Annotated in this window: 58 protein-coding genes (2 of these 58 cut by a window edge); 12 read left to right on the plus strand and 46 right to left on the minus strand. The window is 68.0% G+C overall.

From position 1 onward, the window contains the following. The 25 genes from AC5P5M_RS07150 to AC5P5M_RS07270 form a co-directional block, all read right to left on the minus strand. Positions 1 to 152, minus strand: the 5' portion of a protein-coding gene (locus tag AC5P5M_RS07150) for a YcgL domain-containing protein (RefSeq protein WP_053518100.1). It extends 109 nt beyond the left edge of the window; the window shows 152 of its 261 coding nt (coding positions 1-152); the start codon lies at positions 150 to 152; its stop codon lies beyond the left edge, outside the window. A 160-nt stretch (positions 153 to 312) separates the two neighbouring features. Beyond that, entirely contained in the window at positions 313 to 753 is a 441-nt protein-coding gene (locus AC5P5M_RS07155; protein ID WP_053518098.1) for a hypothetical protein, read from the minus strand. A 55-nt stretch (positions 754 to 808) separates the two neighbouring features. After that, positions 809 to 2,047, minus strand: coding sequence for a beta-ketoacyl-ACP synthase (locus AC5P5M_RS07160; protein ID WP_065174278.1), 1,239 nt, complete (start codon positions 2,045 to 2,047; stop codon positions 809 to 811). Beyond that, the gene (locus AC5P5M_RS07165; RefSeq protein ID WP_053518094.1) at positions 2,047 to 2,778 is read right to left on the minus strand and encodes a 3-ketoacyl-ACP reductase FabG2; all 732 of its coding nucleotides are present in this window, start codon (positions 2,776 to 2,778) and stop codon (positions 2,047 to 2,049) included. Before AC5P5M_RS07165 ends, AC5P5M_RS07160 begins: the two co-directional genes overlap by 1 nt. Continuing rightward, positions 2,775 to 3,230 (minus strand): hotdog family protein, encoded by a 456-nt coding sequence (locus AC5P5M_RS07170; RefSeq protein WP_053518092.1) that lies wholly within the window; start codon positions 3,228 to 3,230, stop codon positions 2,775 to 2,777. Before AC5P5M_RS07170 ends, AC5P5M_RS07165 begins: the two co-directional genes overlap by 4 nt. Continuing rightward, a complete protein-coding gene (locus AC5P5M_RS07175) occupies positions 3,227 to 4,411 on the minus strand; it encodes a beta-ketoacyl-[acyl-carrier-protein] synthase family protein (RefSeq protein WP_128989957.1) in 1,185 nt (394 codons plus the stop codon). Before AC5P5M_RS07175 ends, AC5P5M_RS07170 begins: the two co-directional genes overlap by 4 nt. Further along, positions 4,408 to 4,953, minus strand: coding sequence for a DUF3261 domain-containing protein (locus AC5P5M_RS07180; RefSeq protein ID WP_219631760.1), 546 nt, complete (start codon positions 4,951 to 4,953; stop codon positions 4,408 to 4,410). Before AC5P5M_RS07180 ends, AC5P5M_RS07175 begins: the two co-directional genes overlap by 4 nt. After that, positions 4,953 to 6,203 carry an NAD(P)/FAD-dependent oxidoreductase gene (locus AC5P5M_RS07185; RefSeq protein WP_495205700.1) on the minus strand — a complete coding sequence of 417 codons (1,251 nt, stop codon included), beginning with the start codon at positions 6,201 to 6,203 and terminating at the stop codon, positions 4,953 to 4,955. The genes AC5P5M_RS07180 and AC5P5M_RS07185 overlap by 1 nt, the downstream gene beginning before the upstream one ends. Before the next feature lie 52 nt (positions 6,204 to 6,255). Next, a complete protein-coding gene (locus tag AC5P5M_RS07190) occupies positions 6,256 to 8,610 on the minus strand; it encodes an MMPL family transporter (RefSeq protein ID WP_414488003.1) in 2,355 nt (784 codons plus the stop codon). Continuing rightward, entirely contained in the window at positions 8,603 to 9,232 is a 630-nt protein-coding gene (locus AC5P5M_RS07195; protein WP_065174273.1) for an outer membrane lipoprotein carrier protein LolA, read from the minus strand. The genes AC5P5M_RS07190 and AC5P5M_RS07195 overlap by 8 nt, the downstream gene beginning before the upstream one ends. Further along, positions 9,229 to 9,645: an acyl-CoA thioesterase gene (locus AC5P5M_RS07200; protein WP_414488004.1), complete on the minus strand. Its 417-nt coding sequence runs from the start codon at positions 9,643 to 9,645 to the stop codon at positions 9,229 to 9,231. Before AC5P5M_RS07200 ends, AC5P5M_RS07195 begins: the two co-directional genes overlap by 4 nt. Then, entirely contained in the window at positions 9,638 to 11,188 is a 1,551-nt protein-coding gene (locus tag AC5P5M_RS07205; protein WP_053518080.1) for an HAL/PAL/TAL family ammonia-lyase, read from the minus strand. The genes AC5P5M_RS07200 and AC5P5M_RS07205 overlap by 8 nt, the downstream gene beginning before the upstream one ends. Beyond that, a complete protein-coding gene (locus tag AC5P5M_RS07210; RefSeq protein WP_495205701.1) occupies positions 11,178 to 12,119 on the minus strand; it encodes a lysophospholipid acyltransferase family protein in 942 nt (313 codons plus the stop codon). Before AC5P5M_RS07210 ends, AC5P5M_RS07205 begins: the two co-directional genes overlap by 11 nt. 1 nt (position 12,120) lies before the next feature. Further along, on the minus strand, positions 12,121 to 12,891 hold the full coding sequence (locus AC5P5M_RS07215) for a glycosyltransferase family 2 protein (RefSeq protein ID WP_053518077.1): 771 nt from the start codon (positions 12,889 to 12,891) through the stop codon (positions 12,121 to 12,123). Beyond that, positions 12,881 to 14,566 (minus strand): ApeI family dehydratase, encoded by a 1,686-nt coding sequence (locus tag AC5P5M_RS07220; protein ID WP_111187188.1) that lies wholly within the window; start codon positions 14,564 to 14,566, stop codon positions 12,881 to 12,883. The genes AC5P5M_RS07215 and AC5P5M_RS07220 overlap by 11 nt, the downstream gene beginning before the upstream one ends. Beyond that, positions 14,559 to 15,110, minus strand: coding sequence for a COG4648 family protein (locus tag AC5P5M_RS07225; RefSeq protein WP_164150448.1), 552 nt, complete (start codon positions 15,108 to 15,110; stop codon positions 14,559 to 14,561). Before AC5P5M_RS07225 ends, AC5P5M_RS07220 begins: the two co-directional genes overlap by 8 nt. A 22-nt stretch (positions 15,111 to 15,132) precedes the next feature. Then, positions 15,133 to 15,390: an acyl carrier protein gene (locus tag AC5P5M_RS07230; RefSeq protein WP_053518073.1), complete on the minus strand. Its 258-nt coding sequence runs from the start codon at positions 15,388 to 15,390 to the stop codon at positions 15,133 to 15,135. Positions 15,391 to 15,407: 17 nt separating this feature from the next. Further along, the gene (locus tag AC5P5M_RS07235) at positions 15,408 to 15,665 is read right to left on the minus strand and encodes a phosphopantetheine-binding protein (RefSeq protein WP_053518072.1); all 258 of its coding nucleotides are present in this window, start codon (positions 15,663 to 15,665) and stop codon (positions 15,408 to 15,410) included. Further along, positions 15,652 to 16,449 (minus strand): lysophospholipid acyltransferase family protein, encoded by a 798-nt coding sequence (locus AC5P5M_RS07240; RefSeq protein ID WP_053518128.1) that lies wholly within the window; start codon positions 16,447 to 16,449, stop codon positions 15,652 to 15,654. The genes AC5P5M_RS07235 and AC5P5M_RS07240 overlap by 14 nt, the downstream gene beginning before the upstream one ends. Beyond that, complete coding sequence (locus AC5P5M_RS07245; protein WP_053518071.1) at positions 16,442 to 17,185, minus strand: beta-ketoacyl synthase chain length factor; 744 nt, start codon at positions 17,183 to 17,185, stop codon at positions 16,442 to 16,444. The genes AC5P5M_RS07240 and AC5P5M_RS07245 overlap by 8 nt, the downstream gene beginning before the upstream one ends. A 215-nt stretch (positions 17,186 to 17,400) precedes the next feature. After that, positions 17,401 to 18,414: a cytochrome d ubiquinol oxidase subunit II gene (cydB, locus tag AC5P5M_RS07250; RefSeq protein WP_065174269.1), complete on the minus strand. Its 1,014-nt coding sequence runs from the start codon at positions 18,412 to 18,414 to the stop codon at positions 17,401 to 17,403. A 1-nt stretch (position 18,415) separates the two neighbouring features. Beyond that, a complete protein-coding gene (locus tag AC5P5M_RS07255; protein WP_253119109.1) occupies positions 18,416 to 19,813 on the minus strand; it encodes a cytochrome ubiquinol oxidase subunit I in 1,398 nt (465 codons plus the stop codon). A 336-nt stretch (positions 19,814 to 20,149) separates the two neighbouring features. Continuing rightward, entirely contained in the window at positions 20,150 to 20,365 is a 216-nt protein-coding gene (locus AC5P5M_RS07260) for a hypothetical protein (protein WP_053519921.1), read from the minus strand. Next, on the minus strand, positions 20,362 to 21,003 hold the full coding sequence (locus AC5P5M_RS07265) for an RNA polymerase sigma factor (RefSeq protein ID WP_128987637.1): 642 nt from the start codon (positions 21,001 to 21,003) through the stop codon (positions 20,362 to 20,364). The genes AC5P5M_RS07260 and AC5P5M_RS07265 overlap by 4 nt, the downstream gene beginning before the upstream one ends. Before the next feature lie 37 nt (positions 21,004 to 21,040). Then, on the minus strand, positions 21,041 to 21,370 hold the full coding sequence (locus AC5P5M_RS07270; RefSeq protein WP_053519923.1) for a hypothetical protein: 330 nt from the start codon (positions 21,368 to 21,370) through the stop codon (positions 21,041 to 21,043). A 167-nt stretch (positions 21,371 to 21,537) separates the two neighbouring features. On the opposite strand from AC5P5M_RS07270, the gene AC5P5M_RS07275 reads away from it, so the two are divergent. From AC5P5M_RS07275 to hemF, 4 genes are read left to right on the plus strand one after another with little or no spacing between them, the layout of a single operon-like run. Continuing rightward, positions 21,538 to 23,904: a S9 family peptidase gene (locus AC5P5M_RS07275; protein WP_065181421.1), complete on the plus strand. Its 2,367-nt coding sequence runs from the start codon at positions 21,538 to 21,540 to the stop codon at positions 23,902 to 23,904. Then, the gene (locus AC5P5M_RS07280; RefSeq protein WP_164150441.1) at positions 23,901 to 24,320 is read left to right on the plus strand and encodes an NUDIX hydrolase; all 420 of its coding nucleotides are present in this window, start codon (positions 23,901 to 23,903) and stop codon (positions 24,318 to 24,320) included. Before AC5P5M_RS07275 ends, AC5P5M_RS07280 begins: the two co-directional genes overlap by 4 nt. A gap of 27 nt (positions 24,321 to 24,347) precedes the next feature. Next, positions 24,348 to 24,908, plus strand: coding sequence for a hypothetical protein (locus tag AC5P5M_RS07285; protein WP_065174265.1), 561 nt, complete (start codon positions 24,348 to 24,350; stop codon positions 24,906 to 24,908). 49 nt (positions 24,909 to 24,957) lie between these two features. Continuing rightward, the gene (gene hemF / locus AC5P5M_RS07290) at positions 24,958 to 25,854 is read left to right on the plus strand and encodes an oxygen-dependent coproporphyrinogen oxidase (protein WP_164150439.1); all 897 of its coding nucleotides are present in this window, start codon (positions 24,958 to 24,960) and stop codon (positions 25,852 to 25,854) included. 48 nt (positions 25,855 to 25,902) lie between these two features. On the opposite strand, the gene AC5P5M_RS07295 is transcribed toward hemF, so the two are convergent. Then, positions 25,903 to 26,385, minus strand: coding sequence for a DUF421 domain-containing protein (locus AC5P5M_RS07295; RefSeq protein ID WP_053519928.1), 483 nt, complete (start codon positions 26,383 to 26,385; stop codon positions 25,903 to 25,905). Between the two features lie 326 nt (positions 26,386 to 26,711). Beyond that, a complete protein-coding gene (gene polA, locus AC5P5M_RS07300) occupies positions 26,712 to 29,486 on the minus strand; it encodes a DNA polymerase I (protein ID WP_253119103.1) in 2,775 nt (924 codons plus the stop codon). A 99-nt stretch (positions 29,487 to 29,585) separates the two neighbouring features. On the opposite strand from polA, the gene AC5P5M_RS07305 reads away from it, so the two are divergent. Beyond that, positions 29,586 to 29,870 (plus strand): DUF2782 domain-containing protein, encoded by a 285-nt coding sequence (locus tag AC5P5M_RS07305; RefSeq protein WP_053519930.1) that lies wholly within the window; start codon positions 29,586 to 29,588, stop codon positions 29,868 to 29,870. A 121-nt stretch (positions 29,871 to 29,991) separates the two neighbouring features. On the opposite strand, the gene AC5P5M_RS07310 is transcribed toward AC5P5M_RS07305, so the two are convergent. The 9 genes from AC5P5M_RS07310 to AC5P5M_RS07350 all read right to left on the minus strand — a co-directional run bounded on the left by AC5P5M_RS07310 (position 29,992) and on the right by AC5P5M_RS07350 (position 38,788). After that, positions 29,992 to 30,438, minus strand: a complete 447-nt coding sequence (locus AC5P5M_RS07310; RefSeq protein ID WP_049433086.1) for a universal stress protein — start codon at positions 30,436 to 30,438, stop codon at positions 29,992 to 29,994. Positions 30,439 to 30,600: 162 nt separating this feature from the next. After that, entirely contained in the window at positions 30,601 to 31,155 is a 555-nt protein-coding gene (locus tag AC5P5M_RS07315) for a hypothetical protein (protein ID WP_049433087.1), read from the minus strand. A gap of 117 nt (positions 31,156 to 31,272) precedes the next feature. Then, positions 31,273 to 33,465 (minus strand): DNA helicase II, encoded by a 2,193-nt coding sequence (gene uvrD / locus AC5P5M_RS07320; protein WP_074900176.1) that lies wholly within the window; start codon positions 33,463 to 33,465, stop codon positions 31,273 to 31,275. Positions 33,466 to 33,474: 9 nt separating this feature from the next. Continuing rightward, complete coding sequence (locus AC5P5M_RS07325; RefSeq protein ID WP_283219135.1) at positions 33,475 to 34,896, minus strand: FAD/NAD(P)-binding protein; 1,422 nt, start codon at positions 34,894 to 34,896, stop codon at positions 33,475 to 33,477. Positions 34,897 to 34,965: 69 nt separating this feature from the next. Further along, a complete protein-coding gene (cls, locus tag AC5P5M_RS07330) occupies positions 34,966 to 36,384 on the minus strand; it encodes a cardiolipin synthase (RefSeq protein ID WP_461288371.1) in 1,419 nt (472 codons plus the stop codon). Between the two features lie 118 nt (positions 36,385 to 36,502). Beyond that, positions 36,503 to 36,760, minus strand: a complete 258-nt coding sequence (locus tag AC5P5M_RS07335) for a hypothetical protein (RefSeq protein WP_495205702.1) — start codon at positions 36,758 to 36,760, stop codon at positions 36,503 to 36,505. A gap of 477 nt (positions 36,761 to 37,237) precedes the next feature. Further along, positions 37,238 to 37,405: a 50S ribosomal protein L33 gene (gene rpmG / locus AC5P5M_RS07340; protein ID WP_169411268.1), complete on the minus strand. Its 168-nt coding sequence runs from the start codon at positions 37,403 to 37,405 to the stop codon at positions 37,238 to 37,240. A gap of 10 nt (positions 37,406 to 37,415) precedes the next feature. After that, a complete protein-coding gene (gene rpmB / locus AC5P5M_RS07345; protein WP_005411638.1) occupies positions 37,416 to 37,652 on the minus strand; it encodes a 50S ribosomal protein L28 in 237 nt (78 codons plus the stop codon). 242 nt (positions 37,653 to 37,894) lie between these two features. Further along, entirely contained in the window at positions 37,895 to 38,788 is an 894-nt protein-coding gene (locus AC5P5M_RS07350) for a LysR family transcriptional regulator (RefSeq protein WP_053517725.1), read from the minus strand. 107 nt (positions 38,789 to 38,895) lie between these two features. On the opposite strand from AC5P5M_RS07350, the gene AC5P5M_RS07355 reads away from it, so the two are divergent. After that, positions 38,896 to 39,285 carry a RidA family protein gene (locus AC5P5M_RS07355; protein WP_053517723.1) on the plus strand — a complete coding sequence of 130 codons (390 nt, stop codon included), beginning with the start codon at positions 38,896 to 38,898 and terminating at the stop codon, positions 39,283 to 39,285. 34 nt (positions 39,286 to 39,319) lie between these two features. On the opposite strand, the gene AC5P5M_RS07360 is transcribed toward AC5P5M_RS07355, so the two are convergent. Further along, complete coding sequence (locus AC5P5M_RS07360; RefSeq protein ID WP_262100256.1) at positions 39,320 to 40,006, minus strand: hypothetical protein; 687 nt, start codon at positions 40,004 to 40,006, stop codon at positions 39,320 to 39,322. A gap of 141 nt (positions 40,007 to 40,147) precedes the next feature. Between AC5P5M_RS07360 and AC5P5M_RS07365 the strand changes: the two genes are divergently transcribed. The 5 genes from AC5P5M_RS07365 (at position 40,148) to AC5P5M_RS07385 (ending at position 46,549) form a co-directional block, all read left to right on the plus strand. Further along, positions 40,148 to 40,483 (plus strand): hypothetical protein, encoded by a 336-nt coding sequence (locus AC5P5M_RS07365; protein WP_053517722.1) that lies wholly within the window; start codon positions 40,148 to 40,150, stop codon positions 40,481 to 40,483. A gap of 56 nt (positions 40,484 to 40,539) precedes the next feature. Further along, positions 40,540 to 41,793 (plus strand): TolC family protein, encoded by a 1,254-nt coding sequence (locus AC5P5M_RS07370; protein WP_053517721.1) that lies wholly within the window; start codon positions 40,540 to 40,542, stop codon positions 41,791 to 41,793. Beyond that, positions 41,790 to 42,995, plus strand: coding sequence for an efflux RND transporter periplasmic adaptor subunit (locus AC5P5M_RS07375; RefSeq protein ID WP_111187182.1), 1,206 nt, complete (start codon positions 41,790 to 41,792; stop codon positions 42,993 to 42,995). The genes AC5P5M_RS07370 and AC5P5M_RS07375 overlap by 4 nt, the downstream gene beginning before the upstream one ends. A gap of 10 nt (positions 42,996 to 43,005) precedes the next feature. After that, positions 43,006 to 46,233, plus strand: coding sequence for an efflux RND transporter permease subunit (locus AC5P5M_RS07380; protein WP_283219080.1), 3,228 nt, complete (start codon positions 43,006 to 43,008; stop codon positions 46,231 to 46,233). A gap of 61 nt (positions 46,234 to 46,294) precedes the next feature. Continuing rightward, the gene (locus AC5P5M_RS07385; RefSeq protein ID WP_128987622.1) at positions 46,295 to 46,549 is read left to right on the plus strand and encodes a BPSL0761 family protein; all 255 of its coding nucleotides are present in this window, start codon (positions 46,295 to 46,297) and stop codon (positions 46,547 to 46,549) included. A 130-nt stretch (positions 46,550 to 46,679) separates the two neighbouring features. Here the strand turns inward: AC5P5M_RS07385 and AC5P5M_RS07390 are convergent, their stop codons facing one another. From AC5P5M_RS07390 to AC5P5M_RS07425, 8 genes are all read right to left on the minus strand, one after another. Further along, positions 46,680 to 48,452: a DUF885 domain-containing protein gene (locus AC5P5M_RS07390; protein ID WP_283219079.1), complete on the minus strand. Its 1,773-nt coding sequence runs from the start codon at positions 48,450 to 48,452 to the stop codon at positions 46,680 to 46,682. Between the two features lie 243 nt (positions 48,453 to 48,695). Further along, the gene (locus tag AC5P5M_RS07395) at positions 48,696 to 49,037 is read right to left on the minus strand and encodes a lipid-A-disaccharide synthase N-terminal domain-containing protein (protein WP_053517717.1); all 342 of its coding nucleotides are present in this window, start codon (positions 49,035 to 49,037) and stop codon (positions 48,696 to 48,698) included. Further along, positions 49,037 to 49,759: a glycosyltransferase family 2 protein gene (locus tag AC5P5M_RS07400; protein WP_065174256.1), complete on the minus strand. Its 723-nt coding sequence runs from the start codon at positions 49,757 to 49,759 to the stop codon at positions 49,037 to 49,039. Before AC5P5M_RS07400 ends, AC5P5M_RS07395 begins: the two co-directional genes overlap by 1 nt. A gap of 89 nt (positions 49,760 to 49,848) precedes the next feature. Next, on the minus strand, positions 49,849 to 50,814 hold the full coding sequence (locus tag AC5P5M_RS07405; RefSeq protein WP_495205703.1) for an NAD-dependent epimerase/dehydratase family protein: 966 nt from the start codon (positions 50,812 to 50,814) through the stop codon (positions 49,849 to 49,851). Positions 50,815 to 50,843: 29 nt separating this feature from the next. Beyond that, positions 50,844 to 51,767, minus strand: coding sequence for a ParB/RepB/Spo0J family partition protein (locus AC5P5M_RS07410; protein ID WP_495205704.1), 924 nt, complete (start codon positions 51,765 to 51,767; stop codon positions 50,844 to 50,846). Continuing rightward, entirely contained in the window at positions 51,767 to 52,564 is a 798-nt protein-coding gene (locus AC5P5M_RS07415) for a ParA family protein (RefSeq protein WP_053517712.1), read from the minus strand. Before AC5P5M_RS07415 ends, AC5P5M_RS07410 begins: the two co-directional genes overlap by 1 nt. Positions 52,565 to 52,675: 111 nt before the next feature. Continuing rightward, positions 52,676 to 53,314, minus strand: coding sequence for a 16S rRNA (guanine(527)-N(7))-methyltransferase RsmG (gene rsmG, locus AC5P5M_RS07420; RefSeq protein ID WP_053517711.1), 639 nt, complete (start codon positions 53,312 to 53,314; stop codon positions 52,676 to 52,678). A 39-nt stretch (positions 53,315 to 53,353) separates the two neighbouring features. Beyond that, entirely contained in the window at positions 53,354 to 53,953 is a 600-nt protein-coding gene (locus AC5P5M_RS07425; RefSeq protein WP_495205705.1) for a 4'-phosphopantetheinyl transferase family protein, read from the minus strand. A gap of 84 nt (positions 53,954 to 54,037) precedes the next feature. Between AC5P5M_RS07425 and AC5P5M_RS07430 the strand changes: the two genes are divergently transcribed. Next, positions 54,038 to 54,289, plus strand: coding sequence for a GlsB/YeaQ/YmgE family stress response membrane protein (locus tag AC5P5M_RS07430; RefSeq protein WP_005411656.1), 252 nt, complete (start codon positions 54,038 to 54,040; stop codon positions 54,287 to 54,289). 36 nt (positions 54,290 to 54,325) lie between these two features. Here AC5P5M_RS07430 and xth read toward each other — a convergent pair whose 3' ends face one another. Beyond that, positions 54,326 to 54,741 carry the 3' portion of an exodeoxyribonuclease III gene (xth, locus tag AC5P5M_RS07435; protein ID WP_476340017.1) on the minus strand. 352 nt of this gene lie beyond the right edge of the window, so the window shows 416 of its 768 coding nt (coding positions 353-768); its start codon lies beyond the right edge, outside the window; it ends in the stop codon at positions 54,326 to 54,328.

The raw sequence follows: 54,741 nt of genomic DNA on the forward strand, positions 1-54,741 counted from the left end.
CGGCGCTGCGGCTCCAGGGCCACGTCCAGGACGAAGGTGAGCGTACCCAGCGACGCCACCAGCGGCGCAGGCAGCGCGCTGAAGTCATCGCGTCGGGGAACGTAGACGAAGGTGTCCGGCTTGAGTTGGCTTTTATAGACGTAGGCGTGCATGTCCACGGGACGATAACCCGGGAAGAGCCCTGATTGTGTCGGAAAGCCGACACCGGGGAAAGCCGTCGGCCGACGATGCCGGCAGGATCGACGGCGTTTCCCCGGCGGGGTTCAGCAATGTGGCGGCGGCGTTCAGCCTCGGCCGCCGCCACACGGATGCTTACTTGACCTTGGCGTAGGTGCCCTTCAGGGCGACGCCGGCCACGAACGTGCCCGCCCAGCACTCGTAGTTGCTCGCGCTCCTGAACTCGTTCTTCTTGTAGTAGCTGACGATGTCGACCACCGCATTGGCGCCACGCGAGCGGGCGCCGTCCTGCAGTGCGCGCAGCGCCGACAGCGCCACCCAGCGGCAGGCTTCGGCATCGCTCTTGTTGGCGGCGTTGGTCTTCCGGTTGGTGACGTCTTCACCCAGACGCTGCTGCACGCTGACCGGCTGACCGGCCAGATAGAAGCGCACGCTGCCATCGATGCCGGCATCGCGGGCGGCCTGCGAGCTGACAAGTTCCTGCAGGGACTGCTCCACTCGGGTGTCACGGGCGGAGGCCGTGGCGGTCACAGCCAGCAGAAGGGTGGCACTGGCGATCATCAGGGTGCGGCGCATCGAAACATCTCCTTGTCCGGGGTGCGTTGGGGGTGGTGCGGATGGGGTGCGGGGGTCATTCGCTCCAGCGGCGGAATACCAGCGAGGTATTGATGCCGCCGAAGGCGAAGTTGTTGCTCATCACGTACTCGGCCTGCAGATCGCGGCCGTGCCCGGTGATGAAGTCCAGCTGGCCGCAGCGCGGATCGACCTCGGCCAGGTTGAGGGTCGGCGCGAACCAGCCGGCACGCATCATCTCGATGCTCAGCCAGGCTTCGAACGCTCCGCACGCGCCGAGCATGTGCCCGACGTAGCTCTTCAGCGAGCTGATCGGCACGCGGCTGCCGAACACCTGCGCGGTGGCCTGTGTCTCGGCGATGTCGCCGTGATCGGTGGCGGTGCCGTGGGCGTTGACGTAGTCGATCCGCGCCGCGTCGAGCCCGGCGTCCTCCAGGGCCAGGCGCATGGCCTGGGCCATGGTGTCGGCGCTGGGCTGGGTGACGTGCTGGCCGTCGCTGTTGGTTCCGTAGCCGACCACCTCGGCAAGGATGGACGCACCGCGTGCGAGGGCGTGCTCCATGTCCTCCAGGATCAGCGTGCAGGCGCCCTCGCCCAGCACCAGGCCGTCGCGGCCTGCATCGAAGGGCCGCGGCGTCGACTGCGGCGCATCGTTGCGCACGCTGGTGGCGAACAGGGTGTCGAACACCGCTGCAGCGGTGGCGTCGAGCTGCTCGGCACCGCCGGCCACCATCACCGTCTGCTTGCCGCTGCGGATGGCTTCATACGCCGCTCCGACGCCCTGGCTGCCTGACGTGCAGGCGCTGGAGGTGGTGTAGACACGCCCGGACAGGCCGAAGAACACGCCGATGTTGACCGGCGCGGTATGGCTCATCATTTTCAGGTACGTGGTGGCACTGATGCCATCGGTGGTGAACTCGTTGAGCATGCGGCCGAACTCGCCGGTCGCTTCGTGGCTGCCGGAGGACGAACCGTAGGCCACGCCGGTGCGGCCGCTGCGCAGCACCGGATGCTCATGCAGGCCGGCCTCGCGCAGGGCCATCTCGGTGGCGCGCACCGACATGATCGCGACCTTGCCCATCGAGCGGGTGGTCTTGCGGTTGTAGTTCGGCGGCAGCGTGAAGTCCTGCGCGGGCGCGGCCAGCTTGGTGTTCAGGCCCGCGTAGACGTCCCATTCCGGCATGGTGCGCACTGCGTTGCGGCAGCTGCGCAGGTGCGCGTGGATGGTGGGCCAGTCGTGGCCAAGCGGACTGATGGCAGCGGCACCGGTCACCACCACGCGACGATCAGCGGCCATCAGAGCATGCCCCCGTTGACCGAGATCACCTGCCGGGTGATGTAGCCGGCCGGCTCGGACAGCAGGAACGCGACCGTTGCGGCCACCTCATCGGGATGCCCCACGCGGCCGGCCGGAATCAGCTTCAGGGCGTGTTCGACCACTTCATCGTTGAGCATTTCGGTCTCGATCAGGCCCGGGGCCACGCAGTTGACGGTGATCTGGCGGCTCGCCAGCTCCAGCGCCAGCGCCTTGGTGGCACCGATGATGCCGGCCTTGGCCGCGCTGTAGTTGACCTGGCCGCGGTTGCCGGCCAGCCCGGACACCGACGACAGGGTGACGATGCGACCGGGCCGGCGCCGCCGCACCATCGGCATGATGAGCGGATGCAGCACGTTGTAGAAGCCGTCCAGGTTGGTGTGGATGACCTGGTCCCAGTCTTCGGACGACAACGCAGGAAATGCGCCGTCGCGGGCGATGCCGGCATTGCACACCACGCCGTAGTACGCGCCGTGCGCCTCGACATCGGCCTCCAATGCGCCGCGTGCGGCATCCCGGTCGGCCACATCGAACGCCAGCACGCGGGCCTGCCGGCCCAGTGCCTGGATTTCGTCCACCACTGCCTGCGCCTCGTCCACGCGGCTGCGGCAGTGCACGGCTACATCGAACCCATCGCGCGCGACGCGCAGCGCGATGGCCCGGCCGATGCCCCGGCTGGCGCCGGTGACCAGCACGCTCCGATTCCCTGTCATGCCTGTCCACTCTCCAGATAGGCCATCGCGTCGGCAGGTTCGTACACCGACACGTTGGCGGTCGCCCATTCTTCGTCGCCTGCCAGGATCCGGCAGGCGAACATCCCCAGTCCATTGTCGCCCAACAGCTCGCAGCGCGCCTGTACGCGAAGGCGGCTGCCCACCGGAAAACCGCTGCGCTGGCTGCCATAACGGCGACTACCCAGCAGGAATCCGAGCTGCGGCCGGTTGCCGGCAGCGCGTGCACGGCAGCCGGCCCAGGCCGCGATGGCCTGCGCCATGTATTCGATGCCGATCCAAGCCGGCACCTGCCCATCCTCGACGAACAGCCCGCTCGCCGGCACGACCAGCTCGGCCTCGATGCCGTCCTCGTCCCAGTGCATGATGCGCTCCAGCAGGCACATGTCCTGCCGGTGGGGCACCACGTCTTCAATGGCATACACCGTGTTCATCCGCACTCCAGTGCCAGCACGGCGTTGCTGCCGCCGAAGGCGAACGAGTTGCTCAGCACGCGCCGGGGCGGCTGCGCCAGGAAGGTGGCCGGCGCCACCAGCGGCAGCGGCGGCAGAGCGGGATCAGCGATGCCATCCCACCAGTGCGGTGGCAGCTGCTGCCGGCAGTTCTCGGCAAGCACGATCCAGCACAGCGCCGCCTCGATCGCCCCCGACGCACCCAGGGTGTGGCCGGTGAGTGGCTTGGTGGAACTACAGGGAACGTCATTGCCCAGTACCTGCGCCACCGCCAGGCTTTCCATCGCATCGTTGTGGCCGGTGGCAGTGCCGTGCAGGTTCACGTAGTCGACATCGGCGGGCGACCAGCCGGCACGATGCAGCGCCTGCTGCAGGGCGTCGATGGCGCCAAGGGCCTGCGGATCCGGCGCCGACATGTGATGTGCATCGGCGGACTCGCCCCATCCGGCCAGGCATACCGGGCCAGGTTCGCGGGTCAGCAGGAACAGCGCAGCGCCCTCGCCGATGTTGATGCCGGCACGATGCTGCGAGAAGGGATTGCAGCGCACTGCCGAGACCGATTCGAGCGCATTGAAGCCTGCCACGGTGAAGCGGCACAGCGAGTCGGCCCCCCCGGCGATGACCGCATCGACGGTGCCGGCACGCAGCATTCGCGCGGCCGACATCAGCGCCTTGGCACTGGACGAACAGGCAGTGGACAGGGTCCACGCCGGGCCCTGCGCGCCGCTGCGCTGACGCACGAACTGCGCGGTGGTGCCCATTTCCTGCTGTGCGTAATCGAAACCTTCAGGCCAGCAGCCCTGCTCCGCATGAGTCCGCAGTGCCTGCTCCGATTCGCCGATGCCGGAGGTGCTGGTGCCCAGCACCACCGCCACCCGATCAGCGCCATGGCGTGCAATGGCCGCGCCGACCGCAGGCGCGATCTGCGCCAGCGCGACCTCCAGCAATGCATTGTTGCGCCCGCGCAGGGATACCGGCAGGTCTTCCAGCGTCGGCAGTGGCGTGCGCACTTCACCCAGCGCCAGGGTACGCCCCGGCAGCAGGCGGTCGTTGTCGCTCAGGCCGCCCGGAGCATCGGCGAACATCGCCGATGCCACGGCGCCGCGGCCTTCGCCCAGCGCGCAGACCAGGCCGAGGTCGTTCAGGTAGATCGGTGTATTCATCGCGCCTGCCCGGCCATGTCGATCGATTCGATGCGCAGGGCGTAACCCTCGGCACGGTTCTCCAGCTGGACGCTGCCATCGTCCAGGCGCCGCAGCTGCAGCCAGACCGTACCGCTGCGGGACAGGCTGCGCTGGCGGCCGTCATCGCTGACCTCCCAGCCCGCCGGCAATGCCGCAGCGATCGCCGCGGTCGGCCACAACGCGAACTGCAGGTCATCCAGTACGCGTTCGGCACGCACCTGCGGAGGCAGCCACGGCGCACGCTGCTGGGTCAGTTGCCGGCCATCCCACTGCAGGCGCACGCCGGTCTGGCCCATGGCCTGCACCGCCAGCCGCACCTGCTGTGCGTCGGCTTCGAGCAGCGCATCGAGATCGCGCTCATGGCTGCCGAACCGGAAATGCAGCTGCTGCTGCAGTGCCAGCGGCGCTGGCAGGCTGGCCGGCGACAGCCGCAGCGGTGGCAGCTGCACCTGCGGGCGTGGCATGCGCCCGGTACAGGCGACCAGCAGCAGGCACAGCAGCACTGCAGCGGAAAGGGCCATCAGGCGCCGCACAGTTCCTCCAGCACGCGCATGCGACGGCCGCTGGGGTCGGCCACGTAGGGGTTGTTGGTGTCCCAGGCGTATCCGGCCAGGATGGAACTGATCATGTCGCGCACGTCCGGCTGCGGGTCGGGGTGGTAGATGATCTTCTGGAAGCCGCCCTGGTACCAGCTTTCGACGAAACGACGGAAGGTTCTCACGCCGGCACGCAGCGGAACGGAGAACTCGGCCTCCCAGTCCACAGCCTGCCCGGCATAACGGCGCGCCAGGCACTCACTGGCCAGCTGCGCCGATTTGAAGGCAATGGTCACGCCCGAGGAGAACACCGGGTCGAGGAACTCGCCAGCGTTGCCAAGCAGCGCATAGCCCGGGCCCCACAGCGAACGGACATTGGCCGAATAGCCCGTGATGCGGCGTACCGGCAGCACCGCCCATTCGGCATTGGCCAGCAGGTGGGTCAGGTTCGGATCCTCGCCGACGATGGCCTGCAGCTTCTGCAGGTCGTCGCCTTCGTAGCGATCAAAGAACGAGGGCTCGGCCACCACGCCCAGCGAGCAGCAGCCGTTGGAGAACGGGATCGTCCAGTACCAGACGTCGATGTGCTCGGGGTGGGTCGTGATGAGGATCTTGTTGCGGTCGAAGTCCGCTTCGGCCGGAATGTTGTCACGCACGTGGCAGAAGATCGCGCCACGCACCGGGAAGTTGGAGGGTGACTCCAGATCCAGCAGGCGCGGCAGCAACCGCGCGAAGCCGGAGGCGTCGAGGATGAAATCGGCCTCGATGCGGTACTCACTGCCATCGGGACGGCGCACGTTGACGGCAGGCTGCTCGCCCGGCTCGACCGACAGCACCTCGTCGCCGAAACGCAGCGTGGTACCCATCCGCTCGGCGCCCCGCGCCAGCACGTTGTCGAAGTCGGCGCGCTGCACCTGGTAGGTGGTGCCCCAGCCGGGCGAGAACTTCTTCCTGAAGTCGAATGCGGTACGCGCCTGGCCATGCACGAAGGCCGCGCCATTCTTGTGCTGGAAGCCGGCTTCGACCACATCCTGCAACAGGCCTGCCGCTTCGATGTACTCCATGCTCTGCGGCAGCAGGCTTTCACCGATCGAGAAACGCGGGAACTGCTGGCGTTCGATCATCAACACCTGGCGACCCTGCCGGCGCAGCATCGCAGCAGCAACGGAACCGGCCGGTCCGGCGCCGATGATCAGGATCTCGGTGCGTTCCACAGCATCCACAGCAGTACTCATCGGGGCGTCCTTGTTGCTCGATAGAGGGAGAGAAGAAGAGCCGAAGGCGGACTCAGGCCGCCGGCAGATCATGCGGCGGCGGCCGGAACAGCGGCGAGATCAGCCAGACCAGCCCGATACCGAACAGCAGGGTCAGGCCGAACGCGCGCAGCGCCGGAGTCTGCGACAGGCCCAGCAGGCCGAACGACAGCCAGGTACTGGCCGCACCCACGCACACCGCCAGCCATGCACTGGCGTCGCCACGATGCTCGATCAGGAAGATGCCATAGTCGATGCCCATGCCCAGCAGCAGCATCAGCGCCAGCACGTTGAACAGCTGCAGCGGCTGGCCGAACAGGCCCAACAGGCCCAGGGTCAGCGCACCGGCGATCAGGGTCGGGGCGAACACGCGCCAGGCCTGGCGGCGATAGCGCAGCCACAGCGCGCCGAACACCAATGCGATGCCGACCAGCAGCAGCCCGCCCATCAGCTTGCGGTAGTGGCCCAGCAGCGTGGAGAAATCGGAGGTTCGGTCTACCCAGCGCACGCCGGGCAGGCCTTCGGCGGCACGTTCCAGCGTGGCCAGAGCATCGGCACGCGACAGGTCATCGACCATCACCACGCTGATCATCTGCCCACCGACCTTACCCACCCACAGGTGGCGGAACGGCTGCGAGGCCGGCGAGGCCAGGAAGGCGTCGGCGGTGAGCGGCGCTGCGGCAAACTGCGGTCGCTGCAGCGGCTCGCCCACGGCTTCGGACACAGCCGACAGCACGCCGGGCTCCACCTTCGCGGTCAGCGCAGCATCGGCCTGCTGCCGGGCCGGTGATGGCAGCCAGTCACTGATCGCGCGGTAGCCACCAATGCGCTTGTCATCGGCCAGTACGCGCAAGCGTTCGGTCAACGCCTCTTCGCGCTGCAACAGCTGGGCGGCATCGCTGCCCTGCACCAGGTAGAACTGTGCCGGGCTGGGCATGCCCAGCAGCTGGCTCAGGCGGATCTGCTGGGCCATCAGCGCCGGTGGAGACGACTGCAGGCTGCGCAGGTCGTCGTTGCTCTGCAGGCGCGCGATGCCCACCGCGGACAACGCCAGCGCGGCCACCACGAAGATCGCCACCGGGCGCCGGCCGTGCAGGCGCGGGAAACGTTCCAGCGTATTGCCCAGCCAGTGCGAGAAGCGGGTCTGGCGGATCTCGCCACCGTCGAGCCACGGGAACCAGAAGATCACCGTGAGGAACGCTGCTGCCAGGCCCACCACCGAGAACAGCGCCATCTGGCGAAGGCCCGGGAACGGGGCCAGGCCCAACGCGAGGTAGGCCAGCGCACTGGTCAACAGTGCCAGCCACAGGCCGGGCAGCAGATGCCGCAGCAGCTTCCAGCGACGGTCGGCCGGTTCGGCCTGGCGCGACGCAAACCAGTGGATGCCGTAGTCCTCCGCTACACCCACCAGCGATGCACCGAACACCAGGGTCAGCACGTGCACTTTGCCGAACACCAGCACGGTCACCGCCAGCGCCACGCCGCAACCGATCAGCAGCGACGCGGCCACCAGCAGGATCGGCCGCAGCGAACGGAACGCCAGCCACACCAGCAGCAGTACCGCGGCCAGTGAGCCCCAACCGATCGTGTTGATCTCGCGATTGGCCTGCACCGCAGCGGCTTCGGCGTGCAGCGGCACGCCGGCATGCAGGATTTCCAGCTCGGGCGCTGCGGCCCTGGCCGCCTTCCCGGCCCGCTCCAGCAGGCCATCGAGATGGCGCTCGCCATCGAGCTGGAACGCCGAACCCGGCGTATCGAACTGCAGCGCCGCCCAATGCTTGCCCTCGGCTTCAAGCAGGCCATCATCACCCAGCCGCAAGCCCGAACCCTGCGCCTGCTGCTGCCACCACTGCGGCCACAATGACAGTGGATCCTGCCGCCATTCGGTGAGCCGCGGCGCACCCATCGGCCCGTACAGCGCGGCGAGTGCCTGTTCGGCCAGCGCACCGGTTTCCGTGCTCTGCAGCTGGTCACGCTGGGCCGGGGTCAGCAGGCGGTCGCGATACGGCGCGTAGAACGCACGCGCCTCGTCGAACCAGCCTTCAATGGACCCACTGGGCACCAGCAAAGCGCTCTGGGCATCTCCAGCCATGGCCGCAGCGAACGCGGCCTGCGCCCGCTTGGCGGCGGCGCCATCCTGGCTGCCGAGCAGCACCACCACCTGCCGCGAACTGCCATCGGCGATGCGCCGGGTGACATCGCTCAACAGGCGGTCATGCGCATCCTGCGGCAACAGCGCGAGGATGTCGGTATCGATCCGCGGCTCCTGGCTCCACAGGCGCCACTGCTGCACGCCCAGTACCAGCAGCAACACCAGCCAGGCGATGCCCAGCCAATGCCACCAACGCCGCAACCGGTCCGGTGCGTTCAACGCCACGGCGTCACTCAAAGCGGCGCGCCTCGTCGGGGTTCAGCGTGGCGGGGGCTTCACTCAACGCGCTGAACTGGATCTGCGTGCGGTCCTTGTTCGCCTCGACGATCTCGACCTGGCGCACATAGCGGTCACCCTGCAGCGTCAGCGACTCGAAGGCCTTGGCCAGCATCGCCGACTTCGGTGTCAAACGCAGGCGCCAGCCCTGCCCTTCACGGCTGGCCGCCACGTTGAACTGGCCGGAGAGTGCCTGCACGTCGCCACTCATCAGCGCGAACATGATCGCATTCACCGAGCGCATCGCCGGCTGCTGCCGTGCATCGAGTTCAACGCGGGTGCTGCCATCGCGCTGGCGGCTGAGGATGCGGTCGGCGGTGACCACCACCTCGGAGGGGAACGGCGTAAGCGTGGTCCAGATCACGCCGTGCTGGCGCGCGACCACGAACCGGCCGTGCGAGCGCAGCGGATTCCTGAAGCCACTGACCTGCTTTTCCTGGCTGAACTGTCCACGCAGCACCTCCGGACGCGCCACCGCCTGGGTGATCGCGTCGACGGCAGGATCGGCCGCCTGTACACGCGGTGCGGCCACCAGCAGCAGCGCGCACAGCAGCACGCCTGGAAGACGGGCGAGCATGTTCATGGCGCGGGCACTCCCAGACGTTCCCACAGTACCGGCGGGCATTGGTACAGCATCTCCTTGCTGGCGGCATCCACCGCGACCTGGATGGTCATGGCCCGGGTGGCCACCTGGCCGCTTTCCGCATCCAGGATCTCATAGTCGATCTTCAGCCGGTTCTCCCATTCGACGATGCGTGCACGCACCAGCAGCCGCTGGTTGAACAGCAGCGGCCGCACGTATTTCACGCGCGCGTCGACCACCGGCCACAGGTAGCCCGATGCGAGCATCTGCGGGTAGTCGTAGTCGTGGCGCTGCAGCAGCGCACACCGGGCAATCTCCAGATACTTGAAGTAGTTGCCATGCCAGACCACGTTCATCGGATCGCAGTCGTGGAAGGCGGGGCGCAGCTCGATTTCACAGACCAGGTCATTCACCGGAATACAGTTCCCAACGTTGCGCGCGGATCTCCACCAGCAGTTCCCGCAGTTCGCGATCCAGCGCGCGGTCTTCCTCGACCAGCGCGATGCGCTGCCCCAGGTCCACATACATGTCGGCCAGACTGCCATGCAGCTGCGCGTTCAGGCCAACCCGCTCGCGCAGTGCCAGGCCCTGGCGGGCGGCGATCAGCATCGCCGCCACCACCTGTTCAGTCAGTTCGATCACACGCAGGCAGTCGCGCGCGGCGATGGTGCCCATGCTGACCTTGTCCTGGTTGTGGCATTCGGTCGAGCGCGAGAACACACTGGCCGGAAGGGTCTGCTTCAACGCTTCGGCGGTCCACGCCGAGACGCTGATCTGCAGTGCCTTCAGCCCGTGGTTGATTGCTGCCCGCGGGCCGGTAGCCGCCGACAGATTGGCGGGCAGGCCGTGGTTGTATCGCGCATCCACCACCAGCGCCAGCTGCCGGTCGAGCAGGTCGGCAAGGTTGGCCACGGTATTCTTCAGCGTGTCCATTGCCAGTGCGATATGGCCGCCGTAGAAATGGCCGCCGTGCAGGATGCGCTCGCCGTCGGCATCGATCAGCGGGTTGTCGTTGGCGCTGTTCAGCTCGGTTTCGATCAGCTGCCGCAGGAAGGGCAGGCTGTCTTCCAGCACGCCGATCACGTGCGGGGCGCACCGCAGCGAGTAACGATCCTGCAGGCGCTGTTCGTTGCGCGGCGGCCGTTCGCTGTGCAGGTCGCGGCGCAGCCGTGCGGCGATGCGGGCCTGGCCCGGATGCGGCTTGGCCGCGAACAGGGTTTGGTCGAAATGGTGCGCGTTGCCGTCGCTGGCCAGCACGTTGAATGCGGTCAGGCGGGTGGCCAGGCGCGCCAGGTAGTCGGCACGCTGCCAGGCCAGGCAGGCCAGGCCGGTCATCACCGCAGTGCCGTTCATGATCGCAAGGCCTTCCTTCGGCCGCAGCTTCAGCGGGACCATGCCGATGCTCGCCAGTACTCCGGCAGCCGGTTGCACGCGGCCATCGTGCAGGACCTCGCGCTCGCCGCACAGCACCGCCGCTACGTATGACAGCGGCGTCAGGTCACCGCTGGCGCCGACCGATCCCTCCGCCGGGATCATCGGCAGCACGTCATGCCGCAACAGTGTGGCCAGGCCTTCCAGCAGGGCTACGCTGACACCGGACATGCCACGCACCAGCGACGCCAGACGGGCAGCCAGCACCGCGCGGGTCTCGGCCGGGTCCAGGTAACGGCCCAGTCCGCAGCCATGGTAGGTGTACAGGTGGTGCGGCAACTCGGCCACCAGCGCCGGCGGGATGTTCACCGTGCACGAATCGCCGTAGCCGGTCGTCACGCCGTAGATCACCCCGTCCTCGCGCAGCAGGCGGTCGAGAAAATCGGCACCGCGCTGGATATGGGCACGGAAGGCCGGGGCCTCGCTCAGTGCGGCCTCGCACTGGCGATGGGCCAGCGCCACCACGTCTTCGATGGTCAACGGTGCGTCGCCAAAGCGGCACACGGGTACGGCGTCAGTCGTCATGCGGAGCCTGATCCCAGAAGGGGAAGAAATTGAACCAGTCCAGCGGGGACTGGATGACCTGCAGTTCGAGCCACTGCGCGAAACGCTGCGTCTGCCCTGTCAGTGCCGCGTCCCGCGAGCCACGCGGCAGCACGATGCGATCGGCGAACTGCTCGAAGGCGACCCGGTACCCCTGGCCTTCATGCAGGCAGGCCATGGTGTACACCGGGCAGCCCAGTGCCGCCGCCAGCACGTAGGCACCGATGGGGAACGGGGCACGGTGGCCGAGAAAATCCGCGGTGACGCTGCGTCCACCCTGCACTGGCGTGCGGTCGCCGACGATAGCCACGAAGCCACCGGCAGCCACGCGCTCGGACAGCATCATCGCCGTGGCCGGCCCCATCGCGGTGACCTGCACCAGTTCCACCGTTGCCAGCGGGTCCAACCGCTGCAGCAGGCGATTGAAGCGCTGCGCGTGCGCGGTGTGCACCAGCACGGTGATGCGGAACCCCGGCACCTGTTCGGCCAGCACCTGGCACAACTCCAGGCAGCCGATGTGGGCGGTCAGGATCAGTCCGCCTTCGCGGCGTGCGATCCTGTCCAGCACCAGATCGCGCCGCAGCTGGATGCGCTCGGGCGGATAGCGTCCGCCCAGGCCGAGGATCTTGTCCAGCAGGGTGTCGGCGAACGCGAAGAAATGGCGCAGGCTGTCGCGCCGCGTCGGCTCGCGGCCCAGCGCGCCACTGTGTGCCTGCAAGCGCTGTAGATACTGCAGTGATGCCTGCCGGGCCACGCGGTTGCCCAGCCAGTGGCAGAGCACCACCGGCCACACGCACAGGCGGAACGGCCAGCGCCCGAACCACCGATGCACCCAGCACAGGAACAACACGCCGGCCACCGATGTGGATTCACCGATGTCGGCCCAGTGCGGCGCACCTTGGGGGGCGGCCATCTCAGCCCTGCCCCTGCAGGCGGCGCCAGAGCAGGCGCGGTGCGCGCCGGAGCATGCCGAAGAACAGGCGCGCATGCATGCGGCTGATGCGTACGTTGTCGCGCCACACATCGAAATGCGAGACACCGTCTGCCGGATAGGTCACCCGCGTCGCCAGATGTTCCACCGGCACCTGCCGCCAGTACAGCCGCACCATCACTTCGGTATCGAAATCCATGCGCCGGCCGATGGTCTCTTCGCCCATCAGGCGCAGCACCGGAGGCAGTGGATAGACACGGAAACCGCACATGGTGTCGCGCAGATGCAGCGACAGCGTGTTGATCCAGACCCAGACATGCGTTGCGTAGCGACCGTACAGGCGGGCCTTGGGCACACTGGCATCGTAGGCGGGAATGCCGCAGATCACCGCGTCCTGCCGCGCACGCGCGGCCGCGATGAAGCGCGGCAGGTCGCCGGTGTCATGCTGGCCGTCGGCATCGATCTGCAGCACGTGGCTGCAGCCCCGCCTTGCGGCCTCGGCGAAGCCCGCCAGCATCGCCCCACCCTTGCCCTGGTTGACCGGCAGACGCAGCAGATCGACCCCTTCACGCTGTGCCAGCGCCTGCAGCACCGAAGCACATGATGCATGCGAGCCATCGTCCACAAGCAGGCAGGGCAGGCCAGCGCGCTGTACGCCATCGACCACCGCGGCGACAGCATGTTCGTGGTCGTAGACGGGAATCACCACCAGTGGCGCGAACGCGGCACCGGCATCGGCCGGATCACTGCGCATCGGCGAAGACCATCCTGCCACTGGCGTGTACGCCATGCACGGAGGCATAGCGGAAGACCAGCACGTTGCGTGCGGTATCCCAGTCCAGATGCAGCGTCAGCTCGTCGCCCGGACGCGCCACATGCTGGAACTTCACCGCATCCATGCGCACGAACCCCTCCGGCATCGCAAAGGCCTGCCGGGCAAAGCGCACCGCCCAGTCCACCTGGGCCACGCCGGGCAGGATCGCGGCCTGCGGGAAATGCCCCTGGAACGGGCGCAGCGCCGGGTCCAGGGTCATGCGCAGGGTAGCGCTGGCCGCCTCGCGCCGATCCCATACCGGCACCGGCATCGACGGCTGGAACAAGGCCACCAGCGCGGCCTGGGTCACCTTGCCCTGCGCATTCACCGGCAGCGTGGGTACCAGCCGCCAGCGGCGCGGACGGGTCACGGCGTCATGGCTCTGTGCCAGGCGCGCGGCCAGCCGCTGGCCCAGCGCGCGGCGCGCGGCATCATCGGCATCAAGCAGTGCCGCATCGGCCGGCACCACCACGGCCGCCAGCTGCTCGCGCTGGCCGGGCAGCACCAGCACGCGCACGTCATCGACGTCTGCGTCGTCGCGCAACGCACGTTCCAGCGCATCGAGCGAAACGCGGCGCTCTTCGATCTTGACGATGCGGTCGGCGCGGCCGAGCAGGCGGAAGCAACCCTCGGCCAGCGCTTCCACCCGATCCTGCGTGCACCACCAGTCGCGGCTCTGCAGATGGGGTGAAGCCACCGCCAGGCAGCCTCCCTCGATTCTCCACTGCACCCCCGGAAGCGGCTGCCAGGGCGGAAGATCGGTATCCCAGCGACGCCAGGCGATGCCGCCGGTCTCGCTGCTGCCGTAGACCTCGGTCGGTGCGACTGCCATCCATTGCCGCACCTGCCGCGCTGCCTCTTCCGGCAGCGGGCCGCCAGAGGAGAACACAGCGCGCAGGTGGCCCTGCAGGCTGGCCCAATCCAGCTGCGCAGGCAGGCGCTTGAGGTGCGCCGGGGTCGCCACCAGCACCGTCTGCGTGCCCGCCAGCGCAGCGACCAGATCCTCATGGAAGAACCGCCGCGGATGGATCAGGCGACCGGCGGCCAGCGGCCACAGCACGCGGAACAGCAGGCCGTAGATGTGCTGGTGCGACACCGTGCCATGCACCTGCGCGCCTTCCAGCTGTGCGCCGAACGCGGCCTGCAACGCATCGACCTCGCGCGCCAGCTGGTCCAGGCGCTTGTCGATCGCAGTGGGTTCGCCGGTGCTGCCCGACGTGAACACGCACAGCTCGCAGGCATGCTCGTCCAACGCATCCAGCTCGACCTGCGCACCGGCGGCCGCCATCATCAGTGGCCGGTAATCACGGGAAACGTCACCGGCAAAACCGCTCACCTGCGGCTGCAGGGCCTGCAGCGTGGCGGGCAGGTTGTCGGCGGCCAGGAACACCCGCTTGCCGGCGTGCCAGGCACCGAACAGCGCCTCGGCGAACGACACGGCATCATCGAAGTACAGCGCCCAGTCACGGCCGTCAGTGGCGGCAAACGCCGTACGCCAGGCCACTACGCGCTGGCGGAATTGCTGATGGTCGACCACTTCGCCATCGCGGATGCCGACAGCACGCTGCGGCCGCGCATCCCGCAGCAGCCGGTCCAGGGCAATCCACTCAGCCATGGGCGTGCGCCGCCTTCACCCGTCGCCGCACCAGCCATTCGCCTGCGAACAATACGCCCATCATCACGTACGCCAACAATCCGTTGTAGAGCATCCAGACCCGATCCGATGCGTACAGCGCGGTGAGCAGGGCCAGACTGCCGTTGAGAACGAAGAAGCCGCACCACACCTGGGTGACGCGGCGGGTATAGGCCACCGCGAACGGTGGCAGGTCCGGCTCCTGCAGCCGCGCCAGGCGCTCCACCAGCGGCGGCCCGAACCGCAGGCTGATGGCGAACACGCACAGCATCACCACGTTCACCAGCGCCGGGTACAGCTTCAGCGGCAGCGCCTGGTTGAGCACGGTGGCCAGCACCGCCAGCAGTCCGGTACCGGCTGCAGCCGCCCACCACAGCGGCTGGCGCGTGCTCAGGGCACGCAGCAATGCCAGGGTGAACAGCAGCAGTGCCAGCCAGCGCGGCTCGAAGCGGTCCATCGCCAGGTAGACGAGCAGCGGGTAGGCCAGCGAAATCGCCGCCACCACGACCGTACGCGCGCGTGCCAAGGCGGAGCCGCCCGCGCTGCGGTCAGGCTGCTGCCTGGTCCGGCAGCAGCCGGTGCACGACATCCACGATGTCCTGCACGGTGCGCACGGCCTTGAACGCTTCCGGCTGCAGGTTGCGGCCGAGCAGCGGCTTGAGCTGCACGATCAGGTCGACCGCATCGATGCTGTCGATGTCCAGGTCGTCATAGAGACGTGCCTCGGGGGTGATCCGGGCCGGTTCGATCTCGAAGCTGTCGGTCAGGATGTTGACGATGCGTTCGAACAGTTCATTCTTGGTCATGGCAGCTCCTGGCGCCGTTACGACTGGCGGGCGGCGACGAACTCGCCGAGCGCGCGCACGCTGGAGAAATGGCGCCGGGTCTCTTCCGAGTCGGACGACAGGCTCACACCGTACTTCTTCTGCAGCGCCAGGCCCAGTTCCAGAGCGTCGATCGAATCCAGGCCCAGGCCCTCGACGAACAGCGGCGCGGTCGGATCGATGTCCTCCGGCGTGATGTCCTCCAGTGAAAGCGAGGAAATGATCAATTCCTTGATCTCGTGCTCAAGTGCTTGCACGGGTCGAATCTCCAGACAGGTCGAAATAACGAGAAAGGTGCTCGGTGACGCGGCGTGCTGCCAAGGCATCCCCCCTTGGCGCGTCGTCTTCGGCCAGGAATGGCGCGATCGGGATATCTTCGCCGATCTGCAGCCGAACGTGAAAGCGACGTGAGGGCACACGATACCATTTCTGCCCTTTGCTCAGGGTTGGCGGGGTACAGGTGATCCGCACCGGCGTGATGTCCAGCCGGCCGCGGACGGCGATATTGGCGGCCCCACGCTGAAGCCTCGGCGACTGGCCGGGCACGCTGCGGGTCCCTTCCGGGAAGATGACCAGGCTGCCGCCGGCCCGTACCGCGGCCACGCAGTCATCGACCAGGCCGGCCCCGTCGTCATTGGAAATGTAGCCGGCGGCCCGGACCGGGCCCCGCATGAACGGGTTGCGGGCCACCGCCCGTTTGACCACGCAGTCGGCATTGGGCAGCAGCGAGACCAGGCAGACCACGTCGATCAGGGTGGGGTGGTTGGCCAGGACCAGCAGGCCGTCGCGCTGCAGGCGCTCGCGCCCTTCGATCTCATAGGTCATCACCCCGAGCCCGCGCATCAGCCGCAGGTGGCTGGCGAACGCCACCTGCACCACGCGGCGGGCGCGACGGCGGCGGGCCACCGGATCACGCATCAGCAGCAGGACCGGCATCACCACGGCGCCCAGCAGCAGTCCGCCGATGCCGAACGCAGCAAAACTCAGGCCGGTGCCCACCACCCGCCAGGCAAGATCGAGCCGGCGCAGCGCCTCAGCCACGGCGGCTCCAGCGCCAGCGCTGGCCATTGGCAACGTGTTCCAGCGCCGGCGCGCCCGCGAGCAGGAAGCGGTGCAGGTCCAACGCGTGCGGCAACAGGCCGGGCGCAGCGGTAACCGGGGCCGGCGCGCCATCCCACTGCAGCGACAGCGTCGGCAGCGCCTGTGTCGGCGCCACCACACGCCAGCACCAAGCGAAGAACGGGTCGGGTTCGTCGGCGAACGTCGCGTAAACTTCGGGCAACGGCGACTCGTAGACCACCACCCGCACTTCGCGGGCGCCATCGGCCAGCAGACCGGCGGCCTCCAGGCAGGCGGCCTCCACCGTCGCCTGGCCGGCAGCCAGCGCCAGATAGTTGCCGCGATGGCCACGAGCGATCGAGTACAGCGCAGCGATCGCGTTATGGACCGACAGGCCGAATCCGGTGGGCGACAGGGGCTGCTCGTTCACCAGCGCCCCGAGCAGGTCCATCGAGCGCGCCACATCACCATGGCGGCTGGCAAACACCAGCGGTACCTGGCTGTCGGCCCCTTGGCCATCCTCGCACCAGCAGGCCGTCTGGATCGCCATCCGCCCCAGCCGCTCGATGCGGCGGCGCTGCATCGCGGGCACCTCGGACAGCGCCGGCGTGCCCTCGCCCTGTGGCAGGAAGGGTGCGTCAGCCCAGCTCAGCCACTGGCTGCGCTCGCTCAGGCCAGGTGCCCAGGCAGCCCAGTCGACGATGGAGAATTCGATCATCTAGCGATGGTGCTTCATCAGGAGAACGATGGCACGAGCCATTATGGCGACGCGCGGCGGCCCCCCCGTCCCTGCAGCCGTGCGTCCGTCCAGGACGTCGCCGGCTGCCCCCCTGGCGGCCGGAAAGGAGCGCACGCTAGCACGTCCTGCGCAGGGTGTGCAGGTTTCACATTGCAGAACGCGGGGCCGGCACCTGTGGCCCCGCACGCCATTGCTCAGTGGTAACCGGCTCCGGCCTGCACTTTGCCGCGGAATACCCGGTACGACCACGCCGTATAGCCGAGGATGACCGGCAGCAGAATGACCAGCCCGACCAGGGTGAAGCCGAGCGAGGACGCCGGTGCGGCTGCCTGCCACAACGTCATCGAGGGCGGCAGCAGGTACGGCCACATGCCCAGCACCAGGCCCAGGAAGCCGAGAATGAACAGCGCCAGGCTGAGCAGGAACGGCGGCAGGTCGCGGCGTGGATGCGTGGCGCTGCGCCACAGCGCAGCGGCCACCGCCAGGGTCAGCAACGGCACCGGTGACAGCCACCAGAAGTTGCCGTCACTGAACCAGCGCGCCATCAACCGCGAGTCCAGGAACGGCAGCCAGCTGCTGACCAGGCCCATCGCTGCGATCACCGCCACCACCAGCGGCCGTGTCAGCTGCCGCGCCAGCGCCTGCACGCGCCCTTCCGTCTTCAGGATCAGCCAGGTGCTGCCCAGCAATGCGTAACCGGCGACCAGCGCCGCGCCGGTGAGCATCGCAAACGGGCTGAACCAGGCAAACGCACCGCCGTGGTAGACCCCGTCCACCAAGGGCAGCCCCTGCACCAGCGCGCCCAGGATCACGCCCTGGGCGAACGTGGCCAGCAGCGAGCCAAGCGCGAACGCCACGCTCCACAGCCTCCGCGAGCGATGCGCCTTGAAACGGAATTCGAAGGCCACGCCGCGGAACACCAGTGCCACCACCAGCAGCAGCACCGGCAGATACAGCGCCGACAACAGCACTGCATAGGCCTTGGGGAACGCCGCCAGCAGGCCGGCGCCGCCCAGCACCAGCCACGTCTCGTTGCCGTCCCAGATGGGCGCAGCCGTGTTCATCATCAGGTCGAGCTGCTCCTCGTCCTCGGCGAACGGCGCAAGGATGCCGATGCCCAGCACGAACCCGTCCAGCACCACGTACATCAGTACGCCGAAGCCGATCACCGCGAACCACGCCACCGGCAGCCAGGTCACCAGGTCCATGTCAGCGCTCCTCCAGCGGTTCGTCGGCGGCGGACAGCGGCCGTGCCGGGGTGTGGCTGCCGTGGTCCAGCGAGGGCCCCTGGTCGTGGGGCTGCGGTCCATGGCGCAGGATCTTCACCAGGTACCAGATGCCCCAGCCGAAGACGAAGGCGTAGCCGACGACGTAGACCCCCAGCGACAGCGCGGTCATCCATGCGCTCTGCGGGCCGACCGCATCGGCAGTACGCAGCACGCCGTAGACCACCCACGGCTGCCGCCCCATCTCGGTGACGAACCAGCCGGAGAGCAGCGCGATGAAGCCGCTCGGCAACATCCAGTTCCAGCCGCGCAGCAGCCACGGCGAATCCAGCAGCTTCCTCCGCCACAGCTGGAACGCCGACACCCATGCCAGCAGCAGCATCAGCGTGCCCAGTCCAACCATGATGCGGAAGGCGAAGAACACCGGCGTCACCGGTGGCCGTTCACTGGCCGGTACCGAAGTCAGCGGATCGAAGGTGCCGTCCAGCGAATGGGTCAGGATCACGCTGCCCAGCTTCGGAATGGCGACTTCGAAGTCGTTGCGCTCGTCCTTTTCGTTGGGCAGCGCGAATACCACCAGCGGCACGCCCTCGCCTTCGCCGGATTCATGCCAGTGCGCTTCCACCGCCGCGATCTTCATCGGCTGGTGCTTGAGGGTGTTCAGGCCATGCATGTCGCCGACGAAGATCTGCACCGGCACGGTCAGCGCGGCAAACGCCACGGCCGCGATCAGCATGCGCCGGCCCGCCTCCACGTGCGTTCCCCTGCGCAGGTACCACGCACCCACGCCGCCGATCACGAAGCAGGTGGTAATGAACGAGCCCAGCGCCATGTGCGCCAGCCGGTACGGGAACGACGGGTTGAACACCACCTGCCACCAGTCCACCGGATGCACGATGCCATTGACCATCTCGTAGCCGGCCGGGGTGTGCAGCCAGCTGTTGGACGACAGGATCCAGAACGTGGAGAACAGCGTGCCCAGCGCCACCATGCAGGTGGACAGGAAATGCAGGCGCGGCGAAACCCGGCCCCAGCCGAACATCATCACGCCCAGGAAGCTGGCTTCCAGGAAGAACGCGGTCAGCACCTCGTAGGTCAGCAGCGGGCCGATGACGGTACCGGCCACCTCGCTCAGGCGCGGCCAGTGGGTGCCGAACTGGAAGGCCATGACGATGCCGCTGACCACGCCCATGCCGAACGATACGGCGAAGATCTTCTGCCAGAAGAAGTACAGCTCCCGCCAGACCGGGAGACGGGTACGCAGCCAGCGCCATTCGACGAAGGCCAGCCAGCTGGCCGTGCCAATGGTGAAGGCCGGGAACAGCACATGGAAACTGATGACGAATCCGAACTGGATCCGGGACAACAACAACGCGTCCAAGGGACGCCTCCTGCCTGCGACCGGTGGGATACCGGACCACTTTAGGAATATTTCGTTACGCCGGGATGCGACCGGGTGACGCGCTGCTTCACTCTGTCGCAGGGGAAGCCGCCGGGCATGGCCGCGCCCCACGACCTGCGGGCGCCGATCCGCCGGGCATGGCCCGGCGCTACCCATTGATCCGCTGATCCGCCGGGCATGGCCCGGCCCTACCTATTGATCCGCCGATCCGCCGGGCATGGCCCGGCGCTACCCATTGATCCGCCGATCCGCCGGGCATGGCCCGGCGCTACCCATCGATCCCCAGGTAGCGCCGGGCCATGCCCGGCGAGAGCCTCAAGGCCAGAAGTACCAGGCACCGGCCGCCAGCAGCGCGCCCACCAGCAGCACCTGCACCACCACATAGCCCACGCCACTGTCGCGTGACTCACTGGCAATACGCGTCTGCAACGCCTCGCTCACGTCCGGGGTCTGTTCCTGCCGTGCCTGTTCACGCAACGCCTGCGCCAGCGCGCGCTCGTCGGCATCGCGGGGATCGGTCGGTGGATTCACAGCAGTTCTCCGGCGGTGGCATGCCGCGTCAGTTCCTGCTTCAGGAGCAGACGCGCGCGGTGCAGGTGGCTCTTGATGGTACCGCGTGCAAGACCGGTCACCTGCTCGATCTCTGCCAGGTCGAAATCCTCCAGGTAATGCAGACCGACGATCAGACGCTGCGGCGGGCTCAACCGCTCCAGCGCCGCACCCAGCTGGCGGCCGGCCTGCAGCGCCTGGCTGAGTTCGGCCGGGCCCGGTCCCTCGTCACCGATGCCCATATCCTCCGGTACCTCCACCGCCACCATCCACTGCGCTTCCAGGCGCCGGCGACGCAGGTGCTGCAATGCGGTGGTGTAGGCCACCCGTGAGATCCAGGTCCGCAGCGAGGATTCGAAGCGGAACCGGTGCAGTTGCCGGAACACCGCCAGGAAGGTCTCCTGCAGCAGGTCAGCGACCTGATCGCGGTCACCCACCATGCGCCCGATCACATGCGCGCACGTGCGCTGATGGGCCTGCACCAGCTGCGCGAACGCCGGTTGCGAGCCATCGATGATGGCCCGCACCAGCGCCGCATCATCTTCGATGACCGCGGCCGCCGCGGCGTCCTGCCGGCGGCGGCCGCGCAGGGCGGACAGGGCTTCGCCCAGCAGGCTCATGCGCACCGCTCCCCCGGGGCGTGTGGCATGCCGGCGCTCAGCTCTTGCGCACGGCGGGGCGGGTGAAGTGCCAGGCCAGCAGCTGGCCCAGGCCGGCACTACCCACCAGGGCGGCAGCGGCGCCAAAGGTGAGGTCGCGGGCGCCCAGGACTTCCAGCAGGCCCATGGCCAGGGCCAGGCACACCAGGCTGATGCCCCAGCGCAGCGCGCCCTGGCGGCGGCGCTCTTCCTCCAGCACGGCCAGGGAGCGGATCACCTCCTCGGGCACGTGCGGCGCGACCAGCTTGCTGCGCGCGCGCGCATCGGCGATGGCGTGGATGGCGTAGGCGATGCAGATGAAGAGGGTGATCGGGATGAGTTCCTGCATGGTCGTGCTCCTGTGCGGTGAATGATGCGGGTTCAGGAGAATGGATGCGCGATGGGGGGCACCGGTTGCACCGCTTTGCCGATCCCGCTGCCATGACCTGTGGCCCCCTCCTGCGGCGCGAACGGCTGCTACCCTTGCCCGGTTTCCTTTTCTGGTGCCGTCCGCCCATGTCCCGAGTGCTGCCCCTGTCCCTCCTGCTGTCGGCCGTGCTGGCCGCACCGGCCGCCCATGCCGCGCCGACGCCGATCACCATCGAACAGGCCATGGCGGATCCGGACTGGATCGGTCCGCCGGTCGAGAAGGCCTGGTGGTCGTGGAACAGCCAGCAGGTCGAGTACCAGCTCAAGCGCAACGGCAGCCCGGTGCGCGACACCTTCCGCCAGCCCGTGGCCGGTGGTGTTGCGGCCCAGGTGGCAGACGACCAGCGCGGCACCCTGGACGTGGCCGATCCGGTCTACGACCGCACCCGCACCCGCAGCGCCTTCGTCCGCAACGGCGACGTGTTCGTGCGCGACCTGCGCAGCGGCGCGCTCACCCAGCTCACGCGCAGCAACGAGCGCGCCAGCGGGGTGAACTTCGCTGCCGACAACGGCGTGATCTGGCGGGTGGGCCAGAACTGGTTCCACTGGACCGCTGCCGGCGGCGTGCAGCAGGTTGCCAGCCTGAAGGCCGACAAGGACCCCAACAGCGCGCCCAAGGACGACCTGCTGCGCGACCAGCAGCTGCGTACCCTGGAAACCCTGCGTCGCGACCGCGAGCAGCGCGAGGCATTGAAGGACCAGGACCAGCGCTGGCGCCAGGCCGACCCGACCCGCGCGCCGGGCCCGGTATACCTGGGCGCCGACGTGGAGATCGCCGACAGCGTGCTGTCGCCGGACCTGGGCCACCTGATCGTGGTGACCACGCCGAAGGACTTCGACGAGGGCCGCACCAGCAAGATGCCGCTGTACGTGACCGAATCCGGTTACGAGGAAACCGAGGACACCCGCACCCGCGTCGGTCGCAATGGCAACGAGCCGCACACCCTGTGGTACGTGGACGTGCGCAGCGGCAAGGCGCAGAAGCTGTCGCTGTCCGGCCTGCCGGGCATCGCCACCGACCCGCTGGCCGACCTGCGCCGCAAGGCCGGCAAGGAGGCGCTGAAGGGCGAACGCAGCGTGCAGGTGATGAGCGACTTCATGGGCGGCGGCATGCGCTGGAGCGCCGATGGCCAGCAGGCGGCGGTGATGCTGCGCGCCAACGACAACAAGGACCGCTGGATCGTCAGCATCGGCAGCGACGGCCGCGTGCAGAACCGCCACCGGCTGACCGACAACGCGTGGATCAACTGGGGCTTCAACGATTTCGGCTGGATGGCCGATGGCCGCACGCTGTGGCTGCTGTCCGAGGAATCGGGCTTCTCGCACCTGTACACCCAGGCCGGCACTGCCCGGCCGCAGGCGCTGACCAGCGGCAAGTGGGAGACCTCCGCGCCCGTGCTGTCGGCCGACGGCAAGGGCTTCTACTTCCTGTGCAACCAGCAGGCCCCGCACGATTACGAAGTCTGCGCGGTCGACACCGGCAGCCGTCAGGTCCGCGAGCTGACCAGCCTCAACGGCGTGGAAGACTTCTCGCTGTCGCCGGATGGCCAGCAGCTGCTGGTGCGCTACTCCGGTGCCTACCTGCCACCGCAGCTGGCGGTGCTGCCCAGCGCGGGCGGCCAGGCCCGCGTGCTGACCGATACCCGCAGCGCCGACTTCAAGGCGCGCCAGTGGATCCAGCCGAAGCTGGTGGCGGTACCGTCCAGGCATGGCGCCGGCGTGGTCTGGGCCAAGTACTACGAACCCGAGCACAAGGAACCGGGCAGGAAGTACCCGATCGTGATGTTCGTGCACGGTGCCGGCTACCTGCAGAACGTGCACCAGCGCTACCCGGCCTACTTCCGCGAGCAGATGTTCCACAACCTGCTGGTGCAGAAGGGCTACATCGTGCTGGACATGGACTACCGCGGCAGCGAGGGCTACGGCCGCGACTGGCGCACGGCCGTCTACCGCAACATGGGCCACCCGGAACTGGAAGACTACAAGGACGGCCTGGACTGGCTGGTGGACACCCAGCAGGGCGACCGTGACCACGCCGGCATCTACGGTGGCTCCTACGGCGGCTTCATGACCTTCATGGCGCTGTTCCGCGCACCGGGCACCTTCAAGGCCGGTGCCGCGCTGCGCCCGGTGGTGGACTGGCACAACTACAACCACGCCTATACCAGCAACATCCTCAACACGCCGGACATCGATCCGGAGGCGTACCGTGTGTCCTCGCCGATCGAGTACGCGCAGAACCTGCAGGACAACCTGCTGATCGCGCACGGCATGATGGATGACAACGTGTTCTTCCAGGACTCGGTGAACCTGACCCAGCGCCTGATCGAGCTGCACAAGGACAACTGGTCGATCGCCCCGTACCCGCTGGAGCGCCACGGCTACGTCCGCGCCGACTCCTGGCTGGACCAGTACAAGCGCATCCTCAAGCTGTTCGAGCAGAACCTGAAGTGAGCAGTGCCGCGGCCACGATCCACATCGTGGCCGCGGTCATCGTCGACGACCACGGCCGGGCGCTGGTGGTACGCAAGCACGGCGCCGACCGCTTCATCCAGCCCGGAGGCAAGCCCGAACCGGGCGAAACGCCACTGCAGACGCTGGCCCGCGAACTGGACGAGGAGCTGGGTGTGCGCCTGCTCGCCGACCCTGCCGTGGCGCTGGGCCATTTCCAGGACTGGGCGGTGAACGAGCCTGGTCATCGCGTACAGGCCGAGGCCTGGTGGGTGCAGGTACAGGGCACGCCGCAGGCACGCGCGGAAATCGCCGAGCTGGCGTGGGTGCCGCTGCGCCCGCCCCATGGCCTGCGCTTGGCACCCTTGAGCGAACACCATATCCTGCCGGCCGTTGCCACCCGGGTGGCGACCCGCTGAAGACGCCACTGCAGCCAAGGACATCGGATGTCGCTTCAACCGCCCCGGCACCGCCCTGCCATGCCGCTCAACCCGGAGGATTTCGTGCGGCCGCTCGGCCTGGCGTCGCTGCTGATCTGCGCAGCGTTCGTGGTGGCCATGGCGATTCAGGCGCTGGTGGTCTGGCAGCTGTCCGACGGCCCGTTCTGGCGGTGGATGCTGCTGTCGGCCACTGAACAGCAGTTCCCGCCAAGCCTGCTGTGGATACTGCGCAAACCGGTGGACGCTACCCTGTGGCTGATGCTGTCAGCGATCCCCGCCGTGCTTTCCAGCTGGGGATTCGCCCGGCGACGTCGCTGGGGCCTGTGGAGCTACGTGGCATTGCTGTGGCTCTCGGCCCTGGCAAACTTCGCCGTCGCCGGGTGGCTGGACAGCGTCGTCGCCGACGTCATCGGGCGTATCGTCGATCCAGGCACACTGCGCGAAGCGCGAACCCAGCACATCCTCATGTCGCTGACCTTGTTCGGCGGCGCCTTCGCCCTGCTCGTCGCGCAGGGCTGGCTGGCCTGGCGCCTGCTGCGGCCGGATATCCGCTCCTGCTTCCACTGACCTGCCCTCACCCGCGGCGTGCGGCAGGCCCTGCGGTAAAGTACGCGTCATGAACGAATTCGAGCGCGTGCGCGCCTACCTGACCGACCTGCAGGACCGCATCTGTGCGGCGATCGAAGCGGCCGACGGCCAGGCCCGCTTCCAGGAAGACCTGTGGCAGCGCGCTGAAGGCGGGGGTGGCCGTACCCGCGTGCTGCGCGACGGCGCGGTGTTCGAACAGGCCGGAATCGGCTTCTCGGATGTCTCCGGCAGCCGCTTGCCGCCGTCGGCCTCGGCCAACCGCCCGGAGCTGGCCGGCGCCTCCTGGCGCGCCACCGGCGTATCGCTGGTGTTCCACCCGCTCAACCCCTATGTGCCCACCACCCATGCCAACGTGCGCTTCTTCCAGGCGCAGCGCGACGGCGAAGTGGTGGCCAGCTGGTTCGGGGGTGGTTTCGATCTGACCCCCTTCTATCCCTTCGACGAGGACGTGCGCCATTGGCACCAGGTCGCCCACGACCTGTGCGCGCCGTTCGGTGAAGAGCGCTACAGCGCGCACAAGCGCTGGTGCGACGAGTACTTCTTCCTGCGCCACCGCAACGAAACGCGCGGCATCGGCGGCCTGTTCTTCGACGATCTGCACGGCGATTTCGAACGCGACTTCGATTACCTGCGGGCGGTCGGCGACGGCTTCCTCGACGCCTATCTGCCGATCGTGCAGCAGCGCAAGAACATCGCCCATGGCGAGCGCGAGCGCGAATTCCAGCTGTACCGGCGGGGCCGCTATGTGGAGTTCAACCTGGTCTACGACCGCGGCACGCTGTTCGGCCTGCAGAGCGGCGGCCGCAGCGAAAGCATCCTGATGAGCCTGCCGCCGCGGGTGCGCTGGGAATACGGCTTCACCCCCGAGGCCGGCAGCCCGGAAGCGCGGCTGGCCGATTACCTGGTCCCTCGCGACTGGCTCTAAGGCACCTCGCGGGGCGGTGTGGCCGTCCCCGCACGCACGCCACCGGCCCTACGCGTCCGTGTGCCGGGCGATGATCGTGATGTGGCCGGTGGTTTCCAGCAGCGCCACCTGCACATCATCGATGCGCAGGCAGCCCTGCTGGCGCATGGCGGCATCGAAATCGGCCCGGCTGATCAGTTCGCGGCGCAGAACATCCCGCAACAGGGTGCCGTCACGGGCGATCACCACCGGTTCCCCCTCGATCAGGCGCTCCAGGCGGCGGTTGCGGGTGGTCACCCAGCCCACGCCGTAGTTGAGCAGGATCAGGGTCGCGGCGAGCAGCAGGCCACCGCCCAGGGACGTGTCCTGGCCCAGCAGCGCGTTCTGCACCGCGTTGCCCAGCAGCACGATCAGCAGCACGTCGAACGGGGTGATCTGCCCCAGCGCGCGCTTGCCGCTGAGGCGCACCAGGCCCAGCACGACGGTGTAGACCACCACCGCGCGCAGGATGAACTCCCACCACGGCATCGCCAGTGCGAACAGATCGTGCATTGCGGGCTCCCCTGCTGGGCGGTGGCCCAGCCTAGCAGCCGGCAGCCTGCCGGCGGCGCAAATAAAAAGCCCCGCTGACCAGGGGGAGGTCAACGGGGCCGGGGAACGGGCACTTGGGGAGGAGTCCCCGTTCCGAGATCTGCTCCAGGGGATGGGAGAGATCCACAACAGGCATTGCGCCTGTCGAGAGCTATAGAACCACTCCGAACACTAACGGTTCGTGAAGGGAGCCAATTTAATGAACCGCAATGGGGCGAGTATTCATGGCCGAGTCAGAAACTGTGGCCAGATGAACAAATTCACGTCGTTTCAGGCCCGAAAGCGACTCAGTGTGCCTCGTCCCAGTTGTTACCTACGCCGGTGTCGACCACCAGAGGAACGCGCAACTGTGCCGATTGCGACATGCGCTGCACCACATTTTCCCGCAGCTCCTCGACAAACGCAGTCTCGGTTTCGAACACCAGTTCATCGTGCACCTGCAGGATCATCCGCGCCGGGGCCCCGCTGTCGCGCAGCCAGCGGTCAACATCCACCATCGCGCGCTTGATGATGTCGGCAGCGGTGCCCTGCATCGGCGCGTTGATCGCCGCGCGTTCAGCACCGGCACGCAGGCCCTGGTTGCGTGCATGGATATCGTTCAGATACAGGCGGCGGCCGAACAGCGTCTCCACATAGCCCTGGTCACGGGCCTGCTGGCGCATCCGCTCCATGAAGTCACGCACGCCCGGGTAACGGCTGAAGTACAACGCCACATAATCCTGCGCCTGGCCACGGTCGATGCCCAGGTTGCGGGCCAGGCCGAAGGCGCTCATGCCGTACATCAGGCCGAAATTGATCGCCTTGGCCGCGCGGCGCTCGTTCGGCGTCACCTCGTCCAGGGTGCGGCCGAACACTTCTGCGGCGGTGGCGCGGTGCACGTCGGCGCCCTGCTCGAAGGCGCGCACCAGGCCCGGGTCTTCGGACAGGTGGGCCATGATCCGCAGTTCGATCTGTGAATAGTCGGCGGCCAGCAACTGGCAGCCTTCCGGTGCGACGAAGGCGCGGCGGATGCGGCGGCCATCTTCGGTGCGGATCGGGATGTTCTGCAGGTTCGGGTCGGAGGAGGACAGGCGGCCGGTGGCAGCGCCGGACTGGTGGTAGCTGGTGTGCACCCTGCCGGTATCCGGGTTGACCATCTCCGGCAGCTTGTCGGTATAGGTGCTGCGCAGCTTGGCCAGGCCACGGTAATCGAGGATCACCCGCGGCAGCTCATGCTGGTCGGCGATCGCCTCCAGCGCCTCTTCATTGGTGCTGGGCTGGCCCTTCGGGGTCTTCACCACCGCCGGCAGCTTCAGCTCGTCGAACAGCACGGCCTGCAGCTGCTTCGGCGAATCCAGGTTGAAACTGCGCCCGGCCAGCTCGGTGGCCTTCTGCTGCGCGGCCAGCATGCGCGAAGACAGGTCCTGGCTCTGCCGGCGCAGCTCGTCGGCATCGATGCGCACACCGTTGGCCTCGATGCTGGCCAGTACCGGCACCAGGGGCATCTCGATGTCGCGGTACACGCTGTCCAGGGCCGGTTCGGCCAGCAGCTGCGGTTGCAGCGCGCGGTGCAGGCGCAGGGTGATGTCGGCGTCCTCGGCCGCATAGCGGCTGGCCTCGTCGATGCCCACCTGCGAGAACGGAATCTGCTTGGCGCCCTTGCCGGCCACGTCCTCGAACTTGATGGTGGTGTAGCCCAGGTAACGCAGGGCCAGCGAATCCATGTCGTGGCGGGTGGCGGTGGAATTGAGCACGAAGCTCTCAAGCATGGTGTCGTCGTGGTAACCCTGCACCTCGACACCGTGGCGCCGCAGCACATGCAGGTCGTACTTGCCGTGCTGGCCCAGCTTCTTCCTTGCCGGGTCCTGCAGTACCGGGCGCAACGCGTCCAGCACCTGCTGCAGCGGCAGCTGCGCCGGTGCGCCGGGGTAGTCATGGCCCACCGGGATGTAGGCCGCCCTGCCCGGCTCGACCGCCAGGCTGACACCGACCAGGCGCGCGCGCATCGCATCCAGCGCGTCGGTCTCGGTATCGAAGCTGATCAGGTCGGCCTGCTGCAGCCGCTCCACCCAGGCCTGCAGCTGTTCGCTGGTAAGCACGGTCTCGTATTCACCTGGCGCGGCCAGTGCCGGATCCAGCGTGCCCTCGGCCGGTGCCTCCGCACTGCCACGGGCGAAGCCGGCCGCCGTGCCACGCAGGCTCGGTGCCGCCTCGCTGGCCACGGCCGGTGCCGGCAGCGGCGCCCCCAGTTCCTTCAGGGCCTGGGTGAACCCGTAGCGCGTGTACAGCTCGGTCAGCGCCGGCACGTCCTGTTCGCGCAGCGCCAGCGTGGTCGGGGTGGCCTCCAGCGCGACGTCGGTGCGGATCGTCACCAGTTCGCGGTTCAGCGGCAGGCGCTCCAGCGCCGCACGCAGGTTCTCGCCGATCTTGCCCTTCATGGACGGCGCGGCGGCCATCACGCCCTCCAGGTGCTGGTACTCCGCCAGCCACTTGGCGGCGGTCTTCGGCCCGCACTTCTCCACGCCCGGCACGTTGTCGACGCTGTCGCCCATCAGCGCCAGCAGGTCGACGATCTGGTCGGCGCGCACACCGAACTTCTCCATCACCGCCGCGTCCGAATCCATGCGGCTGCCGGTCATGGTGTTGACCAGTTCGATGCCCGGCCGCACCAGCTGGGCGAAGTCCTTGTCGCCGGTGGAGATCGTCACCTTCAGGTCCTGCGCCTGGCCCTGCAGGGCCAGCGTGCCGATCACATCGTCGGCTTCCACGCCCGGAACGCGCAGGATGCTGATGCCCAGCGCTTCGACGATGCGGCACATCGGCTCGACCTGGCTGCGCAGCTCGTCGGGCATCGGGGGACGGTTGGCCTTGTACTGGTCGTACAGGTCATCACGGAAGGTCTTGCCGGGCGCATCGACGACGAACGCGACGTAGGCCGGCCGCTCCTTCAGCGTCGAGCGCAGCATGTTGACCACGCCGAACAGCGCGCCGGTGGGCTCGCCCTGTGCATTGGACAGGGGCGGCAGCGCGTGGAACGCGCGGTACAGGTAACTGGACCCGTCGATCAGGACTAATCTGCTCATGCAGCGATTCTACGCGCCTGTCCCTGCACAGCGGCGACACGGCGCATGCCCGACGATGGGGCATAATCGAATCTCTTTCCAGGCAAAGGACCACCGCCCATGAAGACTCTGATGCTGGCCTCCCTGCTCCTGCTTGCCGGCTGCGCCAGCATGGGTGGCGCCGGGGCGCCCCCGGTCGACGTCAAGGGCGCCGAGGTCTCCAGCCGCACCATGAGCAACGGCGACACCATCGAGGAGTACCGCGTGGCCGGGCAGCTGCGCATGGTCAAGGTGACGCCGTCGCGGGGTGCCCCGTTCTACATGTACGACAAGAACGGCGATGGCCGCATGGACACCGACAAGGACGGCGTCTCGCCGGTGTACTGGAAGCTCTACAGCTGGTGATGTGACAGGGGGCGGATCCCTTTCCGCAGGATCCGACCCCAGCGAGCCCGGCTGCATAAAAGATGACGCCGGCGCGCATCCTGCGGCCGGCGTCGGTGTCCCCTCCCCGGGAACACGTGCCTCAGCGGATGACCAGCACCGGAAGCGTGCTGCGTGCCAGCACCTCGGCGGTCTGGCTGCCCAGCAGTACGCGGGTCACGCCACGACGGCCATGCGAGGTCATCACGATCAGGTCGCTGTTGCGCTCGGCAGCGGTCTCGATGATGCCGTCGGCCGCGTAGCGGTCCAGCACATGCACCGGGTTGGCCTGGATGCCCTGCTCAGCGGCTTTGGCCAGCGCAGGCTGCAGTACCTTCTGCGCGCCTTCCTCGCGATCGGCCTTGTACTCGGGGCTGTTCATGTAGCCCACGCTCCAGCCCATGGCGTCGTACATGCCGACAGCCCACGGCTCGGAAACGGTGACGATGTCGACCTCGGCGTTGAGGTCCTTCGCCAGCTCCAGGCCCTTGGCCAGGCCCTTGTCGGCCAGCTCGGACCCGTCGGTGGCGATCAGGATGCGCGTGTACATGGTAGGGCTCCGTGGCAATCCGCCGGATGGGAACGCCACCATTGCACACCCGATGTGCACGTGGCGCTTTGAGCAGGATCAATCCGGCGCCTGTAGAGCCGAGCCCATGCTCGGCTCCGGATGGATGAGCCGAGCGTGGGCTCGGCTCTACAGGTGGCCCTCTCAGGCGATCTGCACCACGCGTGCGTTCTGGCACAGCGGGTAGCTGGCCACGAACCCGGCGATCGCATCACGCATCGCCTCGAACGACTGGCCGTACATGTACAGCGCGGTCTCGGTCGGGCCCTGCCACCAGCTGCAGATCTCACCCAGGCCATCGATGCGTTCGGACAGCTGTTCGAACACATGGTTGGAATCGCATTGTTCGTAGACCTCGTCCGGCAGGTTCTGGCCATCCAGATAGATGCCCAGCCCTTCGGTGACGCCGAAACCGCGGTCGCCGTCCCCGGCGCCCTGCACCTTCGACCCCTTCGGCGCGCCCAGCTGCTCCAGCAGATCGATCAACTTCGGCACACCTGCCGCGTCATGAAGCGCCACCTCGATGTCGCCGTACTCGACCTCGCCGTCATCGGAGAGGGCGGTCCCGCCGCCGGTGATTTCGCCCACTTCGGCGGCCTGCAGCAGCGCGTCGAGCGGATCCTCAAACAGCTCGTGGCGATGCTCAGGCTGCAGCCTGGCGTTCAAGGTCACGGTGACATGCAGCGTGGGCTCGGTCATGGGGGCATTCCTGGAAGAGATGCCGCCTATTGTAGAGCCGAGCCCATGCTCGGCCGGGTGTTCCCGTGATGGGGTCGGAGCCCTCCCTGCGGGAGGGCTCCGACCCCTCGACGGGAATCAGATCACCGTCAGGTTGGCGTAGGCCATCACCAGCCACTTGCTGCCGGCGTCGGCGAACTCGACCTGCACGCGGGCGTGGGCGCCGTTGCCTTCGTAATCGGTCACCATGCCTTCGCCGAACTTGGGATGGCTGACCAGCGCGCCGAGCTTGATCGGCGGCAGCTCGATGGCGGCATGCCCCATCACCCGGCTGCTGCCCAGCGACGCGGGACGCGAGACCTGCACCTTCGGCCGCACTTCATGCAGCAGCCCGCGTGGAATCTCACGCAGGAAGCGCGAAGGCAGGCTGTAGTTGTCCTGGCCATGGATGCGGCGTGATTCGGCGTAGCACAGCACCAGCTTCTGCCGCGCCCGGGTGATGCCCACATACGCCAGGCGCCGCTCTTCCTCCAGCCGGCCGCTTTCTTCCAGCGAACGCGCGCTCGGGAACAGGCCATCCTCCATGCCGGCCAGGAACACCAGGGGGAATTCCAGGCCCTTCGCCGAATGCAGGGTCATCAGCTGCACGCCATCCTCGCCGGCCTGCGCCTGGCCCTCGCCGGCCTCCAGCGCAGCGTAGGCCAGGAACGCCACCAGCTCGTCCATGTCCTCGCCCACTTCCTCGATGTCATCGGCACGCCGCACGAAGCGCGAGGCGACCGAGACCAGTTCGTCGAGGTTGTCGGTGCGCGATTCGGAGTCGAGCGAATTGCGGCTTTCCTTGCTCCAGTGCTCACGCAGCTGCGAGCGCGAGAGCACGTGGTCCACGCGCTCGGCCAGGGTCATGTCCCGGGTCTGCGCCTGCAGTTCGTTGACCAGCACCAGGAATCCCGCCAGTGCGTTGCGCGCACGCGCGGCCAGCGCATTGCCCTGGGTGACCAGCATGGTGGCTTCCCACAGCGAAATGCCCTGCGCTCGTGCTTCGCGCCGCACTTCGTCGAGAGTGCGTTCACCGATGCCGCGGGTCGGCGTGTTCACCGCGCGCTCGAAGGCGGCATCGTCGTTGCGGTTGGAGAGCAGGCGCAGGTAGGCCAGCGCGTCCTTGATCTCGGCGCGTTCGAAGAAGCGCATGCCGCCGTACACGCGGTACGGCACCTGCTCGCTCAGCAGGGCTTCTTCCAGCGCACGCGACTGCGCATTGCTGCGGTAGAGCACGGCCACTTCGGTGTAGCTGCCACCATCGCGCACCCACTGGCGGGCACGTTCGACGATGTAGCGGGCCTCGTCCATCTCGTTGTACGCCGCGTACAGGTCGATCGGCTCGCCGTCACCGCTGTCGGTCCACAGCTGCTTGCCGATGCGATCGGGGTTGTGCGCGATCACCGCGTTGGCAGCACCGAGGATGTTGGCCGTGGAGCGGTAGTTCTGTTCCAGGCGGATGGTCTGCGCGCCCGGGAAATCACGCAGGAAGCCCTGCACGTTCTCCACCTTGGCACCGCGCCAGCCGTAGATGGCCTGGTCGTCGTCGCCGACCACGAACACATGGCCGGACTCCCCCGCCAGCACGCGCACGAAGGCGTACTGGATGGCATTGGTGTCCTGGAACTCGTCCACCAGGATCTCGCGGAAGCGGGCGCGGTAGTGCGCCAGCAGGCCGGGATTGTCACGCAGCAGCTCATGCGCGCGCAGCAGCAGTTCGGCGAAGTCGACCAGGCCGGCACGGTCGCAGCGCGCCTGGTACTCGATGTAGGCCTGGCGCATGGTTTCCAGCCACGCATCGTGCGGCTCGGGCTGGATGTGCTGCGGGCGGCGGCCTTCATCCTTCTGTTCGTTGATCCACCACGCGATCTGCTTGGGCGGATGCTTGCTGTCGTCGATCTCCAGTGCCTGCACCACGCGCTTGACCAGCCGCAGCTGGTCGTCCGAATCCATCACCTGGAAACCTTCGGGCAGCTTCGCGTCCTGCCAGTGCAGGCGCAGCAGGCGGTTGGCCAGGCCGTGGAAGGTACCGATCCACATGCCACGGCTGCCATGCGGCAGCTGTGCGTCGATGCGGTGGCGCATCTCGCCGGCGGCCTTGTTGGTGAAGGTCACCGCGAAGATGCCATGGGTCGGCACGCCTTCGACTTCATGCAGCCAGGCGATGCGGTGGGTAAGTACGCGGGTCTTGCCGGAACCGGCACCGGCCAGCACCAGGTGGTGGCCGGGGGGAGCGGAGACGGCTTCGCGCTGGGCCGGGTTCAGGCCATCAAGCAGGTGGGAGACATCCATGCCCCCATTTTACGGCATCGCCGTCGCGGCTCCTGCGACCACCTGGGTGGCCAGTGCCTGCGCCTGCTGGCGCAGTTCAGGCACCGCCAGGCTTTCCCACAGGCTGCCGATGCGCAGGCTGCCAAGTACGCCCAGCCGCGCCTGCGGCTGGCCGCCGGCGCTGCGCACGCGGTCGCCGGGCACCGTGCTGTCCAGGCCCAGCCCATGCGGCCCGGGACGGGCCAGGCCATCGGCCTGAAGCTGCTGCAGCAACGGATTGCGCAACGCGGTGGCGCGGGTCTCCACACCGGTGGCGTTGATCACACCCCCGATCGTCCACTGCTGCGGGTGTCCGGCCGCATCGTGGCCCGACAGCTGCAGCGCATCGCCCTCACGCCAGACCCGATCCAGGCGTGCGCGATGCACGCGCAGCTGACCGCTGGCCTGCAATGCGCGCAACTGTGCATCGACCTCTTCGGCGATGCGATGGCGATGTACATCCCAGTAGCGCACCACATGGCGCAGGAACCGCCGCTGGTCGGCCTCGTCGAGGCTGCACCACAGCGCCTGTCCATGCGGACGGAGGCGGTCCATCACGCCCTGCCAGGGCAGGCCATCCGCCTCGGCCCGGCGCACCTGCCGGCGCAGCGTGCGCAGGCGCTGGCGCAGCGTCATCGGCAGCAGGGGGGCGGGGTCGAAATCCGGCAGGCCCGCGTGCGCGTGCGGCAGCGGCAGCAGGCCGTGACGGGAAATCACATGCAGCGGGCCGGTGTGACCGGCCGCGACCAGCGCCAGCACCGTATCAGCCATGCTCAGACCGGAACCGACGATGGCCAGCGCGTGCGCGCCTGCCAACGCGCGCACGCCGTCGTAGTCCCAGGCTTCGACCACGGTGTCGGCAGGCAGTCCATCGGCACCGGCCACCGGCAGCGGACGCATGCTGTTGCCGGTGGCGAGCACCCCCTGCGCGGCATGCCATGTGTGGCCATCGCCCAGCTGCAGGCGATAACCGGAGTCATCCGGGGTGAGGCCCCGCACCGGCTGCGCGATCACCTGCAGCTGCGCCGGGCTGGCCGCAACCGCCTCCTGCAGACGCTGCTGCAGGTACGCGGCGAAATGATGGCGGCCGACATAACGCTCGCCCAGTACCTCGCGCGTCTCGCCCGGGTAGGCGTTGACGGCCATCAGGTAATCGAGGAAGTCACCGGGCTGCTCGGCGAACGCACTCATTTTCGCCGCCGGCACATTCAGCAGGTGCTCCGGCCACGGCGTGGCATAGGCGATGCCCTGGGCCAGCTGCGAGGCGGGTTCGAAGATGGCCAGCGCCAGTGGCGACCGGGCCTGGCGCAGCACCTGGATCGCCACCAGCACCCCGGCCGCACCACCACCGATGATCGCCAGGTCCAGTTCGCCATTACACGGTGAATCAGTCATGTGCCGATTGTAGGCCATCGGCCATGACGGGCCGGAGTGCCGCCGCGTGCGCAATGATCGAGACCGCTCGAGCTCCGGCGCACCGGTTCACATCAACGCGTCGGCCAGGCGTGCGATGCCTTCGCGGCTGCGGCGCCAGGCAGGACGCTTGCGCCACTGCTGCAGATCGAGCTGGCGCGACTGGCGCAGGTAATCGTCTTCAATGGCACACAGCTGCGTCACCAGCACGCGGTCGTAGCAGACCAGACCGATCTCGGCATTCAGCGCGAACGAGCGGATATCCATGTTGATCGAGCCGAGCACCGCGATGTCTTCATCCACGCTCATGTGCTTGGCGTGCAGGAACTGCGGCTCGTACAGGGCAATGCGCACGCCACAGCGCAGCAGCTCGTCGTAGTAGGCCTCCTGCGCCCAGGCGGTCAGCCGCTGGTTGTTGCTGGCCGACAGGATCAGCTGCACCTGCACCCCGGAAAGCGCGGCGATGCGCAGCGCGCTCAGGGTCGCTTCGTCCGGCACGAAGTACGGGGTGACCATCACCAGCCGCCGGCGGGCCAGATGGATCAGTGCGGCGACGGCATCACGCGCGTTGCTGTACGGATAGGCCGGCCCGCTGGGCAGCAGCTGGGTGGCAACATCGTCGCTGCACTCGGGTACGTCGGCAAGGACGTCCAGGCGCTGGCCGGTCTCGATGTACCAGTCGCTGGCGAACACGGCTTCCAGGTGTGCCACCGCCGGGCCGCGCACACGCGCCACCAGCTCGCGGTTGGGATGGCCTGGCACGAACTCCGGCCGTGCCAGGTTCTGCGAACCGATGTAGCCCACTTCGTTGTCGATCACCGCAATCTTGCGATGGTTGCGCAGGTCCATGCGGCCGCTGCGGCGCCAGCGCAGCCCGCCGGGCAGCATCGCCCGCACTTCGATATCGCGCGCCTGCAGGCGCTTGCGGTAGGCGCGCAGGCCGCGCTTGGCGCCCACCGCGTCCAGCAGCACCCTGCACTGCACGCCGCGGGCGGCGGCACGCTGCAGCGCCTCGACGATGGCCTCGCCCACCGAATCGTCGAACATCAGGTAGTACAGCAGGTGCACGCGGTCTTCGGCCTGGTCGATGTCGGCGATGAGCGTGTGCAGCGATTCGTCGTAATCGGTGAGCAGATCGACGGCGTTGCCGTGCACCGGCATGAAATCGCCCTGGCGCTGCACCAGCGGCACGATTTCCGCACTGGCCGTATCCGGTTCCGGCTTCCAGCGCAGGCGGCGCTGCAGCGCCTGCTCTTCGCGGATGACCTGCGAGGCCTCGGCCTGGCGGCGGATGCGCTCGCGCGACAGCCACGGGTGGCCGAACAGCAGATACAGCGGCAGGCCCAGCAGCGGCACGAAACCGACCAGCAGCAGCCAGCTGCGGGCCGCGCCCGGCGTGGTGCGGGTCGGAATCCAGCACAGCGCGACCAGCCGGATCAGCCAGTCGATCAGCAGCAGATACGATCCCAGCAACCACTCAACCAGCATCGCGTCGTCCGTCGGCAGGTGATGGGCCATTCTGCCCAGCAGGGTGTGTAGAGTCGAGCTTGCTCGACTGCCTCAGCGCAGCCGGGCACGGGCTCGGCTCTACAAGGGAGGGCGGGCTTCAATGCCGCACCGGCACCTCGCTCAGCTGGCGAACCGATTCGGCGTGGCGGCGGCCGTTGAGCGCCATGCAGGCAATGGCCTGCGCCGCCCGCTCCAGCTGTGCATCCGGCAGCGGCGAGGAGGTACCCTTGCTCAGCGCCAGATGGTGGTCGCACAGCAGCAGCGCCATGCCTTCGATGCCTTCGATGCCTTCCAGCATGCGCTGCAGGCGCAGCCAGCCCAGTTCCAGGTCCTGCCGGTGTGATGGGGTGTTCATGCAGCCTCCTTCAACGGATCTGGCCACCGGTGAAGGTGGCGGACGATGCGTGGTTGCAATACCGGGGAACAAGCAACGGGAACAAACCGGCGGGCACACGGCCCCCACGCACCGCCCGCCAGAAGGCAGAGCGGGTCGCCAGCCGCTGCAAAAGCAGGGGCAGCGGCTGGCGAATTTACCGTTACTCGATTCCTCGGGATTGCAAGCCCGACCGCTGCAGATGCAGCGGCTTGCCATCATGGACACAGCGAAGCCAGTGATTCCAATTGATTTGGATCGCGCGAACTGCCGGAACCGGTAGGAAGAATCACTTATCGCATTCGGCCCATGATTCCGCGCACTGCGCCATAGGCGACAGCCTGCGCAGGGAGTACGGCCGTGCCGGCCAAGGGCCGACACCCACCAGACCAGACGACAGGCAAGAAAAAACCCGCCACAAGGGCGGGTTTCTTCGCGGGGACCAGCAATCCGTGCGGATTACTTGATCTTGCCTTCCTTGTACAGGACGTGCTTGCGCACGACCGGATCGTACTTCAGGAATTCCATCTTCCCCGGGGTGTTCTTCTTGTTCTTGTCCGTGGTGTAGAAGTGGCCGGTACCGGCCGAGGAAATCATACGGACCTTATCGCGCTTGCCTGCCATGATGCTTTACTCCTCAGACCTTTTCGCCGCGCGCACGCAGCTCAGCCAGAACGGAATCGATGCCGTTCTTGTCGATGGTGCGCAGTGCATGCGCGGAAACACGAAGCTTGACCCAGCGGTTCTCGCTGGCCACCCAGAAACGGCGCTCGTGCAGATTCGGCAGGAAACGACGACGGGTCTTGTTGTTGGCGTGCGAGACGTTGTTACCCGTCTGCACTCGCTTGCCGGAAACCTGGCATACGCGGGACATTGCGCACCTCGATAGTAGTTGTTGTCAGCCCGTAGCCCGGGAGACGGCGGCCTCGGTGGTTGCCCACCACACGTCAAGAGAATCAAAGGGTTACGCTGGCGTTGGGCGGCCGGGGACGTGCTCCCGGGGGCGCCGCCCGGCACGAAACCGGACACAGCGAGCCGCGCATTATGCATGCAATCAAGGCCTTGCGCAAGTTACCCACAGGAGCGGCCGGGCGTGGGCTCGGCCCTGCGGGTCCATCACCCCAGCGCTTCCACCACCCAGTCGATGAATACCCGCAGGCGCTGGCTCATGTGCCGGTTCGGCGCAAACATGATGTGCATCGGCATCGACGGCAGCTGCCAGGCCTGCAGCAGCGGCAGCAGTTCACCGCGTGCCACGTGCGGCTCGGCCATGTAGCTGGGCAGGGCGACCACGCCCAGCCCGGCCAGGCCGGCGGCGAGATAGGCATTGCCGTCATCGAAGCCGACCGTATGGCGGCCCTGCACCTGGACGGTCTCATCGCCGCGCCGCGCGGCGAAGACCCGCGCCCGCCCGCTGCGTGGGCTGAGCAGCCCAACCATGTGGTGCTGCGGTCCCTCCAGCGCGCGCGGATGCTCCGGCAGACCAAAGCGCTGCACGTAGTCCGGGCTGGCGTGGAAGCCGATCGGCAGCTCGCCCAGCGGCCGTGCCACCAGGGCCGGGTCGGCCGGGGTGCCGCCACGGATCACGCAGTCGACGTTGTCGGCGATGACGTCGACCTCGCGGTCGCTGACGCCGATGTCCAGCTGGATCTCGGGGTAGCGCGCCTGGAAGTCCGGCAGTGCCGGCACCAGCCGCAGCCGCGCATAGGGCCCGGGCACGTCGATGCGCAGGCGGCCGCGCGGCTGCACGGCGGCATCGCCCAGGCCACCCTCGACCTCTTCCAGCTCGGCCAGCAGGCGGGCAATGCGGGGGTAGTAGGCCGCACCATCGGCGGTGACGCTGACCCGCCGCGTGGTGCGGTTGAGCAGGCGCAGACGCAGGTGCGCTTCTAGCTGCTGCACCAGCTGGGTCACCGTGGTGCGACTGATCTGCAGGGTCGTCGCGGCACGGGTGAAGCTGCCGGTCTCCACCACACGGGCAAAGGCGCGCATGGCCTCGAAGCGGTCCATCGGCGATCCGATTGTTTGGGTTGTGCGATCAATCTAGTCCGATCATCGCGGTATATCCAGACAACAATCGCGAGCAGGATGGCGGTTCTTCCCATCAGGCCCTTCCCATGTCACACCGCGATGTCGTTTTCCCCGTTGGCCGCCAGGCCCTGTATGACCGCAACCGCTACTCTCCGGCGATCCGGTCCAATGGCTTCCTGTTCGTCTCCGGGCAGGTCGGCAGCCGCGAGGATGGCTCGCCCGAACCGGACTTCGAGGCGCAGGTCCGTCGCGCCTTCGACAATCTCAATGCGGTGCTGGCCGCCGCAGGCTGCACGTTCGATGACGTGATCGACGTGACCGTGTTCCTGGTCGATCCGGAGAAGAACTTCGAGAAGGCCTGGGCGATCGTGCCCGAGTACTGGGGCGAGGCGCCGCACCCCACCCTGACCGGTATCGGCGTGACCTGGCTGTACGGCTTCCAGTTCGAGATCAAGGTGATCGCGAAACTGCCGTGAGCGGAACGCCGCCGGCCCGCACCGGCTGCCAGGGCTACTCGGATGCGAACTGCAGCGTGCGGCGCCAGCGCAACGGCTTCGCCTGGCGGGCCGGGTCGGGGCCGAACCGGCTCAACCAGCCTGCCGCAAGCGCACGCTCGCGCAGGCGCTCACCCACGCCCTCGGCATGCTCCACCTCAACGTGGGTCACATTGCCCTCCGCATCCACATCCATCGCCCAGACCAGCGTGCCCACCCACTCGGCCGGCGGAATGGACGCGTCGTAGTTCGGCCTCCCAGCCACGTACGGCTGGTCGTGCCGCAGGTACAGGGGCGACGTTTCGAGCCGGTGGTCCACGCGGATCTGCGCACTGCCACGGCGCCCATCGCCCAGCACGGCGTCGACGGTCCACATCCCCACGGCACCGGCGGTGCCCAGATCGGCCTCGTAGCATTTCTTGCGGCCACGGTAATCCTCATGGGCCGTGCGCGAGACCCGTCCACCCTTGGCATCGCGGATCTCGATCTGCAGCCCACCCACGTCGGTGTCGTCGAGATCGGCGGCCACGCAGATACGATGGTCATGCTGTCCATCGGCAATGAACAGCTGTGTCTGCGAGCGCGCCAGTGCATCGGCCGGCGTCGGCGACCACAGGAATTCCACATAGACGTCGTCGGCTGCGCGGGCGGCCGGGCTGGCCAGAAGCAGCACCAGGCCTGCGGTGGCAATGCGTGCGTTCATCTTCCTGCCTCGGTGACGGGACTCGATGCGGGGCGGGGGTGGAACAGCGCAATCCCCCCAGCTGAACGGGAGATTCCGACGAATTCCCGAAGTGGCCATTGATATTGTATCCGGCGAAAACCGCTTGCTAGCCTCCCCTCCATGCGCCGGATCGCCCGCCACCTACGCTCGTACCTGCTGATGCTGCTGATGGCGGCATTCGTGGTCGTGCCGGTGGCCGACGCGCTGGCGTGCGCGGTGGAACCGCATGCCAGCGTGGCACATGTGGAGTCGGCGGCCGATGACACCGCAGGCGACAGTGACAGCAAGCACACCGGTGCCTGCACGCATAACCACTGCCACCATTCCACCTCCAGCCTGCCGGCGAACACCTTCGCCGCCTTCGATGCGCCGCTGCCGGCGCGCTGGATGACGGCCGGCGATGCGACGGCCTACGCCGTCGCCCAGGATGAACTGACGCGTCCCCCCCGGGCGTGAGCTGAGCGCGTCCCGCTGCTGCGGGCTCCCGTTTCACTCACAACCGGAATCCCCCTATGTCGATCCTGACACCACGGTCGCCGCGTGCGGCCGGGCTGGTCGTCGCCGTGTTGCTGGGCCTGGCCCCGGCGGCATCGGTGATGGCGCAAGCTGCTCCTTCCTACGACACCCTGCTTGAACGACTGGACCAGCTGCCCGGCGCCCGTGTGGGCTCGGCGCTGGCCGAGGCTGCCGACGCCCGCGCCGACCAGGCCCGTGCGCTGCCCAATCCTTCCCTTTCCTGGTCGGCCGAGAACGCGTGGGGCACCGGCTCCTACGGCGGCATGGGCAAGGCCGACAGTGTGCTCAGCCTGTCCCAGCCGCTGGAGGTCTGGGGCCAGCGCGGCGCGCGCGTACGTGCCGCCCGTGCCGAGGCCCAGGCCGCCAATCTGCGTGGCGCGCAAAGCCGCAGTGATGTTGCCGGCCAGCTGGCCGCGGCCTACGCACAGGCAGAGAGCGCATTGCGCCGCTACACCCTGGCCGAAGAGGCGCTGGCCCTGACCCGCGACGATGCCAAGGCCGTCAATGCCATGGTCAGGCAAGGGCGTGAACCGCAACTGCGTGCGGTGCAGGCGCAGAGCGAGGTGGCCAATGCCAGCGCCGCGCTGGACGAGGCGCAGGCCTTCCGCGACGCCGCGCTGGCGCGCCTGGCCGGCGCCGCGCTGCTGGATTCGCCGGTGCAGTCGATCGACAGCAGCCTGCTCGACCGCGCACCTCCGCTGCCACGCGGCGCCACCGATGCCGCACTCGCGGTGCGTATCGCCGAAGCCGAAGCCGATGCGGCCGGCCGGCTGGTGGACGTCGAGCGCAAGCGGGCGCTGCCCGACCTGAGCCTGACCGCCGGACAGACCCGCTTCCGCGAAGGCGGCGAACGCGCTTACACGCTCGGCGTCAGCCTGACCGTGCCGTTGTTCGACCGCAACCGGGGCGGCATCCGTGCCGCCAGTGCCGACCAGCGCGCGGCCGAAGCCCGCCTGGACCAGCAACGCCGCGACAGCGAGGCCGGACGGCTGTCGGCCATTGCCGGGCTGAAGGCCGCCAGCAGCCGCACCCGCGCCGCCGATGAAAGCGTGGTGGCGGCCGAGGAAGCCTATCGGCTGGCCCGCGTCGGCTTCGATGCCGGACGCATCTCGCAGCTGGAACTGCGCAGCACGCGCAGCGCGCTCATTGCCGCCCGCGGCACCGCGGTGGATGCACGCCTGTCGCGCGTCGCCGCGGAAATCGATCTTGCCCGCCTCGAGGGGCGCGCACCCTTTATGGAGGCCCCATGACACTGTCCCGTTCCTTTCCCCTGCTTGGCGGCGTCGTGCTGGCCGTTCTCCTCGCCGGCTGCGCCGGCAACGCACAGACACCGGAAACAGCCGATGCCACTGCAGCCAAAGCCGGCAGCGATGACGGCCACGGCCACGCAGCCGACAGCCCGGACGCCAAGGCCGAGGCTACCAAGGCACCGGCCGACGCCGACGAAGGCGTGGTGCAGCTGACGCCGGAACAGATCAAGGCGTCCGGTATCGAAGTGGTGGCCGTCGGACGCGGTGGTGGCGGCTCCACCCGCCTGTCGGGCCGTGTCGAACCATCGGTGGGCGCACGTGCCTCGGTGGCGTCCACCGTGAGCGGTCGCGTCGAACGTGTGCTGGTGGCACCAGGCACAGCGGTGAAGCAGAACCAGGCCCTGGCGATCGTGGTCAGCGGCGAAGCCGCCGTGTTCCGCGCCAACGCTCTGGCCGCATCGGCCGAAGCCGAGGCGGCACGCCTGGCCTACGGCCGCGACAAGGCGCTGGTCGAACAGGGCGTGGTCGCCCGCCAGGAGCTGGAAGCATCGCGCGCCCGTTCGCTGGCCGCACAGGCGCAGGCGACTGCCGCACAGGCGCAGGCCGCGGCCAACGGTGCGCCCGATGCCAGTGGCCGCGTGCGCATCACCAGCCCGGTGACCGGCATCGTCGGCAACGTCCAGGTCACTCCAGGCGGCGTGGTCGCCGCAGGCAGCGCGGTGGCCGATGTCGCCGATCCGGCGATGAACGAACTGGTGTTCACCGCACCGCCTGCGCTGGCCGCGCAGGTCACCCCGGGCATGACGCTGGACGTCACGGTGCCGGGCGGCAGCTTCACCGCCACGGTCACCGGCTCTGCGGCCGACGTGCGCCAGCAGGGCGGCGTGGCGGTCATCCGCGCGACGCCGGTGGAGGCGGCTTTGCCGCCGGCCGGTTCGCCGGTGTCGGCCAGGGTGGTCACCGAAGGCCGGGACGGTGCACTGAGCGTGCCAGCCGATGCCGTGCAGAACGTCGACGGCAGCAGCGCCGTGTTCGTCGCCGTGGAAGGCGGTTTCAAGGCACAGCCGGTGCTGGCCGGCCGTCGTGCCGGTGATCGCATCGAGATCCTCGGTGGACTGAGCGGCAACGAGCGCATCGTCGGCACCAATGCCTTCCTGCTCAAGGCCGAACTGGCCAAGGGCGAAGCCGAGCACGGCCACTGAGGAGGCGACCATGTTCAAGCTCATCATTGAATCAGCGGTGCGCTTCCGCTGGCTGGTGGTGTTCCTGGCGGCGCTGATCGCGGCCTGGGGCCTGTTCCAGCTGGGCAAGCTGCCGATCGACGCCGTGCCGGACATCACCAACCGCCAGGTACAGATCAACACGGTGGCACCTGCGCTGACACCGGAACAGATCGAGCGGCAGGTGACCTACCCGCTGGAAACCGCGCTGGCCGGCATTCCCGGCCTGACCACCACCCGTTCGCTGTCGCGCAACGGCTTCTCCCAGGTCACCGCGATCTTCACCGACGCGACCGACATCTACTTCGCCCGCCAGCAGGTGGCCGAGCGCATGCGTGAAGCAGCGGAAGATCTGCCCGATGGCGCGTCGCCGCTGCTGTCGCCGGTCACCACCGGCCTGGGCGAGGTGCTGATGTGGACGGTGGACTTCACCCCGTTCGATCCCGCCCGGCTGGCCAGACCGGGGGAAGCGGGCTGGCAGGCCGGCGAGGTCTACCGGACACCGGAGGGCAGCCTGCTGCGCACGCCGGAAGAACGCGCCACCTACCTGCGTACGGTGCAGGACTGGATCATCGCGCCGCAGATGCGCTCCAGCCCGGGATTGGCCGGCGTCGATACGGTCGGTGGGTACGTGAAGGAGTACGGCGTGCACCCGGACACTGCCAGGCTGGCTGCGCATGGCCTGGGCCTGGCCGACCTGGTCACGGCACTGCAGCGCGCCAACGTGCAGGCGGGTGCCGGTTTCGTGCAGCGTGCCGGCGAAGGCCTGGTGGTACGTGCGGACGGCCTGGCACTGACCACTGATGATCTGGCGCAGGCCCCCGTTGCGACCCGCAACGGCGTGGTGGTGCGCGTGGCCGACGTGGCCGATGTCGATCTCAGCCGTGCACCGCGCCTGGGCGCGGCCAGCCGCAATGGTCACGAGGCCGTGCTCGGTACCGCCTTGATGATCGCCGGTGGCAACAGCCGCACCGTCGCGCAGGCGGCAGCGGCGCGCCTGGAGCAGGTCAACAGGTCGTTGCCGGCCGACATCGTGGCCGTGCCGGTGCTGGACCGCAGCGTGCTGGTGAACTCCACCATCAGAACCGTGGCAAAGAACCTCACCGAAGGTGCGCTGCTGGTGGTGGTGGTGCTGTTCCTGCTGCTGGGCAACCTGCGCGCGGCAACCATCACCGCGCTGGTGATTCCGCTGTCGTTCCTGTTCGCCGTGATCGGCATGAACCGCTTCGGCATCAGCGGCAATCTGATGAGCCTGGGTGCGCTGGATTTCGGCATCCTGGTGGACGGTGCAGTGATCGTGATCGAGTCGACGCTGCTGATGCTGGGCCAGCGCCGCGCCGAACTGGGCCGTGCGCTGACCGCGATGGAACGTCTGCGCGTGGCGGCGGAGTCGGCGCGGAAGATGGCGCGTCCAGCGGCGTTCGGCCAGTTGATCATCCTGCTGGTGTTTGCGCCGATCCTGACCCTGGAAGGCGTGGAAGGAAAAACGTTTCATCCGATGGCCGCCACGTTCATGCTGGCTCTGGTGGGTGCCTTCCTGTTCTCCTTCACCTTCGTGCCGGCCATGGCTGCGCTGCTGGTGCGCGAGCCGAAGCTGAAGGAAAGCGGGGCGCACGCCGATGACGGCGAACACGAAACACGCCTGATCCGCGTGCTGCGCGCACGCATCGAACCGGTGATCCGCAAGGCGGTGGACCACCCGCGCTCGGTGCTGGCCGGCGCGGTGATGATGGTGGTGGTGGGCATCGGTTCGTTCTCGCTGCTGGGCCGCGAATTCATGCCGACGCTGGATGAGGGCAATGTGGCGATGCAGGCGCTGCGCGTACCGTCGACCTCGCTGGAGCAGTCGCTGGCGATGCAGCTGGCGCTGGAAAAGGCGATTGCCGGGCAACCGGAAGTGGAAACCGTGTTTTCGCGCACCGGTACCGCTGAAGCCGCGATCGACCCGATGCCGACCAACATCTCCGACAGCGTGATCGTGCTGAAGCCGCGCAAGGAGTGGCCCGATCCGACGCTGGACAAGGAGGCGCTGGTGGCGCGCTTCGAGGCGCTGGCCGGGCAGCAGCTGGGCAACAGCTTCGAGTTCAGCCAGCCGATCGAGCTGCGCTTCAACGAGCTGATCTCCGGCGTGCGCACCGACCTGGCGGTGATGATCTTCGGCGATGACTTCAGCCAGCTGCAGAAGGTGGCCGACCAGGTCGCGTTGAAGCTGCGTGCGGTGGACGGTGCGGCTGACGTGCGGGTGGAGCAGATTTCCGGCCTGCCGACCCTGAACGTGAAGATCGACCCTGTCGCCGCCGCGCAGTACGGGCTGACCGCTGCGGACGTAAGCGATGCACTGGCCACCGGCATCGGTGGCACGGCGGCCGGCAAGATCTTCGAGGGCGACCGACGCTTCGACGTGGTGGTGCGGCTGGACGATGCCGCACGCAACGATCCGGACCAGCTGTCATCGCTGCCGATTGCCACACCGGCCGGACTGGTCATTCCGCTGTCCTCGGTGGCCCGCATCACGGTCAGCGAGGGACCGAACCAGATCAGCCGCAACAATGGCAGCCGCCGGGTGGTGGTGCAGGCCAATGTGCGCGGCCGCGACCTGGGCGGCTTCGTCGGCGAAGCGCAGGCAGCGGTGGCCGACGTGGCGCTGCCGCCGGGCGCCTATCTCACCTGGGGTGGCCAGTTCGAGAACCTGCAGCGCGCGGAAAAGCGCCTGGCAACGGTGGTGCCGGTCGTTTTCCTGCTGATCGGCAGCCTGCTGTTCATGGCCCTGCGCAGTGGCAAGGAAGCCGTGCTGGTGTTCAGCTGCGTGCCGCTGGCGCTGGTCGGCGGCATTCTCGCCCTGCTGCTGCGTGGCATGCCCTTCTCGGTATCGGCTGCGGTCGGCTTCATCGCCGTGTCCGGCGTGGCCACGCTGAACGGCCTGGTGTTGATGCAGGCCGTCCGCGAGCGGCTCGATGCCGGTGACCTGCCCCTGCAGGCGGCAATCAACGGTGCCGCCAGCCGGATCCGCGCGGTGCTGACCACGGCACTGGTGGCGATTGTCGGCTTCATTCCGATGGCGATCGCCAGTGGCTCCGGTGCGGAGGTGCAGAAACCGCTGGCGACGGTGGTGATCGGTGGCCTGATCACGGCGACCGCGCTGACCCTGCTGGTGCTGCCGACCTTCGCTGCGCGCGTGGCCAGGCCTCGGCCGGCCAACGTGGCCGGCACGTCGCACTGAGGCCCTTCTGGCCCGGCCAGGGATGTACCTGCCGGGTCGATCACCTGCAAGGAGACGTTGCATGACCACACCGCAGGACCGCACCCGCCACCTGGTCCAGGCCGGCGCCTTCCTGATCGAACTGGCCGACAACGCCGGGCTGCCGATGGATATCCGGGCCGAAGCGCATCGCCTGCTGCGTCATTACCCTACGGTCAGCGAGATCCGGATGATGGCGCAGCTGGAGAACAATACGGCGATCTTCAAGGTGCCGTTGATCGCCGACGCCTTCGAGCGCGAATGGGTGGATCGCTACACGCGCGGTGCGCATCGATGAAGACGCGGCGGGGCCGGGGTTCCTGGAGGAAACCCGGCCCCGTCTGCCGCGCTTCGCGCTCGCCGGGCGTGGCCCGGCGCTACCACCGCGCATTCCGGTAGCGCCGGGCCATGCCCGGCGGCATTTCGGATCAGGCCTGCTTGCGCTGCGCGATATAGGCCTGGATCTGCTGTTCCAGTACCGGCAGCGGCACCGACCCCTGCTTGAGCACGGCGTCATGGAAACCCTTGACGTCGAACTTGTCGCCCAGCTCCTTCTCGGCCTGCGCGCGCAGGCGCACGATGGCGATCTCGCCGAGCTTGTAGCTCAACGCCTGGCCCGGCCAGGAGATGTAGCGATCCACTTCGGTGGTCACTTCGTGCTCGCTCAGCGCGGTATGGTCACGCAGGTAGGCGATGGCCTGTTCCCGGGTCCAGCCCTTGCTGTGCACCCCGGTATCGATCACCAGGCGTGCCGCGCGCCACATCTCGTAGGTGAGGCGACCGAAATCCTCGTAGGGGGTTTCATAGATGCCCATCTCCACGCCCAGCTTCTCGCTGTACAGGCCCCAGCCTTCGCCGTAGGCGGAGATGTAGGCGTTGCGGCGGAACTCGGGCTGTTCGCCCTGTTCGGCGGCGAGCGCGCCCTGCAGGGCATGACCGGGATCGGACTCGTGCAGGGTCAGCGCTGGCAGGTTGTACAGCGGCCGCGCCGGCAGGTTGTAGGTGTTGAGCCAATAGGTGCCCATGCCACCGCGGCCTGCGGTCCAGAATGGCGCGATGTCCGGCGGCACCGGCACGATGGTGAAGCGCGCGCGCGGCAGTGTCATGTACTTGCCGATGACACCATCGATGCGCTTGGAGATCCACGCCGCCCGATACAGCAGCTCGTTCGGGGTCTTGGCGTAGAACTGCGGATCGGTGCGCAGGAAGGTCAGGAATTCGCCGAAACTGCCCTTGAAGCCGACCTGCTGGATGATGTCGTTCATCTCCTTCTGGATGCGCGCGACTTCGCCCAGGCCGATGCGATGGATCTCATCCGGCGACAGGTCCAGCGTGGTGTATTCGTGGATCTGCTGCCTGTAGAACGCCTTGCCCTCCGGCATCGCTTCGGCCGCCAGGGTGGTACGCGCCTGCGGGACGTACTCATTGACGAAGAAGGTACGCAGCTGCTGGAAGGCCGGCACCACCTTGCCGCTGATCACCGCACGGGCCTGCGCCTGCAGCTGCGCCTGCTCGGCCGCCGGAATGCTGGCCGGCAGCTTCTTGAACGGCGCGTACAGCGGCGACTCGGTGGGGTCCTTCAGCTCGGCGACGGTGGCAATGGAGACCTCGCGCCCGTCAAGCACCGCGCGGGGCACGCTGAAACCCCGCTTGAGTCCGGCGCGCATGTTCTCGGTCTGCTGGCCGAAATAGCGCGGCACGTCGTCCAGGCGTGCGATGTAGTTGCGGAAGTCCTGCGCGGTCTTCATCTCGCGCCGGGCCATGAACGAGAGATTGGACCAGAACGAGGAATCGGAGTTGAACGGCATCTCGTAGGCCCGCAGACGCACCTCCTCGGCGAGGTTGAACACCTGGTCGCGGTAGATCGCGTAGTTCACCTGGTTGTCGGCGCTGAGTGTCTTCGGGTCGATCTTCTTCAGCTCGGCCAGGGTCTGGTCCCAGACCTTCAGGCGCGCCTGCTGCGCGGCCGCGCCCACATCGGGCAGCCGCGTGGCGTTGGCCGGCGCGTCGCCATCCTCGCTGGCTTCACCGCCCCCGGCCTGGCGCCACTTCCATTCCTTTTCGTACAGCGCGCGGAAGGCGGCATCGGCCGCCGATTCGGTGGTCGCAGGGGCGGACGCCGCGAGCGCGGGCGGAGCCGCCACGACGGCAGCCGGAGCGGACAGGGCGATGAGCAGGGCAACGGCAAGACGGGTTTTCACGAGCACAGGTTCCCGGGAAGGCAGACGCCGATCATGGCACCGCCGGACAGCCGGGGCATGGTTCAAAAGTCCTGCCTGCGCTGCAGGACCGGTAACGCGGGGACCGCACACCTTCGCCGGGCATGGCCCGGCGCTACCGGCGTTCGATCCCGCCCAGGTGCCGCCTCAACGGTTGGATCGGTAGCGCGGGGCCATGCCCCGCGAGCGCGCAGCGTGCAGAACGGACACCTCTCCGGCGCTACCTCAATGGCTGGCTTTGTCCCGCTTCCAGCCGCGGTGCCGGATGTCCAGGTGCAGGCTGTACAGCGCGGTGAACGCCGGGAACAGGTTCTGCAGCACGCCCACCGAATCCTGCTTGGCCGAGAACAGGAAGTAGCTCAGCGTCATCAGGCTGCCGATCACGCTCATGTACCAGAACAGGCGCGGGATGACCGGCTTGCCGGCACGCCGGGAGGCGATGAACTGGACCAGCCAGCGGCCGCCGAACATCAGTGCGCCGGTATAGCCGATCAGCTTCCAGCCCGTCACATGCAGGCCGGTCCAGAACAACCAGGTCAGCGGCTGGTCGAGCCAGTGCAGCGCCATCATCGTTCTTCCACCGCGGTACGCCTGCTGCGGGTGATCAGCCAGGCAACGCCCCGCAGGTCGCGGATGCCGACCAGCGCACGGCCGAGGTTGTTGTACTTGGAGACGCCAGCGGTACGGTGACGATGGTTGACCGGCACGCTGGTGGTCTTCCAACCGGCACGCTGCATCAGCGCCGGCAGATAGCGGTGCATGTGGTCGAAATACGGCAGGTCGAGGAAGGCTTCGCGCTCGAACAGCTTGATGCCGCAGCCGGTGTCGGGCGTATCGTCGCGCAGCATGCGCGCCCGGATGCGGTTGGCCCAGCGACTGGCCCAGCGCTTGCTGCCGCTGTCCTGGCGGTTGACGCGCCAGCCGGCAAACAGCTTCACCTGCCCGTCGGCAGCATCGCGAGCCGCCAGCAGCTTGGGGATGTCGGCCGGATCGTTCTGGCCATCACCATCCAGGGTGGCGATCCACGGCGCACGGGCATGCTTGACACCGGTGCGCACCGCTGTGCTCTGCCCGCTCTGCTCGACGTGGTGCAGCACCCGCAGCTCCGGCGTGGTGGCTTTCAGGCCCTGCAGCACCGCCAGGCTGTCATCGCGGGAGTGATCGTCGACATAGACGATCTCGAACGGCAACCGGCCCCGCAGTGCCGCGACGATTTCGGCGATCAGGGGCGCGACATTGTCGCGCTCGTTGAATACGGGGACGACAACGGAAAGCTCGGGTTGGCTCATGGGTCACTCGGCCAAGAGGGGACAAAGACCGCGCATTCTCCGAAGCCGAGGTTATCCGAAGATGAATCCGGCTGTGTGAGGATTGCTCCTCAGACGCGATCGCCGAAATACTCGCGGCACCACTGGACGACGGGCGGCAGCCCCTGCTCGATCGGGGTCACCGCATCGAAGCCGAATGCGTCATGTGCGCGGCGGGTGTCGGCCATCGTGCGGACCATGTCGCCCGGCTGCATCGGCTTGTAGACCTTCTGCGCAGGGCGGCCGGCGGCCTGCTCGATGACGCTGATGAAGCGCTCCAGCTCGACCGGCGTATGGTTGCCGAGGTTGAATACCCGATGCGGTACCGGACCGTCGGCCGGGTGCGCGAGCGCGCCGAGGATACCCGACACGATGTCGGAGACATGTGTGAAATCGCGCTGCATGCGCCCCTGGTTGAACACCTCGATCGGGCGCCCGGCCAGGACGGCACGCGAAAACAGCAGCGGCGCCATGTCCGGCCGTCCCCACGCGCCGTACACGGTGAAGAAGCGCAGGCCGGTGGCACGCAGGCCATACAGCTGCGCGTAGGTGTGCGCCATCAGCTCGTTGGCAGCCTTGGTGGCCGCGTACAGCGAGCGCGGCTGGTCCACGCGCTGGTCCTCGGAGAACGGCGGCGTGGCCGAATCGCCGTACACCGAACTGCTGGAGGCGTAGACCAGATGCTGCACGCCGCGGTGGCGGCACAGTTCCAGGATATTGACGAAGCCGACCAGGTTGCTGTCGACGTAGGCCTGCGGATTCTCCAGCGAGTAGCGCACCCCGGCCTGCGCGGCCAGGTGGATCACTGCCGTCGGCTGCACCTCATCGAACAGCGCAGCCAGGCCCTGCTGGTCGGTCAGGTCCAGGGTGCGCAGGTCCAGCGTGGGGCACAGCGCGGCCACGCGGTCCCGCTTGATCTGCGGGTCGTAGTAGTCGTTGAAGTTGTCCAGGCCCACCACCGGCTGGCCCGCCTCCAGCAGCGCGCGGGCGGTGTAGGCACCGATGAAGCCGGCAGCGCCGGTGAGCAGGATGGTCATTGCAGGTCTCTGTCCACGTGCCGAGCGACTCAGCCCTGGCGGATCCGCAGCTTTTCCAGCACGCCGTCGAGGGTATCCAGATCGGTGTAGTGGATGATCAGCTTGCCCTTGCCGGCGCGGCCGTGGCTGATCGCCACCTTGGTCCCCAGCGACTCGGACAGTTCGGTTTCCAGCGAGGCGATGTCGGCCTGCTGCACCTTCGGCGTGGCCGCCGGGCGGTTGCTCGGCACCTTGCCGGCGGCGAAGGCCTGCGCGCGGCGCTCCACTTCACGCACCGACCAGCCTTCATCGGCCGCTTCCTGCGCCAGCTTGCCGGCCAGTTCCGGGGCCAGGGTCAGCAGCGCGCGGGCGTGGCCCATTTCCAGTCGGCGGGTTTCCAGCAGCAGGCGGATGGCCACCGGCAGTTCCAGCAGGCGCAGCAGGTTGGACACCGCCGCACGCGAGCGGCCGACGGCCTCGGCCGCCTCGGCATGGGTCAGGGTGAACTCGCTGATCAGGCGCTGCAGCGCCTCGGCTTCTTCCAGCGGGTTGAGGTCTTCGCGCTGGATGTTCTCGATCAGCGCCATCGCGATGACGGTGCGGTCTTCCAGTTCGCGCACCACCACCGGCACTTCGTCCAGACCGGCCAGCTGCGAGGCGCGCCAGCGGCGTTCGCCGGCGACGATCTCGAAGTTGCCCGCCGGCAGCTGACGCACCAGGATCGGCTGGATCACGCCCTGCGACCGGATCGAGTCCGCCAGTTCGGACAGCTTGCCCTCGTCCATTTCGCGACGCGGCTGGTACTTGCCCGGCTGCAGCTGGCCGACCGGCAGCTTGCGCAGCACCTCACCCGGCAACGGTTCGATCACCGCGGTGGTGGCCTGCACCTGGCTGACCGCTCCCTTCGGACCGAGCAGCGCATCCAGGCCACGGCCGAGGCCTCGCTTCTTGGCTGCCGGCTTGCTGCTGGTCATCAGACGGTCTCCACGGCCTTGGTGGCCTTGTTGCGTTCGTTGTTGCGACGGATGATCTCGCCGGCCAGGCCGAGGTAAGCCACGCCGCCGCGCGAGGCGCGGTCGTAGCCGACGATGCTCTGGCCGTGGCTGGGCGCTTCAGCCAGGCGCACGTTGCGCGGCACGATGGTACGGAACACGCGGTCGCCGAAGTGTTCGGTCAGTTCGGCCGATACGGCGTTGGCCAGGTTGTTGCGCACATCGAACATGGTACGCAGCACGCCCTCGATCTCCAGCGCCGGGTTCAGGCTGGCGCGCAGCGCCTCGATGGTTTCCACCAGCGCACTCAGGCCTTCCAGCGCGTAGTACTCGCACTGCATCGGCACGATCACCGAATCGGCGGCGGCCAGTGCGTTGAGCGTCAGCAGTGAAAGCGCCGGCGGGCAGTCGATCAGGATGTAGTCGTACTCGTCGCGGATCGGCGCCAGCGCCCGCTTCAGGCGCTGCTCGCGCTCGCCCTGCGCCATCAGCTGGATTTCGGCTGCGGTCAGGTCGATGTTGCCGGGCAGCAGGTCGTAGCCTTCCGCGGTCTGCACACGCACGTCGGCGGCGGTGTTCTCGCCCAGCAGCAGGTCGCAGGTGGACGCCGCCAGCTCACGCTTGTCCACACCACTGCCCATGGTCGCGTTGCCCTGCGAATCCAGGTCGACCAACAGCACGCGCTTGGGTGCGTTGGCCAGGGAAGCGGCCAGGTTGACGGCGGTCGTGGTCTTGCCGACGCCACCCTTCTGGTTGGCGATGGCGATGATGCGGGCCATGCGGGTGTGCCTCGTCGACGGATGCTGGGACCGGTCATTATGCGTACAACCGGGCCCGGGCGGAAATCGTGGATCGCCAACCCCTTGTCGCGCAAAGGGTTGGCGGCGGGATCAGGGGCCTGTAACGGTGACCAGGTGGCGCTCGCCCGCCAGGCCGGGCACGCTCAACGGGGCCACGTCGCGCACCTGCCAGCCTGCCGGCAGTGCGGCGATCTCTTCATGCGGGTAGACGCCCTTCATCGCCAGCAGCACACCGCCAGGACGCAGCAGGTGGCCACCGACGCGGATGATGCCGGCCAGCGTGTCCATCGCGCGGGCGGTCAACTGGTCGTAGTGGCCGGCCTCGTCCAGCGCTTCGGCGCGCGACTCGGCCACGCGGGCATTGCCCAGGCCGAGCTGGCGCACGGCCTCGCGCATGAAGCGGGCCTTCTTGCCGTTGCTCTCGACCAGGGTGACCTGCAGACCCGGGCAGGCGATCGCCAGCGGGATACCGGGCAGTCCAGGACCGGTACCGAGGTCGGCCAGGCGGCCATCGGCCACGAACGGCTGCATGGCCAGCGAATCGAGCAGGTGACGGGTGACCATCTCCTGCGGGTCGCGGATGGCGGTGAGGTTGTAGGTGCCGTTCCAGCGGTGCAGCAGGCCCAGGTAGCGCAGCAGCGGCGGCGCCAGTGCGGCGTCCAGGCCCATGCCGGCCAGGCCCTGCTCCAGCGTGGCGGTCACGCCGGCGGGAAGTTCGTGTTCGCTCATGCCGCCATTATCGCCCGTTTCCCGGGCTGATTCGCCGCTTCATTGCGGATACCAGGCCAATGCGGCACGGAACTGGCCGCTGGCCTGCCATTCGTGCAGATGCCACTGCCGGGCATCACCCAGCGCAGGGTCGCACCAGCGCAGGTGCAGGGCGCCGTCGACACCTGGCGCCAGCTGCAGGCGATGCAGGCCGAACGAAATGCCCTGCCCGTGTGCCTTCAGCAGCGCCTCCTTGGCGCACCAGACACGGAAGAACCAGTGTTCGCGTTCCGTGGCGTCCAGGCCCTGCAGCCAGGCCACCTCTTCCGGATGGAAGAAGCGCTGCACGATCTCCAGCAGGCGTGGGCGCGGGCGCAGCAGTTCCAGGTCCACGCCGAGCCGTACACCTTCACCCAGCGCCACCAGCAGCACGTCGCCACTGTGGCTCCAGCCCGTGCCGTGGTCGGCCAGCGCACCGGTCAGCTCGGGTCGGCCCTTGTCGTCGCGGAGCAGCGGCAGTGCCTCCGGCGCGAGATCCAGCGCCTGTGCCAGCACCTGCCGGGCCTGCGGCTCACCACGCTGGCCCGGCACATGTGGCCGCCGCCAGACCGTCACGGGCCCGAAGCGCCAGGGGCCATCCAGGGTGGCTGGCAAGCTCATCCGCACGCAACCGTCACGGGATTGCACGACGGGTTCACAGCCATGCGCGTCAACTGGTCACGGTTTTCCACCGGAGGTTCGATCATGGGCATCATCATCTGGCTGATCGTCGGCGGCATCGTGGGCTGGCTGGCAAGCATCATCATGAAGCGCGATGCGCAGCAGGGCATCATTCTCAACATCGTGGTCGGCATTGTCGGCGCGCTGATTTCCGGCTGGCTGTTCGGCGGCGGCATCAACGAAGCGATCACCATCCGCACCTTCCTGTTCTCGCTGATCGGTGCGGTGATCCTGCTGGCGATCGTCAACCTGTTCACCCGCAAGAGCATACGTTGATCCGACGGGCAGCGCCGGGCACGGCCCGGCGCTACCTCACCCCAACTGCACCCATGCCGGCGCGTGGTCGCTGGGGCGCTCCCAGGTACGTGGCTCGCGGTCGATGCCGGACGCCACGGCGCCGCCCTTGAGCGCATCGGAGACCAGGGTGAGGTCGATGCGCAGGCCCAGATTGCGGCGGAAGCCCGCCGCGCGGTAATCCCACCAGCTGAACGTGCCGGCTTCATCGTTGTGCAGCCGGAAGCCATCGTGCAGGCCCAGCTGCAGCAGCTTGTTCAGCGCGCCGCGCTCGGCGGTGGAGGTGAGGATGTGGTTCTCGTTCCACACCTCCGGATCATGCACGTCGCGGGCGTCCGGGGCGATGTTGAAGTCACCCAGCACGACCAGCTTCGGGTGCCGCTGCAGTTCCTCGCCGATCCAGGCCTGCACGGCCTCCAGCCAGCGCAGCTTGT

Source organism: Stenotrophomonas sp. YJH_SMC_106-19 (assembly GCF_059368375.1).

What these genes read in the sequence shown, in the direction of transcription:
- AC5P5M_RS07155 (WP_053518098.1), bottom strand. Translation starts at nt 753, where the DNA reads ATGCGCCGCACCCTGATGATCGCCAGTGCCACCCTTCTGCTGGCTGTG.
- AC5P5M_RS07160 (WP_065174278.1), bottom strand. Translation starts at nt 2,047, where the DNA reads ATGGCCGCTGATCGTCGCGTGGTGGTGACCGGTGCCGCTGCCATCAGT.
- AC5P5M_RS07165 (WP_053518094.1), bottom strand. Translation starts at nt 2,778, where the DNA reads ATGACAGGGAATCGGAGCGTGCTGGTCACCGGCGCCAGCCGGGGCATC.
- AC5P5M_RS07170 (WP_053518092.1), bottom strand. Translation starts at nt 3,230, where the DNA reads ATGAACACGGTGTATGCCATTGAAGACGTGGTGCCCCACCGGCAGGAC.
- AC5P5M_RS07175 (WP_128989957.1), bottom strand. Translation starts at nt 4,411, where the DNA reads ATGAATACACCGATCTACCTGAACGACCTCGGCCTGGTCTGCGCGCTG.
- AC5P5M_RS07180 (WP_219631760.1), bottom strand. Translation starts at nt 4,953, where the DNA reads ATGGCCCTTTCCGCTGCAGTGCTGCTGTGCCTGCTGCTGGTCGCCTGT.
- AC5P5M_RS07185 (WP_495205700.1), bottom strand. Translation starts at nt 6,203, where the DNA reads ATGAGTACTGCTGTGGATGCTGTGGAACGCACCGAGATCCTGATCATC.
- AC5P5M_RS07195 (WP_065174273.1), bottom strand. Translation starts at nt 9,232, where the DNA reads ATGAACATGCTCGCCCGTCTTCCAGGCGTGCTGCTGTGCGCGCTGCTG.
- AC5P5M_RS07205 (WP_053518080.1), bottom strand. Translation starts at nt 11,188, where the DNA reads ATGACGACTGACGCCGTACCCGTGTGCCGCTTTGGCGACGCACCGTTG.
- AC5P5M_RS07210 (WP_495205701.1), bottom strand. Translation starts at nt 12,119, where the DNA reads ATGGCCGCCCCCCAAGGTGCGCCGCACTGGGCCGACATCGGTGAATCC.
- AC5P5M_RS07215 (WP_053518077.1), bottom strand. Translation starts at nt 12,891, where the DNA reads ATGCGCAGTGATCCGGCCGATGCCGGTGCCGCGTTCGCGCCACTGGTG.
- AC5P5M_RS07220 (WP_111187188.1), bottom strand. Translation starts at nt 14,566, where the DNA reads ATGGCTGAGTGGATTGCCCTGGACCGGCTGCTGCGGGATGCGCGGCCG.
- AC5P5M_RS07230 (WP_053518073.1), bottom strand. Translation starts at nt 15,390, where the DNA reads ATGACCAAGAATGAACTGTTCGAACGCATCGTCAACATCCTGACCGAC.
- AC5P5M_RS07245 (WP_053518071.1), bottom strand. Translation starts at nt 17,185, where the DNA reads ATGATCGAATTCTCCATCGTCGACTGGGCTGCCTGGGCACCTGGCCTG.
- cydB (WP_065174269.1), bottom strand. Translation starts at nt 18,414, where the DNA reads ATGGACCTGGTGACCTGGCTGCCGGTGGCGTGGTTCGCGGTGATCGGC.
- AC5P5M_RS07265 (WP_128987637.1), bottom strand. Translation starts at nt 21,003, where the DNA reads ATGAGCCTGCTGGGCGAAGCCCTGTCCGCCCTGCGCGGCCGCCGCCGG.
- AC5P5M_RS07270 (WP_053519923.1), bottom strand. Translation starts at nt 21,370, where the DNA reads ATGCAGGAACTCATCCCGATCACCCTCTTCATCTGCATCGCCTACGCC.
- AC5P5M_RS07275 (WP_065181421.1), top strand. Translation starts at nt 21,538, where the DNA reads ATGTCCCGAGTGCTGCCCCTGTCCCTCCTGCTGTCGGCCGTGCTGGCC.
- AC5P5M_RS07285 (WP_065174265.1), top strand. Translation starts at nt 24,348, where the DNA reads ATGTCGCTTCAACCGCCCCGGCACCGCCCTGCCATGCCGCTCAACCCG.
- hemF (WP_164150439.1), top strand. Translation starts at nt 24,958, where the DNA reads ATGAACGAATTCGAGCGCGTGCGCGCCTACCTGACCGACCTGCAGGAC.
- AC5P5M_RS07295 (WP_053519928.1), bottom strand. Translation starts at nt 26,385, where the DNA reads ATGCACGATCTGTTCGCACTGGCGATGCCGTGGTGGGAGTTCATCCTG.
- polA (WP_253119103.1), bottom strand. Translation starts at nt 29,486, where the DNA reads ATGAGCAGATTAGTCCTGATCGACGGGTCCAGTTACCTGTACCGCGCG.
- AC5P5M_RS07305 (WP_053519930.1), top strand. Translation starts at nt 29,586, where the DNA reads ATGAAGACTCTGATGCTGGCCTCCCTGCTCCTGCTTGCCGGCTGCGCC.
- AC5P5M_RS07310 (WP_049433086.1), bottom strand. Translation starts at nt 30,438, where the DNA reads ATGTACACGCGCATCCTGATCGCCACCGACGGGTCCGAGCTGGCCGAC.
- AC5P5M_RS07315 (WP_049433087.1), bottom strand. Translation starts at nt 31,155, where the DNA reads ATGACCGAGCCCACGCTGCATGTCACCGTGACCTTGAACGCCAGGCTG.
- uvrD (WP_074900176.1), bottom strand. Translation starts at nt 33,465, where the DNA reads ATGGATGTCTCCCACCTGCTTGATGGCCTGAACCCGGCCCAGCGCGAA.
- AC5P5M_RS07325 (WP_283219135.1), bottom strand. Translation starts at nt 34,896, where the DNA reads ATGGCCTACAATCGGCACATGACTGATTCACCGTGTAATGGCGAACTG.
- cls (WP_461288371.1), bottom strand. Translation starts at nt 36,384, where the DNA reads ATGCTGGTTGAGTGGTTGCTGGGATCGTATCTGCTGCTGATCGACTGG.
- AC5P5M_RS07335 (WP_495205702.1), bottom strand. Translation starts at nt 36,760, where the DNA reads ATGAACACCCCATCACACCGGCAGGACCTGGAACTGGGCTGGCTGCGC.
- rpmB (WP_005411638.1), bottom strand. Translation starts at nt 37,652, where the DNA reads ATGTCCCGCGTATGCCAGGTTTCCGGCAAGCGAGTGCAGACGGGTAAC.
- AC5P5M_RS07350 (WP_053517725.1), bottom strand. Translation starts at nt 38,788, where the DNA reads ATGGACCGCTTCGAGGCCATGCGCGCCTTTGCCCGTGTGGTGGAGACC.
- AC5P5M_RS07355 (WP_053517723.1), top strand. Translation starts at nt 38,896, where the DNA reads ATGTCACACCGCGATGTCGTTTTCCCCGTTGGCCGCCAGGCCCTGTAT.
- AC5P5M_RS07360 (WP_262100256.1), bottom strand. Translation starts at nt 40,006, where the DNA reads ATGAACGCACGCATTGCCACCGCAGGCCTGGTGCTGCTTCTGGCCAGC.
- AC5P5M_RS07365 (WP_053517722.1), top strand. Translation starts at nt 40,148, where the DNA reads ATGCGCCGGATCGCCCGCCACCTACGCTCGTACCTGCTGATGCTGCTG.
- AC5P5M_RS07370 (WP_053517721.1), top strand. Translation starts at nt 40,540, where the DNA reads ATGTCGATCCTGACACCACGGTCGCCGCGTGCGGCCGGGCTGGTCGTC.
- AC5P5M_RS07375 (WP_111187182.1), top strand. Translation starts at nt 41,790, where the DNA reads ATGACACTGTCCCGTTCCTTTCCCCTGCTTGGCGGCGTCGTGCTGGCC.
- AC5P5M_RS07380 (WP_283219080.1), top strand. Translation starts at nt 43,006, where the DNA reads ATGTTCAAGCTCATCATTGAATCAGCGGTGCGCTTCCGCTGGCTGGTG.
- AC5P5M_RS07385 (WP_128987622.1), top strand. Translation starts at nt 46,295, where the DNA reads ATGACCACACCGCAGGACCGCACCCGCCACCTGGTCCAGGCCGGCGCC.
- AC5P5M_RS07395 (WP_053517717.1), bottom strand. Translation starts at nt 49,037, where the DNA reads ATGGCGCTGCACTGGCTCGACCAGCCGCTGACCTGGTTGTTCTGGACC.
- AC5P5M_RS07400 (WP_065174256.1), bottom strand. Translation starts at nt 49,759, where the DNA reads ATGAGCCAACCCGAGCTTTCCGTTGTCGTCCCCGTATTCAACGAGCGC.
- AC5P5M_RS07405 (WP_495205703.1), bottom strand. Translation starts at nt 50,814, where the DNA reads ATGACCATCCTGCTCACCGGCGCTGCCGGCTTCATCGGTGCCTACACC.
- AC5P5M_RS07410 (WP_495205704.1), bottom strand. Translation starts at nt 51,767, where the DNA reads ATGACCAGCAGCAAGCCGGCAGCCAAGAAGCGAGGCCTCGGCCGTGGC.
- AC5P5M_RS07415 (WP_053517712.1), bottom strand. Translation starts at nt 52,564, where the DNA reads ATGGCCCGCATCATCGCCATCGCCAACCAGAAGGGTGGCGTCGGCAAG.
- rsmG (WP_053517711.1), bottom strand. Translation starts at nt 53,314, where the DNA reads ATGAGCGAACACGAACTTCCCGCCGGCGTGACCGCCACGCTGGAGCAG.
- AC5P5M_RS07425 (WP_495205705.1), bottom strand. Translation starts at nt 53,953, where the DNA reads ATGAGCTTGCCAGCCACCCTGGATGGCCCCTGGCGCTTCGGGCCCGTG.
- AC5P5M_RS07430 (WP_005411656.1), top strand. Translation starts at nt 54,038, where the DNA reads ATGGGCATCATCATCTGGCTGATCGTCGGCGGCATCGTGGGCTGGCTG.